This window comes from Actinacidiphila sp. bgisy167 (assembly GCF_965342175.1).
Classification (GTDB): Bacteria; Actinomycetota; Actinomycetes; order Streptomycetales; family Streptomycetaceae; genus Actinacidiphila.
The window spans coordinates 1-46,014 of record NZ_CBDRBL010000054.1 but is presented as its reverse complement, the minus strand read 5'-3'; the positions used below and the strand labels follow the sequence as shown (position 1 = coordinate 46,014).

Genomic DNA, 46,014 nt, shown 5'->3' with positions numbered 1-46,014 from the left:
GGGGGCACCCCTTCCGGATGGGGTGCCACCCTCGGCACATGTCACGGCTCGCGCGGCGAGTGATCGGCGCGGCGGTGATCAGCTCGCCTGCTGCTGGGCGGTGGCGAGGCAGGCGGGGCCGAGGAGGGCCTTGAGGTCGCCGAAGAGCGCCGGGTCGGGAGTGACCCGGTGACGGTCGAGCCTCAGCACCGTCGTCTTGCGGGCGCCCTGCAACCGCACCCGGACCTCGGTGCTCCCCTTGTGGCTGGCGAGGACTTCACCGAGCCGGGCGACCAGCGGCGGCGTCACCTTCACCGTCGGGATGGAGATGGTCACCGGGGCGTTGGTCCCGGCGTCCGTGAGATCGGGGACCATCAGCTCCATGGCCACCAGGCGCGGCACGTCCTCGCGCTTGTCGAGCCGGCCCTTGACGAAGACGACGGCGTCCTCGACGAGCTGGGTCGAGACCAACTGGTAGGCGGCCGGGAAGAACATGCAGTCGATGGAGCCGCCGAGGTCCTCGACGGTGGCGATGGCCCACGCGTTGCCCTGCTTGGTCATCTTCCGCTGCAGACCGGAGATGATGCCGCCGATGGTGACGATCGCGCCGTCGGAGTAGTCGCCGGCCAGGGCCGACACGGAGGCGTCCGCCTTGTCGTCGAGGACGTGCTCGATGCCGAAGAGCGGGTGGTCGGAGACGTACAGTCCGAGCATCTCCCGCTCCTGCGCGAGCAGGTACGTCTTGTCCCACTCGATGTCGGAGAAGGTGACGTCGAGGCCGAAGCCCGGTTCGTCGCCCCCGGTCTCGTCGCCCATGCCGCCGAAGAGGTCGAACTGTCCCTCCGCCTCCTTGCGCTTGACCGCCACCACGTTGTCGATCATCGACTCGTAGTGCTCGGTCAGGCCCCTGCGGGTGTGGCCCATCTCGTCGAACGCGCCGGCCTTGATCAGCGATTCCACGGTGCGCTTGTTGCAGACCACGGCCTCGACCTTGTCCAGGAAGTCCGGGAAGGAGGTGTACTTCCCCTTGGACTTGCGGCAGCGGATGATCGAGTCCACCACGTTCTGGCCGACGTTGCGGACGGCCGTGAGGCCGAACAGGATGACGTCGTCGCCCTGCGCCGTGAAGTTGGCGTCCGACTCGTTCACGTTCGGCGGGAGCACCTTGATGCCCATGCGGCGGCATTCGTTGAGGTAGATCGCCGACTTGTCCTTGTCGTCGCGCACCGAGGTCAGCAGCGCGGCCATGTATTCGGCCGGGTAGTTGGCCTTGAGGTAGGCCGTCCAGTAGGAGACCAGGCCGTAGGCGGCGGAGTGCGCCTTGTTGAACGCGTAGCCGGCGAACGGCACCAGGACGTCCCACAGCGCCTGGATCGACTCGTCGCTGTAGCCATTCTTCCGGGCGCCCTCCTGGAAGATGGTGAAGTTCTTCGCCAGTTCCTCGGGCTTCTTCTTGCCCATGACGCGGCGGAGGATGTCGGCCTCGCCGAGCGAGTACCCGGCGATGATCTGCGCGGCCTTCTGCACCTGCTCCTGGTAGACGATCAGGCCGTAGGTGACGTCGAGGACCTCCTTGAGGGGGGCCTCGAGCTCCGGGTGGATCGGGGTGATGTCCTGCTGCTTGTTCTTGCGCAGCGCGTAGTTGATGTGCGAGTTCATGCCCATCGGGCCCGGCCGGTAGAGGGCCGAGACGGCTGAGATGTCCTCGAAGTTGTCGGGCTTCATCATGCGCAGCAGGGAGCGCATCGGGCCGCCGTCGAACTGGAAGACTCCGAGGGTGTCGCCGCGGGCGAGCAGGTCGAAGGTCTTGGGGTCGTCGAAGGGCAGGGACAGCAGCTCGATGTCGACGCCCTTGTTGGCCTTCACGAGCTTGACCGCGTCGTCCATGATCGTGAGGTTGCGCAGGCCGAGGAAGTCCATCTTCAGCAGGCCGAGCGACTCGCAGCTCGGGTAGTCCCACTGCGTGATGGTCACGCCGTCGGAGTGCCGCACCCAGACCGGGGCGTGGTCGACGATCGGCTCGCTGGACATGATCACGCCCGCGGCGTGCACGCCCATCTGCCGGACCAGGCCCTCCACACCCCGGGCGAGGTCGATGACCTTCTTCGCGTCGGGCTCGTTCTCGTACATCGAGCGGATCTCGCCGGCCTCGCTGTAGCGCGGGTGCGAGGGGTCGGTGATACCGGAGAGCGGGATGCCCTTGCCGAGGACGTCGGCGGGCATCGCCTTGGTGAGGCGGTCGCCGACCGCGTACGGGTAGCCGAGGACGCGGGCCGAGTCCTTGATCGCGTTCTTGGCCTTGATGGTGCCGTAGGTACCGATCATGGCGACCTTGTCGGCGCCGTACTTCTCGGTGACGTACCGGATCACCTCGGCGCGCCGGCGCTCGTCGAAGTCGATGTCGACATCGGGCATGGAGATGCGCTCGGGGTTGAGGAAGCGCTCGAAGATCAGGCCGTGGTCGATCGGGTCGAGGTCGGTGATGCCCATCGCGTACGCGACGATCGAGCCGGCCGCGGAGCCGCGGCCGGGGCCGACGGCGATGCCGTTGTTCTTGGCCCACATGATGAAGTCGGCGACGACCAGGAAGTACCCCGGGAACCCCATCTGGATGATGGTGTCCATCTCGTACTCGACCTGCTTCATCCGGTCGTCCGGGATGCCTCCGGGGTAGCGGCGTTGCATGCCGCGCATGGTCTCCTCGCGGAACCAGGTGACCTCGGTGTAGCCCTCGGGGACGTCGAACTTTGGCATGAGGTCCCGCTTGACGAACATGCCGTCGGTCTCCACCTGCTCCGCCACGAGCAGCGTGGTGTTGCGGCAGCCCTCCAGCCAGGCGTCGGAGGAGTCGACGGCGAGCATCTCGTCGGTCGACTTCAGGTAGTAGCCCGAGCCGTCGAAGCGGAAGCGGTCCGGGTCGGAGATGTTCTTGCCGGTCTGGATGCACAGCAGGGCGTCGTGGGCCTCGGCCTCGTGCGCGTAGGTGTAGTGCGAGTCGTTGGTGACGACCGGGGGGATGCCGAGCTTCTTGCCGATCTCCAGCAGTCCGTCGCGGACCCGGCGCTCGATCTCGATGCCGTGGTCCATCAGCTCCAGGAAGTAGCGCTCCTTGCCGAAGATCTCCTGGTACTCGGCGGCGGCCTTCAGGGCCTCGTCGAACTGGCCGAGGCGGAGCCTGGTCTGCACCTCGCCCGAGGGGCAGCCAGTGGAGGCCATCAGGCCCTCCGACCACTGGGCGATGGTCTCCTTGTCCATGCGCGGGTACTTCGTCAGCCAGCCCTCGGCGTAGGCGTCGGAGGAGAGGCGGAAGAGATTGTGCAGGCCCGTCGCGTTGGCCGCCCAGATGGTCTTGTGCAGGTAGGAGCCGGAGGCCGAGACGTCGTCGCGCTTCTGGTGCGGCTGGCCCCAGGTGACCTTGCGCTTGTTCCGCCGGGACTCCGGCGCCACATAGGCTTCGATGCCGATGATCGGGGTGATCCCGGCGCCCTTGGCCTGGTGGAAGAAGTCGTACGCCCCGTGCAGGTTGCCGTGGTCGGTCATGGCGATGTGCGTCATGCCCATCTCACCGCAGGCCTTGAACATGTCCTTCAGCCGTGCCGCCCCGTCGAGCAGGGAGTACTGGGTGTGGACATGCAGGTGGGTGAACGGCGTGGTCACGGGAAGCGACACCTCCGGCGTCGGTCGTCATCTGGCGGCGTTGGAATCCTACGCCGGGGGTCCGACAGCCGATGCCATTCCGTCCCTCCGGCCGCGTCCGTCCCTCCACCGCCGACGGCCGGCAACCGCGGCGGCCGAACCGGCGGGAGGCGGTCCGGCGCGGTCCGCCCTCCGTTCGGCGGCACTGCGCCGCGCGCCGGAGGACGGAACGCCCCGGGACGGCGCTACCCCTTGCCGATGGCCTGGTCGACGGCGGCTGTGAACTGCTCGGGGGTCATCGCCTGGACGTTCTCGATGGTCTTGCCGTCGAGCTTCACCGTGGGCGTGCCCTGGATGCCGTCGGCGCTGAACTGCTCGTCCATGGTCAGCGCCCACTTGTCGTAGGTGCCGTTGCGGACCGCGTTCTCGAAGGTCTTGTTGCCCTTGAGCGCGTCGACCTTCTGCGCCAGCTCGATCAGCTTGTCGGCGCTGCCGAAGTCGTCCTTGCTCTCCTCGGGGTGGACGTCCTTGGAGTACAGCAGTGTGTGGTACTGGACGAACGCGTCCTTGCTGACGTTCAGGGCGGCGCCCAGCGCGCTCAGCGCCTTCTTCGAGCCCTGGCCCTGGCCGAGGGCGCCGTCGAGGAAGGCGCCCATGGTGTAGTCGATCTTGTACTTGCCGTCCTTGGCGTCCTTCTGGACGGTCTCGCCGGAGGTCTGCTCGAACTGCGCGCAGACCGGGCAGCGCAGGTCCTCGTACACCTTCAGCGTGTGCTTGGCGTTCTCGTCGCCGATGACGATCGACGTGCCGTTCTTGCCCGAGGAGTTGGCGGGCTTCACCAGCGGCTTGTCCGCGGCCTTCTCCCAGTAGCCCGGCGCGTTCATCTTGACGACCGCCACGGCTATGCCGGCGCCGAGCGCCAGCACGCCGAGGACGCTGCCGCCGACGACCAGCTGCCGCCGCAGCCTGTCCCGCTTCGCCTGCCGCTCGCGCTCCGCTCGCAGCCGCTCACGGGCGGCGTTCTTGGCGGCCTGGCTGTTCCGCTTGCTCATGATGGTGTGGTCTCTCCGACTCGTCCGTACGTGGGGAAGGGGTGGTGCGCCGTGCTCAGTGGAAGCCGAGCCGGGCGGGCGGCCCTCGCCGTACGACCGAATACAGGAGCAGGGGCAGCGCCGGGACTGCGGACGCGGAGCCGACCGCGACGGGGCGGACGGCGCCGCGCGGACCGGCCGTCCGGAAGACGGCCACCGCGACGAGCAGCGGCCGGAAGGCGGCGCGCAGCAGGCGGTGCAGGGCGTCCTCACCGCCGCGCAGCAACCCGGCGGCGACCAGGCCGACGCAGATGTGCGCCAGCAGCAGCAGCCACGGAGAGGTGGTGGGGCCGTTCGCCCCCGGCGCCGTGGCGAGCGAGCCGCCGACGTCGCCGTGGCAGACCAGCACCTCGTTGATCGAGCGCCACGAGCCCGTGACGGGACCCCCGCCAGGGCCGTAGCAGGCGTTCTGGCCCGCGGTGAACAGCGTGTCGACGGCCAGTTCCAGCGGGACGAGCAGGGCGGCGATCGGCCGGTAGCCGCGCTCTCGGCCGCCGAGCGCGTACGCCAGCGCGAAGACGCCGGTGAAGGCCCCCGCCGTCGTCGTCATCGGCAGGGGCTCGTGCGAGAGCATGATGTGGGCGGTCGCGGACAGCGTGACGCACAGCGCGGCGAAGCATCCCGCGCGCAGTGCCCTCAGCCGGGGTCCGGTCCCTTCCATGGCGCAGAGTGTGCCATGCCGGTGTGTAAGCAATGCCTAAACCCCGGGAACGGCCAGGCACGAGCGCCCGGATCACAACCCCGGGATGCGGCCGTTGCGGAACAGGTCGACGAAGATCTGGTGGTCGGCGCGGGCCCGGGCGCCATAGGAGTGGGCGAACTCCACCAGCGACTCGGTGAAGCCCTCCTCGTCCCGCGCTATGGCGGCGTCGATGGCGTCCTCCGTGGAGAACGGCACCAGGGAGTGCCCGCTCTCGTCGTCGGCCGCCGCGTGCATGGCGGCGGTGGCCCGGCCGAGATCCGCGACGACGGCCTCGATCTGCTCCGGGTCGTCGATGTCCGCCCAGTCCAGGTCCACAGCGTACGGCGACACCTCGGCGACCAACTGACCGACGCCGTCGAGCTCCGTCCAGCCCAGATACGGGTCGGTGTTCGCCTGCAGAGCGCGCTGCGAGACCACGGTGCGGTGGCCCTCGTGACGGAAGTACTCGCGCACCGAGGGGTCGGTGACGTGCCGGGAGACCGCCGGCGTCTGCCCCTGCTTCAGGTAGATGACGACGTCGTTCTCCAGTGCGTCGGTGTGGCCCTCGAGCAGGAGGTTGTACGAGGGCAGGCCCGCGCTGCCGATGCCCACGCCGCGACGCCCCACGACGTCCTTGACCCGGTGGCTCTCGGGGTTGATCCGGCTGGTCTCCGGCAGCGTGTCCAGGTACCCCTCGAAGGCCCGCAGCACCTTCTCCCGGGTGCCGCCGTCCAGTTCCACCGCACCACCGCCCGCGGTGAAGCGGCGGTCCCAGGCGCGGATCTCCGTCATGGAGTCCAGCAACCCGACCCGGGTCTGCGAGCGGGCGTGGCGCAGCGCGTCCAGCAGCGGGCCCCGCGCGGTGTCCAGCGTCAGCGCCGGGACGGCCTCGCCCTGGGCGAGGGCGCGGACGCGCTCGCGGTAGGCGCTGGCGTAGCTGCGCACCAGAGCGGAGATCACGTCGTCGGCCAGGGCCTTGCTGTAGCCGATCAGCGCCATGGAGGCGGCGAAGCGCCGCAGGTCCCAGGTGAACGGGCCGACGTAGGCCTCGTCGAAGTCGTTGATGTTGAAGATCAGGCGGCCCGTGGCGTCCAGGTAGGTGCCGAAGTTCTCGGCGTGCAGGTCGCCGTGGATCCACACCCGGGACGTGCGCTCGTCCAGGAACGGGCTGCGCTCCTCGGCCTCGGCGAGGTCGGCGTAGTAGAGGCACGCGGTGCCCCGGTAGAAGGCGAACGCCGACGCCGCCATCTTGCGGAACTTGACCCGGAACGCCGCCGGATCCGCCGTCAGCAACTCACCGAACGCGGTGCCGAAGACCTCCAGTATCCGCTCACCGCGCTCTTCGTCCGTCGTCAGGCCTGCGGCCATCGCGCCTCCTCGGCTCGTCCATACCTGACGGGTCAACGCAGGAGCGCGCGCCCGCGTGCCCGGGCCGTGCGGGTTCTGCGCCGCCATGACTCATGGGCTGTCGGGCACTTCCGGCCGCGGCCGCGCGTTCTGGCTTGCGATGAACACCACCAGGGGGCGGGACACCGCGCGCCGTCGCCGGCGGCGCACCATCGTCGGACTGCTGCTGCTCGGCGGCCTCGTGCTGGCCGCCGTGGCGTGGCCCACACTCACGGCACAGGTCCGCGCGGCCAACTGGCCGAAGCAGCAGCCCCGTGGGCCGCAGCACATCACCGCCCGCATGGAGGCCGTCCGCGACGCCGTCGTCGAGGAGTTCGGCCCCCACGGCCTCAAGGGCGCCCCCGGCTGCTACCGCGAGGAAGGCGGCATCGTCGGAGGCGGCGAGCATCCCCTGGGGCGGGCCTGCGACTTCATGCTCATGCCCGCCGGCGAGAAGGCCACCGGCAAGCCCGACGCCCTGGGCGAGGCCATCGTGGCCTGGGTCAGGGAGCACGCGGACGAGTACGGCATCTGGTACGTCATCTACGAGCAGCACATATGGTCGAGCCGACTCCCGCAGCAGGGCTGGAAACTGATGGAGGACCGCGGGTCCATCACGCAGAACCACTTCGACCATGTGCACATATCGGTCTACTGAGGCGCCGCCCAGCCGAGCTGCGGTTTCCGACGGGACGGCCCGCTGGGCACCGTTGACGTCACTGGTTTCAACGTTGGTCACGAGTTGCTTCTGACCCACGACGAGGTGGTTGCGGCGGTCCCCCAGGCCGAGCGGGCCCAGGCTGTCTCCGGCGCCCGGCCGGACGAAGTCCTCTCCCGCGTGGCCGACTGGATGTGCGGCATGGGTGACGCTGCGGGGTTCGACACGGCGGAACTGCTCGACGCCCCTTGCGCGTGCTGCGCCACGCCGCTCGATCCGGCCACGGCGCCGCCGCGTCGTGCCGCTGGTACCGACCCGGTGCTGCCCCAGGCCGCGATCCGCTAGGTTGAACGCGTTCAAAGATGCCTGCGCCAGGGGAGGGGGCGGCCATGAGGGCTGGGACGGGGCGGCCGGAGACACGGACGAGGGTCGGGCGCCTGCAACGGGTGCTCGCGGCGGGGGCGCTGGCCGCTTCGGTGCCCGGACTGCTCTACGGTGTGCACAGCTACTACGGCGGCTTCTTCGTGCTGACCGTGCTCCCGCTGACGCTGCCACCGCTCCTGGGACGGTTCCCCAGGGTCTTCGCCCAGGCCTGCGTCGTCATCGCCCTGGCGCTGCTCGCCTGGTCCGTCGTCGGCGCGCAGATCGCGATGTATGTGTTCCTGCCGTCCGCCGCGCTGCTGCTGCTCGCCGCGGCCGCACGCCCCGCCGGGCCGCCCTCGGTCAGGGGCGTATCCAGCAGTAGAGCCGCCGCCCGTCCGCCGACGCGCGGCCGGCCAACCCGGCGAGCTCCTTGAGGAAGGGCCCGAGGACATCGGGGCCATGCGCCCCGTGCAGGCCGCCGGAGGAGCGGGACCAGCCCATGGCGACGTCGTCCAGCAGATCCGCGTCGAAGGCCGCGAGCGCGTCGCGGAAGGTGTCGGTGAGGGAGACGGCGACCACCCGGCCCTCGCCGGCCACCCCCACCAGGGCTCCGCGGCGTGGATCCGACCGCACCTCCTCCGGTGCGCGGCCGGTGATGAGGACCTCCGCGGGGAGCAGTTCCACGACCGGGTCGATGCCCCGCGTCACGTGCTGGTCGCGGCTGTCCGCCTCGGCACGGCGGAACGCGCGCACCACGGCGCGGGCGGCGTCCTTGTCGTCGGCGGCCGAGTAGTACCCGTAGAGAACACCCATGCTCCGGATGATCGCAGCAGGCACTGACAACGGCCGCCGTCCGCTGCGCCGTTACGCGTCCTGGGCGGCGAGGTCCGCCAGGAAGTCCAGGGCGACCGCCCAGGCCCGCTCGGCCGCCTCCGCGTCGTAGTCGTCGAGGTCCGGGTCGGTGAACAGGTGGCCGGCTCCCCGGTAGCGGTGGACCTCCACGTCGGCGCCCGCCTTGCGCATGCGCAGGTACCAGGCGTTCAGCCAGTCGTCGGGCTCGAAGGGGTCGGGCTCGGCGACGTGCAACTGGACGGGGATGTCGGTGGCCGCGTCCTCGGCGATGTCGGAGGTGCCGTGCAGCAGCAGCAGGCCTCGGGCCTTCTCGTCCGCGAGGGCGAGGTTCTGGGCGATGGAACCGCCCAGTGAGAACCCGGCGTACACCAGGCCGCGTTCGGAGAGCGGGCCTGAGACGGTGACGGCGCGCATCAGCAGTTCGTCACGGCCGATCCCGTCCTTGATGGCCATGCCCTCCTCGACGGTGTCCGCGGTGCGGCCCTCGTAGAGGTCGGGGACGAGGACCTCGTGGCCGGCCGCGCGCAACCGGTCGGCGGCGGCGTGCACGGCGGGACGGAGTCCGTAGGCCGAGTGGAACAGCACGATGGTCAGGCCGGAGCTCACAATGTCACTTCCCATGATCGGCGCACGGTCGGGTAAGGGCTCCATCATGCCCGTTACCGCTGAGGACGTGGATTCCGTCGTACGGCCGCTCGGCGTGGTGGGCGGCTCCCTGGTCGTCACGCTTGCCGTGGGCTGGGCCGTGGACCGCGCGCTGCGCCGGGCGGACGCCCGGCATCCGGAGACCCCGCTGTGGAACCTGCTGCGGCGCGCCCGGCTGCCGCTCCAGGTGGTGGTCTGCGGATCGCTGCTGCGCGTCTCGTACCCGCAGGCGCACCTCGCCCGCGGTCATACCCGCGAGGTCGCGCAGGTGCTGACGCTGGTGCTGATCGGGGCCTGTGCCTGGATGGTCGTCAGGGGCGCGGCGGCCGTCGTGGAGGCGTCCTACACACGGTACGCATCCGTCCACGCGCCCCGTGACGCGGCGCGGGTGCGACGGGTGCGGACCCAGGTGACGCTCATCCAACGGGTGGTCAGCGCGGTCGTCGGGGTGGTGGCGGTGGCGGCCATGCTGCTGACCTTCCCGGCGATGCGCGGCTTCGGCGCCTCCATGCTCGCCTCGGCGGGGCTGATCGGCATCGTCGCGGGCATCGCCGCGCAGGCGACGCTGGGCAACCTCTTCGCGGGACTGCAGATCGCCTTCGGTGACATGGTCCGGATCGGCGACGTGGTGGTCGTGGAGGGCGAGTGGGGGACGGTGGAGGAGATCACGCTGACCTATCTGGTGGTGCGCACCTGGGACGAGCGGCGGATCACCATGCCGGTGTCGTACTTCGCCGGCCGGCCGTTCGAGAACTGGTCCCGCGGCGACGCTCGGATGACCGGCACCGTCTTCTTCCACCTGGACCACGCCGCGCCCATGGACCTGATGCGCGAGCACCTGCACGACGTGCTCGAAGAGTGCGAGCAGTGGGACGGCCGGGCCTGGGGCCTGGTGGTGACGGACACCACGCCGTCGACCATCGAGGTCCGGGCGCTGGTGACGGCGAAGGACGCCGACGACATCTGGACGGTGCGCTGCCTGGTGCGGGAGCGCATGATCGACTGGCTGCGCCGAGAGCACCCGTACGCGCTGCCCCGCGTCAGCACGGCGACCGCCCCCGGCCCGGCCGAGGCCCCGGACCGGCGGCAGACTGTCCCCGGGGCCCGGGACATCGGCCCGGGCCCGGGGTCCCGGTAGGGCGGAACCGCAGCGGCTACCGGGACACCCGCAGGCTGCGCACGTCGAGCTGGCGCAGCACCCGGTCGACGATCTCGGGGTCGTAGCCGGGCTCGCTGCGGGCGGCGAGGACCTCGTGCCGGGCGGCGGAGAACATGTCGCGCTGGACGCGTTCGACGGTCTTGATGCGGCGCACACGGGCGGTGTGCCGCTCGCGCTTCTCGTCGCCGACGATGTCGGGGCAGATCCGGGCCCCCACGTCGAACGCGCGGCGGTGCAGGAGCTCCGAGACCTCCTCGGGGAACTCCTCGGTCGCCTCGAGTTCCTTCAGGCGCTGCTTGGCGGCGGCCATGGCGCGCAGCGCGAGCAGCATCTCCATGTCGTGCTCCATCTGGGTGTCGCTGCTCACCCCAAGCCGCCTGACGACCCACGGGAGGGTGATGCCCTGCAGCACCAGGGTGGCGAGGACGACGGAGAAGGCGATGAAGAGGATCTCGTCGCGCCCTGGGAAGGGCGCGCCGCTCGCCGTGGTGTGCGGGATGGCCAGCGCCAGGGCGACGGACGCCACGCCGCGCATACCGGACCACCACATGACGGCGGTCTCACGCCAGGTCATGGGGATGTCCTCGTCGAGGTCGCGCCTCTTGTGCAGCCGCCGGGTCACCGCGGCGGCCGGCATCAGATAGCCGAGCCGTACGAGGACGACAGCGCCGACGACGATCGCGGCGTGCCCGAACATCGTGCCCCAGCGGCCGGAGCCGGCGCCGAAGACGTTGTGCAGCTCCAGGCCGATGAGGCCGAAGGCCACGCCGGTGACGAGCGTGTCGACGACCTCCCAGAAGGTGGCGCCGACCAGCCGTCCCGTCACGTCGTCCGCGTCGCGGGCGTGTTCCGCGAGGAACAGCGCGGTGGTGAGCACGGCGAGGACGCCGGAGCCGTGGGCCTGGTCGGCGATCGCGTACGAGGCGAAGGGGACGAGCAGGGAGAGCCCGATCTGCAGGGTCGGGTCGCCCACCACCCCCATGAGCTTGGAGGCCGCCCAGCCCAGCACGACACCGACGGCGACCGCGACCACAGCGGACAGCAGCAGCTCGCCGAGCGCCACGGGCCAGGAGAAGGAGCCCGTCACGGCCGCGGCGACGGCCACGTTGTAGACGACGATCGCCGTGACGTCGTTGAACAGCCCTTCGCCCTCCAGGGTCGACACCATGCGGCGGGGCAGGCCCAGGCGCCCGGCCACCGCGGTGGCGGCCACCGGGTCGGGTGGGGCGACCAGCGCGCCCAGCGCCACGGCGGCGGCCAGCGAGACGCCGGGCACGATGACGGCGGCGATGGTGCCGACCACGGCGGTGGTGATCAGCACCAAGGCGACGGCCAGCAGGAAGATGGCCTTTCTGTTGGCGGCGAACTGCCGCCAGGACGTGCGCTGTACGGAGGCGTAGAGCAGTGGCGGCAACACGAGCGGCAGGATGAGCTCGGGGTCGATCCTGACGTTCGGCACGAAGGGCAGGAGGGCCAGCACGACCCCCAGCAGCGTCATCAGCACGGGCGACGGCAGCCCCAGCCGGTCGCCCAGCGGCACTACGACGATGGCCGCAAGCATCAGGGTGAAGAACAGCGCGAGTTGATCCACACCCCTAGCGTGGCATGTAAGCCGCCTTCACCCCGGTCAGAGCACTCGCCTCATCGACAGGTGCGGTATCCCCGCCTCCTCGTACTCCGCGCCGAAGGACGTGTAGCCGAGGCGCTCGTAGAAGCCGACGGCATGGGCCTGCGCGTGCAGTTCGACGGCGGACTGGCCGTGCCGCCGGGCCTCCTCCTCGATGGCGCGCACCAGGGCCACGCCGATGCCGCGCCCGCGGTTGGCGCCGGTCACGGCGAGCCGGCCGAGGATGCCGGTGCCGTCCTCACCGAGGAGCAGCCGTCCCGCGCCGAGCGCGCCGTCCGGGCCGGTGGCCAGGACGTGCACGGCGTCGGCGTCGCGAGCGTCGTACTCGAGGTCCGCGGGGACCCCCTGCTCGATGACGAACACCTCGTGCCGCACCGCGTAGTACGCCTTCAGGTCGTCCGGGTCGGCGGCGACCCGGACCTCGTAGTCGTTCTCAGGCACTGTCGGCTCGCACCGTGTCGAGGGCGTACTGCAGGTCGTCCGGGTAGGGGCTCTCGAACTCCACCCAGCGGCCGTCGTCGGGGTGGGAGAAGCCCAGGCGGACGGCGTGCAGCCACTGGCGGCCGATCTTGAGCCGCTTGGCCAGGGTGGGGTCCGCCCCGTAGGTCAGGTCGCCGACGCAGGGGTGGCGGTGGGCGGCCATGTGGACCCGGATCTGGTGGGTGCGGCCGGTCTCCAGCTTGATGTCGAGCAGAGAGGCCGCGCGGAACGCCTCGACGAGGTCGTAGTGCGTGACGCTGGGCTTGCCGTCGGCGGTCACGGCCCACTTGTAGTCGTGGTTCGGGTGGCGGCCGATCGGGGCGTCGATGGTGCCGCTGAGCGGGTCGGGGTGGCCTTGGACCAGCGCGTGGTAGCGCTTGTCCACGGTGCGCTCGCGGAACTGCTGCTTGAGGTCGCTGTAGGCGATCTCCGACTTGGCGACGACCATCAGCCCCGAGGTGCCGACGTCGAGGCGGTGGACGATGCCCTGGCGCTCGGCGGCACCGGAGGTGGAGATCCGGTAGCCGGCTGCGGCCAGGCCGCCGATGACCGTGGTACCGGTCCAGCCGGGGCTGGGATGCGCGGCCACGCCCACGGGCTTGTCGATCACGACCACGTGGTCGTCGTCGTACACGATGCGCATCCCGGGCACCGGCTCGGCGACGATCTCCACCGGGCGCGGCTGCGCGGGCATCTCGACCTCGAGCCAGGCGCCGCCGGAGACCCGGTCGGACTTGCCGGCCTCACTGCCGTCGATCGTCACCTTCCCGGCGGCGGCCAGCTCGGCCGCCTTGGTCCGCGAGAAACCGAACATGCGGGCGATGGCGGCGTCGACGCGCTCACCCTCGAGGCCTTCGGGGACGGGTAGCGATCGGACTTCGGCAGGCATACTCACCTGATCGAGTATGCCGGATCCGTGGGGCGTCCTTCGCCGCGCTCCCTTCGGCTCAGTCCTTGTGGACGGTTCCGTCCGGGTCGAGACCGCGGAAGGACAGCAGGACGATCAGGATGCCGCCGCAGACGATCGCCGAGTCGGCCAGGTTGAAGACCGCGAAGTGCGTGGGCGCGATGAAGTCGACCACATGCCCCTTGAGAAGGCCCGGAGAGCGGAACACCCGGTCCGTGAGGTTGCCGAAGGCGCCACCCAGCAGCAGCCCCAGCGCGATGGCCCAGGGCACGCTGTGCAGCTTGCGGGCGATCCTCGCGATCACCACGATCACGGTGACCGCGATCACCGTGAAGACGATGGTCATGCCCTGGCCGAAACCGAAGGCCGCGCCGGCGTTGCGCACCGCTTCGAAGCGCAGGTAGCTGCCGAGCACCTCGATGGGCTCGTGCCCCTCGAGCCGGGTCACCACCCAGATCTTGGAGAGCAGGTCGAGGACGTACGCGAGCGCCGCGACGCCGAGCAGCACGGCGATGCGCCGCGGCCCCTTGCCGGTGACCTCGTCCGTACCGCCGGTCGGCTCCTCGGCCGTCTCCGAAGCGGTCTCCTGTGCCTTCGCCATGTGAGTCCTTCAGCCCTGGTCTGCGCCAGTCCGGATCCTGACGCAGACGAGGTTACGGCACGTACGTCCGAACAGCGGGGGCGCGGGCGCGGGCGCAGCGATTCACCGTCTCCGCGGTCGCGCTCCGCATGCTCCGCGGAGGGCGGTCCGCGGCCTGCGGACGGCGGTCAGTGGCGCTCCTGGCGCTGCTTGCAGTCCACGCACAGCGTCGCCCGGGGGAAGGCCTGCATCCGCGCCTTGCCGATCGGCTTGCCGCAGGACTCGCAGCGCCCGTACGTGCCGGAGTCGAGCCGCTCCAAGGCGTGCTCGGTCTGGGCGAGCATCTCGCGGGCGTTGGCCGTCAGAGCCATCTCGTGCTCACGTGTGATGTTCTTGGTACCGGTGTCTGCCTGGTCGTCCCCGGCGCCGTCGCCCGAGTCGCGCAGGAGGCCGGTGATGGCGTCCTCCGAGGTGGTGATCTCGGACCGCAGCCGTTCCATCTCGGCCAGCAGTTCTGCGCGCGCCGCGTCCACCTCCGCCTCGGACCACGGCTCCTCGTCCGGCCGTACGGCCAGGTCACCCGCGGCTACGGCGCCCGGCGCCTGGGCGATGCGGGCCGTGGGGAGCGCCGAAGCCGACGCCTCCGCCGCGGCCGTACCGGCCGCCGTCTTCTTCGCAACCACCTTCTTGGCTCCCGTCGTCGTGGCCTTCGCGGCCTTCGTGGTCTTCGCTGCCCCGCGGGCGGCCGGGCCGCTGCCGACAGTGGCGCCCGTGGCCGTGCTCTTCGCGGGTGCGGCCGCCCTGCCGGTCCTGCCCGTTCCGGAGGTGCCGCCCTCGGCCGTCTTCCGGGCCTTCCCGGCCTTCGGTGCGGGGGCGGTCTTCTTCGCCGGCGGCGCCTTCGCCGCCGTCGCCGCCTTCTTCGCCGGTGCGGCCTTCCCGCCCGCCGCCTTCCTCGTCGTCGCCGCCTTCTTCGCCGCGGTCGGCGCCTTCGCGGGCTTCTCCGCCGCCGTCCCCGTCCTCTTGGCGGGGGGCGCGGTCCTGCCCGCCGTGCGTCCCGTGGTCTTCCGCGTGGACGCCGCCTTGGTCGTCGTCTCCTCCGCCACGGCCGCCTTCTTTCCTGCGGCCTTGGCCGCGGTCTTCCCCGCGGCAGGTGCCGCGGCCTTCTTCGCGGCGGGTGCCGCTTTCCGTACGACAGCCTCTTTCGCGGGCGCCTTCTTCCGGGCCGCGGCCTTCTTCGCGGGGGACCTGGTGGACGTCGCCGCCTTCTCCTCCGCCGCCGGCGTGCGCGCTATCGACCGCTTCCCCTCGGCCGCTCCTTCGCCGGCCACGGCGGTCTTCTTGCGAGTGGGGGACGCGGCCGGGGCCGGGGGCTTGGCCGTCGCCTTGCGCGCGGTGGGCGCGGCCTTCCGCCGGGCCGCGGGGGCGGCCGCCGGTGCCGTCTTCTTCGCCGTCGTCTTCTTCGTGACGGTGGTCTTCTTCCCCACCATGGCCGAGCCCCTTCACATACTGTGATATTGCTCGTGAATCGTTCCGGAACGATAAATCGGCTCCGGACCCGCGGCAACGGGGCTCGCCGCCTGATCCGCCTGCCGCGCCGGGTCGGGAGGCAGGTGTGCCAAAGTGTGCCCAGCTCTCCGCGAGGTAATCCGGAGGCAACGGGTGACAGGGCGCGGACCGGTCCATTCGGGTCACACCGGCCCTTCGCGGAAACCCGGCCGACAGCGCGCCCCGCTGCCCCTTACACTGGGCGGAGCGAAAGGCGTGGAAGGGGACGAGTAGCGCCGCACGCAGCCCATAGCGACCCGGGGACGGTGGAAGCCCGGGGGTGTGCGCGACGTGAAGATCACCCCCGAGCCGCCGGAAGAAAGCCCGCACGGGCGAGTAGACCCGGCAGCGCGACCCCAACGAGGGGGTTGCGGACGAGTCCCGCGAGGGCCGCCCGCAACCAAGGAGGGTGGTACCGCGGGAGCACTCACAGCAGGCGCTCTCGTCCCTCCGACGGAATACGCACGCGCACGTGTCCGCCGGAGGCAGAATCCGATGACGCAGTACCGCCAGGTCCCCGCCCAGGTCGACCTGCCCGCGCTGGAGCACGACGTGCTCGCGTTCTGGCAGGAGAACAAGGTCTTCGCCCGCTCTCTCGAGCAGAGCGAGGGCAAGCCGGAGTGGGTCTTCTACGAGGGCCCGCCGACCGCCAACGGCATGCCCGGCGCGCACCACATCGAGGCTCGCGTCTTCAAGGACGTCTTCCCGCGCTTCAAGACGATGCAGGGCCACCATGTGACCCGCAAGGCCGGCTGGGACTGCCACGGCCTGCCGGTGGAGCTCGCCGTCGAGAAGGAGCTGGGCTTCTCCGGCAAGAAGGACATCGAGGCGTACGGCATCGCCGAGTTCAACGCCAAGTGCCGTGAGTCGGTGACCCGGCACACCGACGCCTTCGCCGAGCTGACCACCCGCATGGGGTACTGGGTGGACCTCGACGACGCCTACCGGACCATGGACCCGGAGTACATCGAGTCCGTCTGGTGGTCGCTCAAGCAGATCTTCGACAAGGGCCTGCTGGTGCGGGACCACCGCGTCGCGCCCTGGTGCCCGCGCTGCGGGACCGGCCTGTCCGACCACGAACTGGCGCAAGGGTACGAGACCGTGGTCGACCCCTCGGTCTACGTGCGCTTCCCGCTCACCTCGGGTCCGCTCGCCGGCGAGGCCGCGCTCCTGGTGTGGACGACCACACCCTGGACGCTGGTCTCCAACACCGCGGTCGCCGCCCACCCTGACGTCACCTATGTCGTCGCGACCGACGGCGAGGAGAAGCTGGTCGTCGCCGAGCCGCTGCTCGGCAAGGCGCTCGGGGAGGGCTGGGCGGCCACCGGGCAGAGCTTCACCGGGCGCGAGATGGAGCGCTGGACCTACCGGCGGCCCTTCGACCTGGTGGAGATCGAGGGCGCGCACTTCGTCGTCAACGCCGAGTACGTGACGACCGAGGACGGCACCGGCCTGGTCCACCAGTCGCCCGCCTTCGGTGAGGACGACCTGAAGACCTGCCGCGCCTACGGCCTGCCCGTCGTCAACCCGGTGCGGCCCGACGGCACCTTCGAGGAGGAGCTGGCGCTCGTCGGCGGTCAGTTCTTCAAGAAGGCCGACGAAGTCCTCGTCGACGACCTGCAGTCGCGCGGGCTGCTCTTCCGGCACCTGCCGTACGAGCACAGCTACCCGCACTGCTGGCGCTGCCACACCGCTCTGATCTACTACGCGCAGCCGTCCTGGTACATCCGCACGACCGCGGTCAAGGACGCCCTGCTCCGCGAGAACGAGCGCACCAACTGGTATCCGGAGGCGGTCAAGCACGGCCGCTTCGGCGACTGGCTCGACAACAACATCGACTGGGCGCTGTCCCGCAACCGCTACTGGGGCACGCCTCTGCCCGTCTGGCGCTGCGAGCAGGACCACCTCACCTGCGTCGGCTCGCTGGCCGAGCTGTCGCAGCTGACCGGCGCCGACCAGACCGGCCTCGACCCGCACCGCCCCTTCATCGACGACGTCACCTTCGCGTGCCCGCAGTGCTCCGCCGAGGCCGTGCGTGTGCCCGAGGTCATCGACGCCTGGTACGACTCCGGCTCCATGCCGTTCGCGCAGTGGGGCTACCCGTACCGCAACAAGGAGCTCTTCGAGGGCACCTACCCGGCGCAGTTCATCTCCGAGGCGATCGACCAGACCCGCGGCTGGTTCTACACGCTGATGGCCGTCGGCACCCTCGTCTTCGACCGGAACGCCTACGAGAACGTGGTCTGCCTCGGCCACATCCTCGCCGAGGACGGCCGGAAGATGTCCAAGCACCTGGGCAACATCCTCGAGCCCATCCCGCTCATGGACCAGCACGGCGCCGACGCCGTGCGCTGGTTCATGGCGGCCGGCGGCTCGCCCTGGGCGGCCCGCCGGGTCGGCCACGGCACGATCCAGGAGGTCGTCCGCAAGACCCTTCTGACGTACTGGAACACCGTCGCCTTCCAGGCCCTTTACGCCCGCACCTCCGGCTGGGCCCCCGGCGAGGCCGATCCGTCCCCGGCCGACCGCCCGCTGCTGGACCGCTGGCTGCTGGGCGAGCTGGGCACCCTGGTGCGGGACGTCACCGACGCGCTGGAGTCCTACGACACCCAGCGCGCGGGCAAGCTGCTCTCGTCCTTCGTCGACGATCTGTCCAACTGGTACGTGCGCCGCTCGCGGCGCCGCTTCTGGCAGGGCGACAAGGCGGCGCTGCGCACCCTGCACGACGTCGTCGAGACGGTGACCCGCCTCATGGCCCCGCTGGTGCCGTTCATCACCGAGCGCGTCTGGCAGGACCTGGTCGTCCCGGTCACTCCGGGCGCCCCCGAGTCGGTGCACCTGGCGAGCTGGCCCACGGTGGACGAGACGCTGATCGACCCCGTCCTGTCCGAACGGATGACACTCGTGCGCCGGCTCGTGGAGCTGGGCCGTGCCACGCGGGCCGAGTCCGGGGTCAAGACCCGTCAGCCGCTCTCGCGGGCCCTGGTCGCCGCGTCGGGCTTCGAGGCGCTCGACGAGGAACTGCGGGCGCAGATCGCCGAGGAGCTCAACGTCGGCTCCCTGGCGTCGCTGAGCGAGGTCGGCGGCTCCCTCGTCGACACCACGGCCAAGGCCAACTTCCGCGCCCTCGGCAAGCGCTTCGGCAAGGGCGTCCAGGCCGTCGCCAAGGCTGTCGCCGCGTGCGACGCGGCGGCGCTGTCGCTGGCGCTGCGCGAGGGCAACGCATCGGTGGTCGTGGACGGCGAGACGGTCGCCCTGACGCCGGAGGAAGTGATCATCACGGAGACCCCGCGCGAGGGCTGGTCCGTCGCGTCCGACTCCGGCGCGACCGTGGCGCTCGACCTCGAGATCACCCCCGAGCTGCGCCGGGCCGGCCTGGCCCGCGACGTCATCCGGCTCGTCCAGGAGGCCCGCAAGAACAGCGGCCTGGACGTGGCCGACCGCATCGCCCTGCGCTGGACCGCGGTCGACCCGGAACTGGCCGAGGCACTCGCCGAGCACGCGCAACTCGTCGCGGACGAGGTCCTGGCGACGGACTTCGCCTCCGGCGCCCCGGAGGAGGGTTACGGCCCGGCCTTCACGGACGAGGTGCTCGGGCTCACGTTCCACCTCCGCAAGCGGTAGCCCCCCGGGCAGACGCTGACGCCCCGCCCACGGGTTCCGTGGGCGGGGCGTCAGCGTTTGGTGCGCACCCCGCGAGGCGGCCACGCCATCGGACCTCACCAGGGCGCTCTGCCCACCGCCGGTGGACCTCACACCGCAACCCGGAGTCACCCCGGACGCCAGCGAGGGTTCAATGGGCACGTGCGGGGCCGCCCCGAAGGCCGCCCCCGACCCACCCACTCACGTGCGCCCCCTACAGTGCCGACCCCAGCGTCACGTGCCCGCCCCCCGCACAGCGCGCGAAAGGGCCGGGCCCCCGAGGGAAGCGATTCCCTGGGGGCCCGGCCCTCTGTGGTGCCGCGATCGCATGAGCGACCGCCGTCGCGCAGCGACTAGTTGTCGTCCTCGTCGATCAGGAACCCACGCATCGGCGTCGGCGCCTGCTGCAGCGGCGCCGGTCCCTGCGGCCGTACCGGTGCCATCGGCTGCGTCATGGCCGGCGACATCTGCTGCTGGCCGCCGTACGTCGGGGTCTGCCCGCCGACGCCGCCCATGCCCTGACCGCCGCCGTAGCTCTGACCGCCACCCATGGTGCCGGCACCGGCCGTGGCCATACCGCCGCCCATCGTGCCGCCCATGCCTCCGGAACCGGAGGAGAGCGACGCTGCCGCGGGGGTGCGCGGCGGGGCGAGCGAGTCGTCGGCCTGGTTCTCCAGCTGGCGCAGCTGGCTCTCCAGGTACGACTTCAGGCGGGTGCGGTACTCGCGTTCGAAGCCGCGCAGATCCTCGACCTTGCGCTCCAGCGTGGCGCGGGCGGACTCCAGGGAGCCCATGGCCACGCGGTGCTTCTCCTGCGCGTCCCGCTCAAGGGCGTCGGCCTTGGCGCGGGCGTCGCGCTCCAGGCCCTCGGCGCGGCTGCGGGCCTCACCAACGATCTTGTTCGCCTCGGAGCGCGCTTCGGCGATCGCCTGGTCGGCCGTCTGCTGGGCGAGCGAGAGCACCCGGGCGGCGCTGTCACCACCGGGGCCCTGCTGCTGCATCGGGTGACCGGGGCCGCCCATGGGGTGCTGGCCCATCGGACCGGGACCCATGGGGCCGCCCTGCATCTGGCCTTGACCCATCGGACCCTGACCCATCGGACCCTGGCCCATCGGACCGGGACCCATGGGGCCGCCCTGCATCGGACCCTGGCCCATCGGACCGGGGCCCTGCTGTGCGCTGGGCCCGGCGGGCAGGGCGAGGCCACTGCCGGGTCCCTGGGGACCGGGGCCGCCCATCTGCTGGGGCGGCACCGGCTGCGGTCCTGATATGGCGGCGGGCACGGGAGCCCCGGGACCGCGGCCGTCCTGCGGCTCGGGCTTGCGCATGCCCTGCTGCTGGTTCTGGGCGGCGGCACGGGTCGCCGCGGCCAGCTTGGCCCGCAGGTCCTCGTTCTCGCGGAGCAGTCGGGTCAGTTCCGCCTCGACCTCGTCGAGGAAGGCGTCCACCTCGTCCTCGTCATAGCCTTCTCGGAGGCGGACGGTGGTGAACTGCTTGTTCCGCACGTCCTCGGGGGTCAGTGGCATCTCTTCACCTCAACGTGATCGTCGACATATCGGGAGCCCGCATCGGTCATCCTCGCAAGCCCCCCACGACGGTGAGCAGGATGTACACGATGATCATCAATACGAAGAAGGACAGGTCGAGCGCCACGCCCCCGAGACGTAGCGGCGGGATGAACCGCCGCAGAAGCTTGAGTGGCGGATCGGTGACAGTGTAGGCGGCCTCCAGAACGACCACCATGGGCTTCCCAGGCTGCCACGATCGGGCGAACTGGAAAACGTAGTCCATCACCAACCGGAAGATCAGGACAAGCAGGAAGCACATCAGCGCGATCCACAGCACCTGGAGTGCGATGTCCATCGCGCTTCCCTCTCCCCTGCCCGGTCATGGGCCTCGCGGCCGGTTTCGTACGGTTGCGTATCTCAGCTCTGATTGAAGAACCCGCCTTCGGCGATGCGGGCCTTGTCCTCCGCCGTGACATCGACGTTAGCAGGCGACAGCAGAAACACCTTCTGCGTCACCCGCTCGATACTGCCGTGCAGACCGAAGACCAACCCGGCGGCAAAGTCGACAAGTCGCTTCGCGTCCGTGTCGTCCATCTCCGTCAGATTCATGATCACCGGCGTGCCCTCACGGAAGTGTTCCCCGATCGTACGGGCTTCGTTGTACGTACGGGGGTGGAGTGTCGTGATCCGGTACGGCTCTCGTTCCGACACGACCTTAGGCATGATCACCGGTGCGTTCTTCTCCAGGCTATGGCGTTCTTGTGTGATAGATGCCACTGAGGCGATCCGGGGCTCCCGGGGGGCCGGAGCGTGCACGATGCGCGCCGGTTCCTCCGGTTGTGTCTGGTGCGGTGGCTGGTGGGACTGGTGCGGGCGGCGGGAGCGCTCCGGCTCGGGTTCGGGTTCGAACTCGTCGTCGGGGTCGAATCCCGGGCCGTCGTACCCGTCGTCCTCCACGAGGCCGAGGTAGACCGCCATCTTGCGCATCGCGCCGGCCATGCTCTGCGTCCTCTCAGCGGGGAAAGACCATATTTTTTGTGTGGTCCGACTTGTTTGGTGACGTTACCCGAGCCCGGTCCGGACTCCGAGTACCGCGCTACCGATGCGTACGTGTGTCGCACCGGCGGCGACGGCCTCTTCGAGGTCCGCGCTCATCCCTGCCGAGACCATGTTTGCAGCCGGATGCGCCGCGCGCAGGCAGGATGAGATTTCCACCAGCCGATCGAAGGCAGCGCGAGGTTGACCGGCGTACGGCCCCGCCAGCGGTGCCACGGTCATCAGCCCGTCGAGGCGGAGCCCGGGGGCGGCGGCGACGGCCTCGGCGATCCCTTCGACGGCATCGGGTGCGATGCCGCCGCGGGCGCCCTGCGAGCCGGACTCGGCGTCCAACGCGACCTGCACCAGGCAGCCGAGCTCGCGGTCGGCCCGCTCGGACTTCACGACGGCCGCGGAGAGCGCGTCGACCAGCCGGAGGCGGTCGACCGAGTGCACGACATCCGCGTAACGGACCACCGAGCGCACCTTGTTCGTCTGCAACTGGCCCACGAAGTGCCAGGTCAACGGGAGGTCGGCGCAAGCCTCGGCCTTGGGGGCCGCGTCCTGGTCGCGGTTCTCCGCCACTTCGCGGACGCCCAGCCCCGACAGGAGCCGCACGTCACGGGCCGGATAGGTCTTGGTGACCACGACCAAGGTCACCTCGCCCCGTGCCCGGCCGGCCGCCGCGCAGGCCGTCGCGATGCGCTCCTCGACCGCGGTCAGGTTCGCCGCCAGCTCGGCCCTTCGCTCTTGCGTACGATCAGTCACTCGGTCCGTCCAACCAGACATATCCCGCGAGTCGCCCGGTCGTCCGCTCGCGGCGATAGGAGAAGTGATCCCCGGACTCCATCGTACAAATATGGGATTTCTCACCCATGGGTACACCCAGTCGGGCGAGTTGGGCGTGCACTCCGCTGACGATGTCCAGGGAGGGGGTGCCCCAGCTCGTGGTGGCCCGGGCCTCGGGGACGGCGGTGGCGACCTCCTCCCGCATGGCCTCGGGAACCTCGTAGCAGGAGCCGCAGACCGCGGGCCCGGTCATCGCGATGATCCGCTCGGCGCGGGCGCCGAGGCCGACCATGGCCTCCACCGCCGCCGGGACGACTCCCGCCAGCAGACCCGGACGGCCGGCGTGGGCCGCGGCCGCCACCCCGGCGTGCGGGTCGGCCATCAGGACCGGGACGCAGTCCGCGGTCAGCACCGCGAGGGCGAGCCCGGGGCGGGTGGTGACGACGGCGTCCACCTCCGGGACCCGGCCGTCGGCCCAGGGGGCGGCGACGACGGCGACGTCGTTGCCGTGCACCTGGTTCATCCACACCACGCGGGCGGGGTCGACTCCCAGTTCACGCGCGGCGAGGTCGCGGTTGGACCGGACGGCGGCCGGATCGTCGCCGACCGCGCCGCCGAGATTGAGGCTGTCGTACGGAGCGGCGCTCACCCCGCCCCACCTGTCGGTGAAAGCGAAGTGGGCGCCGCCCGGACGTTCGAGGTTGAGCGTTATCACGTGTGGCTGTGCTTACTTCAGGAAGTCGGGTACGTCGAGTTCCTCGGCGGTGGTGTCCTGGTACGGACGCGCCGGGGGAACCTGCGGGGCGATCGGCTGGGCCGGCACTTCGGCGACCGGCTCTCCCCCGGCCTGGCGGCCGGAGGAGGCGGCCGGGGGCTCTTCCTCACGCTGGGTGACACTGCCCAGGCCGCTGAAGGCCGGGCGGACCGGCTCGGCGGGCGGGGTGGCCGGGCGAGCCGGGGCCGGGGAGGCGCTCTCCTCGCGGGAGGGGGAGGAGTACGAGCCGAGCACCTTGTCGCGGTTGCGGGTCGGCGGCTGCCCGCCGTCGAAGCCCGCCGCGATGACGGTGACCCGGACCTCGTCGCCCAGGGCGTCGTCGATGACCGCGCCGAAGATGATGTTGGCCTCGGGGTGGGCGGCCTCGCTGACCAGCTGGGCCGACTCGTTGATCTCGAACAGACCGAGGTCCGAGCCGCCGGAGATGGAGAGCAGCACGCCCCGGGCGCCGTCGATCGACGCCTCCAGCAGCGGCGAGGAGATGGCCATCTCCGCGGCGGCGACCGCGCGGTCGTCCCCGCGGGCGGAGCCGATGCCCATCAGGGCCGAACCCGCCTCGGACATGACGGACTTCACGTCGGCGAAGTCGAGGTTGATCAGGCCCGGAGTGGTGATCAGGTCGGTGATGCCCTGGACACCCGAGAGCAGCACCTGGTCCGCGGAGCGGAAGGCGTCCAGCACGCTCACCTGGCGGTCCGAGATGGACAGCAGGCGGTCGTTGGGGATCACGATGAGGGTGTCGACCTCGTCGCGCAGCCCGGCGATGCCGTCCTCGGCCTGGTTGGCCCGGCGGCGGCCCTCGAAGGTGAACGGGCGGGTGACCACACCGATGGTCAGGGCACCCAGCGAGCGGGCGATGTTGGCGACCACGGGCGCGCCGCCGGTGCCGGTGCCGCCGCCCTCGCCCGCGGTGACGAAGACCATGTCGGCGCCCTTGAGCACCTCTTCGATCTCCTCGCGGTGGTCCTCGGCGGCCTTGCGGCCGACATCGGGGTTGGCGCCGGCGCCGAGTCCACGAGTGAGCTCCCGGCCGACGTCCAGCTTGACGTCGGCGTCGCTCATGAGCAGGGCCTGTGCATCGGTGTTGATCGCGATGAACTCGACGCCCTTGAGACCGACCTCGATCATCCTGTTGATGGCGTTCACGCCACCGCCGCCGATGCCGACGACCTTGATGACTGCGAGGTAGTTCTGCGGTGCTGCCACGTCGAAGGCCTCTCGCCTCGAGTTACGTATACCTGTGGGGACGGTCGGGAAGGCCGGCCGATCCGAACCCTAACCCTGAGGTTTAGGGTTACCAGTATGTCTGTCCCGCACTGTCTTTGGGACAGGACACTAAATCGACAAGCGGTTCGCGTTCAACGAACACGCCGAACCTCCCGCTTTTCTTTTGACCCTATGTGATCACGCCAGAGCCGGACCAGTCAGGGTGTCGAACAGAAGACGGAGGCGTCAACCGTCCGATGCGGCAGGGGATGTTGGGGCGCTCACATCGAAGAACTCGGCATCACGCTCGACTTTCATCAGCGCCGCGAGGGCGACCGCCTTCTCCGCGCCCTGTTCCGCGCTCCCCCACATCACCACACGACCACCGGCCAGTTGGACCGTAATGTCGTCATATGAGCGCACCTCGATGAGCTGCGCGTCCCGGTATGCGGCCTTCGGCAGGTCCGCCGCCACCCGAACCGCCGCCGCCAGAAGGCGTTTTGCCCCGAAAAGTCGATAGCTCGCGGAGTCGCGGTCGGGCTGCAATTCGATGATGGGCACACCCTTGAGAGGGGTCTCACGCTCGGCGAACCGGAAGCCGTCCGCGTCGACTTCGGCGAAGTAACCGTCACCTTTCACAAGGGCGGCAGGAGTTCGTTCCGTCACTTTCAGTGTGACCGTGTGCGGCCATGAACGCTCCACCTCCACTGCGGAGATGCGCGGCAGCCGCGCCTTGAGCCGGCGGGCGATCTCGCCCGTGTCCACGGAAACCAGCGGCCCGTTGAGCGGGACCTGCGCCGCGTCGCGCACCTCGTCGGGGTAGAGAACCTCGGCGCCCGCCACGCGGACATGCGTCGCGCGCAGCCAGGAGGAGCCGTAGAGCAGCCAGGCGCCGGCGCCGCCCAGCACGGTGGCCGCGGCGAGCGCCGCGAGGACGATGACGCGCCGGCTCCGCCGCGGCGGGCCGTGGAGCCCGTCGTCCTGGTCGCCGGCCGCCTCGACGGTCGTCGGTACGGCCACGTTCGCCTCCGGGGTCGTCGCAACTGCCTTCGCTTCCGGGCAGGCTAGTCGTCGTGCTGGATGCCCGGGCGGCCGCGCGCCGCCGGGCGGGCCGGGCCCCCTCCCCCGTGACCCCAACGGAGCACGGGTCGCCCCCGCGGCGTCCGCGGGGTGCCGGAGGTGCCCGGCCGGCGCCGGGTTCAGCGGCGTCGGGCGGCGATCGCCTCGTGGACCATGGCGACGAGCAGTTCGTCCGCGTGCGGGCGGCCGAACTCGGCCGCGGCACGCGACATCTCGTACAGACGGTGCGGATCGGTCATGACCGGCAGCACGTTGCCGAGCACCCAGTCCGCGCTCAGGTCCGCGTCGTCGACGATGAAGCCGCCGCCTGCCTTGACCACCGGCTGCGCGTTCAGCCGCTGCTCGCCGTTGCCGATCGGCAGCGGGACGTAGGCGGCCGGCAGGCCCACGGCGGACAGTTCGGCGACGGTCATGGCGCCGGCCCGGCAGAGCATCATGTCCGCGGCCGCATAGGCGAGGTCCATCCGGTCCAGGTAGGAGACGGGGATGTACGGCGGCATGCCGGGCATGTTGTCGGAGCGCGGGAGCTCGTTCTTCGGGCCGACCGCGTGCAGGATCTGGATGCCGGACTGCTGCAGGCGCGGGGCGACGGAGGTGATCACCTCGTTGAGCCGCCGGGCACCCTGGGAGCCGCCCGAGACCAGCAGGGTCGGCAGGCCCTGGTCGAGGCCGAAGGCGGCACGCGCCTGGGCGCGGACCGCGGCCCGGTCGAGGGTCGCGATGGACCGGCGCAGCGGGATGCCGACGTAGCGGGAGTGCCGGAGCTTGCTGTCCGGGGTGCTCACGGCCACGAAGTCGGTGTAACGGGAGCCGATCTTGTTGGCGAGGCCCGGGCGGGCGTTGGCCTCGTGCACCACGATCGGCACGCCGAGCCGCTTGGCGGCCAGATAGCCGGGCAGGGCGACGTAGCCGCCGAACCCGACGAGCGCGTCGGCCTTGGTGCGCTCCAGGACCTGCTCGGCCGCCTTGATGGTGCCGCGCAACCGCCCGGGGACGGTGATCAGCTCAGGGGTGGGCTTGCGCGGCAGCGGAACGGCGGGGATGAGCGCCAGCTCGTAGCCGCGTTCTGGCACCAGCCGGGTCTCCAGGCCCCGCTCGGTGCCGAGTGCCGTGATCCCCACGGTCGGGTCCTGCCTGCGCAGGGCGTCGGCGAGCGCGAGCGCGGGCTCGATGTGGCCGGCGGTCCCCCCACCGGCGAGTACGACATGCACCGAAATTCACCGCTCTCCGGACGGCCGCCGTCTGACGAACCGCCTCATCGTCCGTGTCATTGCCCCCGGCCAGTAGCCGGGCCCCCGCGCGTTGAGCGCCGCTCGCGCGGCGGGCTCGCTCCTCGCGAAGGCGATGAGCAACCCGATCGCGAACATGGTCGGCAGGAGGGCCGAGCCCCCGTAGGAGAACAGCGGGAGCGGGACACCGGCGATCGGCAGCAGGCCGAGCACCGCACCGATGTTGACCACGAACTGCGCCGTGATCCACGTCGTCACGCCTCCCGCGGCAAACCTGACGAAGGGATCCTCCGTTCGACCGGCCACGCGGATACCCGCATAGCCTAGAGCCGCGAAGAGGGCGAGCACCGACAGCGTGCCCGTCAGCCCCAGTTCCTCCCCGGTCACGGCGAAGATGAAGTCGTTGTGCGGTTCGGGTAGTTGGCCCCATTTCTCCACACTCGCCCCGAGCCCGGATCCGAACCACCCGCCCGAGGCCAGGGCGTAGATGCCGTGCACCGCCTGCCAGCAGCCGCCACTGGGAGTGACCTCGGTGGCGCCGATGCACTGCAGCCGCTCCATGCGGTTGCCGCTGGTCTTGATCAGCAGGAAACCGATCGCCCCCGCGACGGCGAGCACGCCCGCGAACAGCCGGGTGGGGGCGCCGGCGATCCACAGCAGGCCGAACAGGATCGCCGTGAGGATGATGGCGGTGCCCATGTCACCGCCGAGCATGATCAGGCCCAGCAGCAGGAAGGCCACCGGCACCAGCGGGATCAGCAGGTGCTTCCACTGGGCGAGCAGCTTCAGGTCCTCCTTGCGGGCCAGCAGGTCCGCGCCCCACAGCACGAGCGCGAGCTTGCCGAACTCGCTGGGCTGCAACTGGAACGGGCCGCCGAGGCGCAGCCAGTTCTGGTTGCCGTTGACGGACTCCCCTATCCCCGGCACCTGGACGAGCGCCATGAGGAACACCGAGCCGACGAGCAGCGGGTAGGACAGGGCGCGATGCAGCCGTACCGGCACCCGCGTGGCGGCGATGAGCAGGCCGGTGCCGAGCACGGCGGCGAACAGCTGCTTGCGGAAGTAGTACGTGGACGGCAGTCCGTCCTCCAGCGCCTTGATCTGCGAGGCGGAGAAGACCATCACCAGGCCGAGCACGGTGATCAGCAGGCTGCTGCCGAGGATGACGTAGTAGGCGGTCAGCGGGCGGTCCCAGGCCCGCCTGGCGCGGTCCAGGACGACCCTGGTGCCGCGCAGCGCGCTGCCCCGCGGCGTCTTTCCGTCGGACGTGCGCGCCTTGGGGGCGGTCGCCCTGGGGCGGGGCGGCGCCGGCCGCGGCGGGCGGGCCGGCGCCTTCAGCGCGTTGCGGGAACGAGAACCGGAGGCGCCACCTTGTTCGGCTGCCGTCATGTCCCCTCCTAGGTCGCGGTGCGGGCCGGAGCGGCTGCGGCTACTGCCCGGCGCCGGGCGCCCGCAGATCCCGTACGGCCTCCGCGAAGGCGTTTCCGCGAGCCTTGTAGTTCGCGAACATGTCCATCGACGCGCAGGCCGGTGCCAGGAGCACCGTGTCCCCCGGGTGGGCGAGGCGCCGCGCCGCGTGGACGGCCGCCGCCATCGCCCCAGTGTCGGTGCGGTCGAGGTCGACGACCGGGACCTCGGGGGCGTGTCGCGCGAGCGCTTCACGGATGAGGGCGCGGTCGGCCCCCATCAGCACGACGCCGCACAACCGCTTGCCCGCGGCCTTGACCAGGTCGTCGAACTCCGCGCCCTTGGCGAGGCCGCCGCCGATCCAGACGATGTGCTCGTACGCGGCCAGGGAGGCCTCTGCGGCGTGGGTGTTGGTGGCCTTGGAGTCGTCGACGTAGTCCACGTCGTCGATCCGGTCCACGTGGGCGATGCGGTGGGCGTCCGGCCGGAAGGCACGCAATCCGTCCCGGACGGCGGCCGGAGGGACGCCGAACGCGCGGGCGAGCGCCGCCGCCGCCAGGGCGTTGGCGATGTTGTGCGGCGCCGGCGGGTGCACGTCGGAGACCTCGGCCAGCTCCTGGGCGTTCTTGTGCCGTTCGGGCGCGAAGGCCCGGTCGAGAAGGATGCCGTCGACGACCCCGAGCTCCGAGGGACGGGGGCTGCCGAGGCCGAAGCCGATCGCACGGCAGCCCTCCTCGACGTCGGCCTCGCGCACCAGCGCCTCGGTGGCCGGGTCCGCGAGGTTGTAGACGCAGGCGACCTTGTTGCCCTCGTAGATGCGGCCCTTGTCGGCGGCGTAGGCCGCCATGGAGCCGTGCCAGTCGAGGTGGTCGGGGGCGAGGTTGAGGACCGCGGCCGAGTGCGGACGGACCGAGGGGGCCCAGTGCAGCTGGTAACTGGACAGCTCCACGGCGAGGACGTCGTACTCCTCGCCGGACAGGACGACCTCCAGGACCGGCGTGCCGATGTTGCCGACCGCCGCGGTGCGCAGGCCCGCCGCGGTCAGGATCGAGGCCAGCATCTGCACGGTGGTGGTCTTGCCGTTGGTGCCGGTGACCGCGAGCCAGGGCGCCGCCCCGGGACCGCGCAGCCGCCAGGCCAGCTCCACGTCGCCCCACACGGGCACGCCCGCGGCCTCGGCGGCCACGAACAGGGGGCTGGCGGGCGGCCAGCCCGGCGAGGTGACGATCAGCTCGGTGCTCTCGGGCAGGGTACGGCCGTCCCCGAGCCGCACGGTGACGCCGAGCGCCTCCAGTTCGGCGGCCTGGGTCCGGGCCCCCGCGTCGTCGCCGTCGTTGACGACCGTCACGCGGGCGCCGAGGGCGTGCAGCGCCTTGGCGGCGGGCACGCCGGAGACGCCGAGGCCGGCGACGGTGACCCGGCGGCCCGGCAGGCCGAGCCGCCCGGCCGCCTCGACAGCGGCCGGCGGGAGTCCGCCTCGACGGGAGCCGGGTTCCTGCCCGGGGACCGAGGTCACTGCGCCGCCACCCAGCCCGCGTAGAAGAGACCGAGGCCGACAGCCATGCACATGCCCTGGATGATCCAGAAGCGGACCACGACCAGGACCTCGCTCCAGCCCTTGAGCTCGAAGTGGTGCTGCAGCGGCGCCATGCGGAAGACCCGCTTGCCGGTCAGGCGGAAGGAGCCGACCTGGATCACGACGGAGAGGGTGATCAGGACGAAGAGGCCGCCCAGGATCGCCAGCAGCAGCTCGGTGCGGGAGCAGATGGCCAGGCCGGCCAGGGCACCGCCGAGCGCGAGGGAGCCGGTGTCACCCATGAAGATCTTGGCCGGCGAGGTGTTCCACCACAGGAAGCCGAAGCACGCGCCCATGAGCGCGGCCGCCACGACCGCGAGGTCGAGCGGGTGCGGTACGTCGTAGCAGCCGGGCCCCGCGGTGATGACGTTCGAGCAGGACTGGCCGTACTGCCACACACCGATGACGGTGTAGGAGGCGAAGACCATCACCGAGGCGCCGGTGGCGAGTCCGTCGAGGCCGTCGGTCAGGTTCACGCCGTTCGACATCGCCAGGATCATGAACAGCGCCCATATCACGAAGATCACGGGGCCGAGCGACCAGCCGAAGTCCTGGGTGAAGGAAAGCCGCGTGGAGGCCGGGGTGACGCCGCGGGAGTCGGCGAACTGCAGCGACAGCACGGCGAAGGCGATGCCGACGATGAGCTGGCCGGCCATCTTCGCCTTGGCCCGCAGACCCAGGCTGCGCTGCTTGACGATCTTGATGTAGTCGTCGAGGAAGCCGACCACGCCCAGGCCCGTGAAGAGGAAGAGCACGAGCACGCCGGAGACCGTCGGGCGCTCCGAGGTGATGACCTTGGTGAGCGCGTAGGCGACGAGCGTGGCCAGGATGAAGGCGATGCCGCCCATGGTGGGCGTACCGCGCTTGCTGTGGTGCTCCTTCGGGCCGTCGTCGCGGATGAACTGCCCGTAGCCCTTGCGGGCCAGCAGTTTGATCAGCATCGGGGTGCCGATGAGGGACAGGAACAGCCCGAGCACGCCCGAGACCAGGATCTGGTTCATTACCGAGCGCCCCCGCCCTCGACGCCGTCGAGCAGCGCGAGTGCGACCCGCTCCAGGCCGACCGCTCTCGATGCCTTCACCAGCACGACGTCCCCCGGACGCAGTTCCCTGCGCAACAGGTCGATCGCCGCCTCAGCGTCGGACACGTGCACCGACTCCTCACCCCACGAACCCTCGTTGTAGGCGCCCATTTGCACCCAGGCGGCCGCCTGGCCGCCGACTGCCACGAGCTTGCTGACGTTGAGCCGGACGGCGAGCCGTCCGACAGCGTCGTGCTCCGCGAGGGCCTCCTCGCCGAGCTCCGCCATCTCGCCCAGCACCGCCCACGTGCGTCCCCCGCGTGCCTCGGCGGCACGCCCCATGGCCGCGAGCGCGCGCAGGGCGGCTCGCACGGAATCGGGGTTCGCGTTGTAGGCGTCGTTCACGACCGTCACGCCGTCCGGCCGTTCGACGACCTCCATGCGCCAGCGGGACAGCGTCCCCGCCTCGGAGAGCGCGGTGGCGATCTCGTCGACGGGCATGCCGAGTTCACGGGCTACGGCGGCCGCGGCAAGCGCGTTCGACACGTGGTGCTCACCGTACAGGCGCAAGGTCACTTCCCTGCACCCGGAGGGTGTTGTGAGCGTGAAGACGGCCTGACCTCGGTCGTTGAGACGGACGTTCTCGGCGCGCACATCGGCGTCGGCGGACTCGCCGAACAGTACGACGCGCGCCTTGGTGCGGGATGACATGGCGCGTACGAGGGGATCGTCCGCGTTCAGCACCGCGATGCCGCCTTCGGCGGCCTCCGGCAGCGCCTCGACCAGCTCGCCCTTGGCCTGGGCGATCTGCTCGCGGCCGCCGAACTCGCCGATGTGAGCGGTGCCCACGTTGAGGACGACGCCGATGCGCGGCGGGGTCAGGTCGGTGAGGTAGCGGATGTGGCCGATGCCGCGGGCGCCCATCTCCAGCACCAGGTGCCGCGTGGAGGCGTCGGCGCGCAGCGCGGTCAGGGGCAGGCCGATCTCGTTGTTGAGGGAACCAGGCGTCCAGACGGTGGGAGCCAGCCGCTTGAGCACCTGGGCGGTCAGGTCCTTGGTGCTGGTCTTGCCCGCCGACCCGGTCAGCGCCACAAGGGTGGCGCCGAGCCGTTCGATGACGTGCGCGGCCAGTGCGCCGAGGGCGAGCTGCACGTCGTCCACGACGACCGCGGGGACGCCGACCGGGCGGGAGGCCAGCACGGCCACTGCTCCGGCGGCGACGGCCTGCTCCGCGTAGTCGTGGCCGTCCACGCGCTCGCCCTGGAAGGCGACGAAGAGGCCCCCCGGCGTCACCTTGCGGGAGTCGATCTCCACGGACCCGGTGACGGGCACCGTCGGATCCGATATGTCGTGAATGCTCCCGCCGACCGCTTGGGCGACCTCGGCGAGGGTGAGTGGGATCACAGCTGGTCCTGGTCCTTCTCCTGCGCTGGTGTGGCGGCGGCCCGTTCGATGGCCGCACGCAGCACTTCTCGGTCGTCGAAGGGGCGTACCACTCCGGCGATGTCCTGACCCTGCTCATGGCCCTTGCCGGCCACCAGTACGGTGTCGTCCGGCCGGGCCAGCGCCACGGCGGTCGCGATGGCCGCCGCCCGGTCGGGTTCGACGACGACATGGCCCCGTTCGTGCGCGGGCACCCCGGCCGCCCCGGCCAGCATCGCGGTGAGGATCGCGAGCGGGTCCTCGGAGCGGGGGTTGTCGGAGGTCAGCACGGCCGTGTCGGCCAGCCGTGCCGCGGCGGCGCCCATCGGGCCGCGTTTGGTCTGGTCGCGGTCCCCGCCGCAGCCGAGGACGATGTGCAGGCTGCCCTTGGTGACCTTGCGCAGGGCCCGCAGCACCGATTCCACCGCGTCGGTCTTGTGGGCGTAGTCCACGACCGCGAGGTACGGCTGTCCCGCGTCGACGCGCTCCAGCCGGCCCGGCACACCAGGGATGGCGGCGACGCCCTGGGCGGCCGTCTGCGGGTCGATCCCGGCCACCGCCAGGGCGGTGATCGCGGCGAGCGCGTTGGCGACGTTGAAGGGCCCCGGAAGGGGCGAGGCGGCCTCGATCCGCACGCCGCCCGGGCCCACCACGGTGAAGGTGGAGCGCTGCGGCCCCGTCACGACGTGCTCGGCGCGCCAGTCGGCCTCCGGCCGGCCGTCGGTCGAGAAGGTGGTGACCGGTACCTGGGCCTCGCGCGCCAGGCGGCGGCCGTACTCGTCGTCGATGTTGACCACCCCGGCCCTGCTGCGGCGCGGGGTGAACAGCTGCGCCTTGGCCTGGAAGTAGTCCTCCATGCCCGAGTGGAACTCCATGTGCTCGGGACTGAGGTTGTTGAAGACGGCGACGTCGAAGACCGCGCCGTCGACCCGGCCCAGCACCAGCGCGTGGCTGGAGACCTCCATGACCAGGGCCTCGATCCGGCGCTCGCGCATCACCGCGAAGAGCGCCTGCAGGTCCGTGGCCTCGGGCGTCGTCCGCTCGCTCTTGAGCCGCTCGTCGCCGATCCGGGACTCGACCGTGCCGATCAGTCCCGTCCTGGCCTCGTGGACGGCCCTCAGACCGCCCTCGATGAGGTAGGCGGTGGTGGTCTTGCCGGACGTGCCGGTGATGCCGATCTGCAGCAGGCCCTCGCCCGGGCGGCCGTAGATCTCGGCGGCCAGGTCGCCCATCCGGGAACGGGGGTCCTCGACCGTCAGCACCGGCAGGCCGGTGGCGGCGGCGCGCTCGGCGCCCGCGGGGTCGGTGAGGATCGCCGCGGCCCCCAGCTCGGCCGCCTGCTGCGCGAAGTCGGCGCCGTGGAAGCGGGCGCCGGGCAGCGCGGCGTACAGGTCACCGGGACGGACGGCACGCGAGTCGTGTGTGATCCCGGTGACCGCGGCGGCACCGGCAGCGGGCGGCTGCCCGCCCAGCCGCGCGGCCAGCTCCGCGAGCGGTACGGGCCGGACCTGGGTGGGACGGGGTGCGCCCGGCCGCCTGCGCTCAGGGCCGGGGGACTGATCGGCGAGTGACACGGCGGTGAGATTACCCGCCGGTCCGGGCTCCCGGCCAAAAGCCCGTCGCCAGGCGCCCGGCCTGCCGCTTCCCTCCGTACGTTCCGCGTCCGCGGGGCTACCTTCCGTGCCCGCCGCTGCGGGGTCATGTCCGTTCACGGCCGCCGTTCCTTCCTCCCCGGCTCGCCGCTCACGGCTTGGCGGGGTCCCACTCGACCGGCAGGTTCGGTGTCTTGGCTCCGCTCGGCGCCACCTGCAGGGACTTCAGGGCGAACTCCATGACCCGCTTGAACACCGGGCCGCAGATCTGCCCACCGAAATAACTGCCGCGGGTCGGGTTCTGGATCACACACGAGACGGTCAGTCGCGGGTTGTCGGCGGGAGCGAACCCCATGAAGGAGGCCGTGTACCCACTGTAGGTGCCCGTTTCCGGGTCCACCCGGTTGGCCGTGCCGGTCTTGCCCGCCACGCGGTACCCCGCGATCCGGGCCTTGGTGCCGGTGCCCTGCTCGTCGCCGACCACCGACTCCAGCATGGTGGAGAGCGTCTTGGCGGTCTTCGTGCTGACCACCCGGGTCCGGGCCGGCTCCGGGGACGGGACGAAGCGGCCGTCCGGGCCGGTCGTGCCGCGTACCAGGCTCGGCGCGACCCGTACCCCGCCGTTGGCGATCGTCGAATACACCGAGGTGGCCTGAAGCGCGTTGACCGACAGGCCCTGCCCGAAGGGGATGGTGTACTGCTGGGACGCGTTCCACCGCTCCGGCTTCGCCAGGATGCCGGGTGTCTCGCCGGGGAAACCCGTCCCCGTGGATTGTCCGATGCCGAATTTCCGCAGATATGAGTACAGGACGCGGTTGGCCTGCTTCTGGTTCTCGCCGAGCTGCTCGGTGGCCAGGATCGTGCCGATGTTGCTGGACTTGGCGAGCACGCCGTTCAGGGTCAGGTGCCAGGTGCCGTGGTCCACATCGTCGTGGAAGACGCGGTCGGCGCGCGGCAGGGTGCCGGGCACCGTCACGTGGGTTTCGGGGGTGGCCACACCCTCGTCGATGACCGCCGCCATCGACATCAGCTTGCTGACACTCCCGGGCTCGTACGCGTCCTGCAGGGCGGCGTTGCCGAGCGCGGTGGGGTCGGCACGGCCCAGGTCGTTGGGGTCAAAGCCGGGGGCGTTGGCCATGGCGAGCACCTGGCCGGTGCGGGTGTCCTGGACGATCACGTAGCCGCGGTCGGCGTCGGACGCCTGCACCTGCCGGGTGATCGCCCGCTGGGCGGCCCACTGGATGTCCCGGTCCAGCGTCAGCTGCACGTCGGTGCCGGGCTCCGCGGCGCGCTCCTGCACGCTGGCCGTCGGCACGCGGCGGCCGTTGGACTGGGCGTAGGTGAGGGTGCCGTCCTTCCCCGCGAGCTCCTTGTCCAGACGGCTCTCGAGGCCGCCGCCGCCCGCCCCGTCGGCGTTCACCCAGCCGATCAGGCCGGCCGCGAGGTCGTGTGCGGGGTAGACGCGCTTGGCGTGCCGGAGCCGGAAGATCCCGGCGAGGAAGTTGCCGTCGTCGCCCTTCCCGGCCCGGTCCTCGAGCGCGCGCTGCAGGTCCTTGATCTGGTTCCAGACCTGCGGCGGTTGCTGGCGGGCGATGATCTCGTTGCGTGACGCCGGGTAGTTGGCGAGCTGCCGGGCGATCTTCTTCTCGTCCCCGTCGACGATCGGCGCGAGCAGCTCGGCGGCGCGCGCCGGGGCGTCCTCGACCTTCGCGTACTCGGGGGTGAAGAGCATCGGGTCGGCCGTGATGTCGTACGCGTCCACGGTGGTGGCCAGGTCGACGCCGTTGCGGTCGGTGATCGTGCCGCGCTCCGCGGCGAGGGTCACCTTGACGTTGCGGTTGGCCTCGGCCTTGGCCGCGTACGTCGCGGCGTCCACGGCCTGCACCTGGAAGAGCCGGATCACGAAGGTCAGCATCACCAGGGTCAGCCCGACGCTGACCAGCCGCAGGCGGGGACGCGGCCGGCCCAGCCGCAGCAGCGGGGCACCGGCCGCGGTGACCGGGCGCGGGCTCCTGCGCCGCGGCGGCGCGGCCGCGCGGCCGGACCGGTCCCGGGCGGCCCTGGCGTCGCGGGCTCCCGCGCCGGCCGGCCTGCGCGCGCCGGGAGTGCGTCCGTGCGTCACGCCGGCGCCTGATCCCTCCGAGCGGGGGGTGGACCTGCGAGCGCCTGCGGCGCGGCCCGGCTCGCGGGCGGCGCGGGGGGGCTCGTCGCGTGTCCGGGCGGTGCGGGCGGCGGGCCTGCGCGGTCCGGCCTGCTGACCGGGCGCCGTCCTGCGGCGGGGCTCACCGGCCTCGCCGCCGCGTGCGACCGCTCCGGCGTCGCCTTCCCGTCCGCGGGGCACCTGCCGGCGCCGGGGCGCGGCTCCGCCGCCGTCGCCGCGCTCGCCGCGGGCCTGGGCGTCGCGCCCGGTGCGGCCGGCGCCCCTGTCGCGGGCCGCGCCTCTGTCCCGGGCGGCGCCTTTGTCGCGGGCGCTGTCACGGGCGGCGCCTTTGTCGCGGTCGGCCCCGGGGGCCCGGTCCCGCCGCTCGCCCCGCTCGCGCGGCGGCTCCCCGTCTCGGGTCACCACGCCCTGGCACCTTCCCGGCCGGCCGGGCGGGCGGAGCGGGGCGGACGGGGGGCACGGGGCCCCGCAGCTGCGGTCACGGGGTCTCCTTCGGGCTCGTGCTGGGCGTGAGGGAGGGTGTCGGTCCCAGGGAGGCGGCGGGTGTCGGTCCCAGGGAGGCGGCCGCGGAGCCGCTGGGCCTGACGGTGGCCGGCGCCGTGCTCGGGCTGGGAGCCGGCACGTACGGCGCGGCGCCGGGGCTGCCGAGGACGGTGCCGTCCGGGGCGAGGAAGGCCGGGTTGCCGCCGGGGACCATGCCCAGCTCGCGGGCCTGCTCGTCCAGCGCGTCCGGCTCCGCGTAGCGGTCGACCTCCTGCTGCAGCGCCTGCTCCTCGTCGGTGTACTGGGTGGTCTTCCTCTGCAGGTCGCTGAGCTTGAAGGAGTCCCGGTTGACCGCCGAGTTCAGCAGCAGCAGGGTGATCAGGCCGCCGCCCAGCAGCAGCACGATCAGCAGGACGAAGGGCGAGCGTGCCGCCGAGCTGCGCCGCCTCACGCCAGGGCCTCGCGGATCCGCTGGGCGCCGCGCAGGCGGGCGGGGGCGGCCCGGCGGTTGGCGGCGATCTCCTCCTCCGTGGGCAGTTCGGCGCCGCGTGTGAGGAGCTTGAGGCGCGGCTGGTACTGCTCCGGCACGACCGGCAGCCCGGGCGGTGCGGTGGTGGCGGCGCCGGCCGCGAAGACGCCCTTGACGAGGCGGTCCTCCAGGGAGTGGTACGAGAGCACGGCGATCCGGCCGCCCACGGCGAGCGCGGCGACGGCCGCCGGGATGGCCCGCTCGAGCACCGTCAGCTCCCCGTTGACCTCGATGCGCAGCGCCTGGAAGGTGCGTTTGGCCGGGTTGCCGCCGGTCCGCTTGGCGGCCTGCGGCAGCGCCTCGCGGATCAGCTCGACCAGTCGGGCGCTGGTGGTGAAGGGCTCGCGGGCCCGCTCCCGGACGATCGCCTCCACGATCTTCCGGGCGAACTTCTCCTCACCGTAGTCGCGCAGCACGCGCACCAGCTCGCCCGGCGGGTAGGTGTTGAGGACCTCGGCGGCGCTGATGCCCGCGGTCTGGTTCATGCGCATGTCCAGCGGCGCGTCCTGGGCGTAGGCGAAGCCGCGGTCGGCCTCGTCCAGCTGCATGGAGGAGACGCCGAGGTCGAACAGGACGCCCTGCACCTTGGGGACGCCGAGCCGCCGCAGCACCTCGGGGATCTCGTCGTAGACCGCGTGCACGAGGGTGGCCCGGTCCCCGTAGGGCGCGAGCCGCTCACCGGCCAGCTCGAGTGCGGCGGGGTCGCGGTCGACGGCGACCAGCCGGACTTCGGGGAAGCGCCGCAGCAGGGCCTCGCTGTGTCCGCCGAGGCCGAGGGTGGCGTCCACGACCACGGCGCCCGGCGTGCCGATGGCGGGGGCCAGCATGTCCAGGCAGCGGTCCAGCATGACCGGGACGTGGCGTGGCTCGGACGGGGTGGTGCTCATGAAGCCCTTCTCATCTGTCGCGGGGACGTACCACTGGGTCCCCGCCCGCTCGCGGGCGGCCGTCTGGCACCGGGGAAGGAGCGCCAGCGGACCGGGAGCGGGAGGAGGCCGAGCGTCACGTACTCGTACGTGAGTCATCAGGCTACGGGCGGGGTCACAGTAAGCCGGGAGGCACCTCCTGGGACAGCGCCGAAAAGGCGTCTTCCTGACCCGCCAGATAGTCCTCCCAGGCCGCCGCGTCCCACACCTCCACCCGGGTGTTGGCGCCGATCACCGCGCAGTCGCGGCGCAGTCCGGCGTAGTCGCGCAGGGGGTGCGGGAGGGTGACCCGGCCCTGTCTGTCGGGGACCTCGTCATGGGCGCCGGCGAAGAGCACCCGCATGTAGTCGCGCGCCGCCTTGGAGGTGAGCGGGGCGCGGCGGAGCTCCTCGGTGACGGCCCGGAAGCCCTCGCCCGGCCATACGTACAGGCAGCGCTCCTGCCCCTTGGTGATGACCAGGCCGTCCGCGAGCTGCTCGCGGAACTTCGCGGGCAGGACCAGCCGGCTCTTGTCGTCCAGCCGCGGCGCGTACGTCCCGAGGAACATCCGCACCTCCCGCGCTCGGCTGTGACCCACTTCGCGCCACTTTACTCCACCCTCCCCCACGGTCAACGAGGTTCGGGGGCGCCCGCGGCGTCTCCAGGAGAGCCGGCACCCGAATCACCCGCACGGGCGAGCTCGCGCGACGCCTGTGGGTTACCTCACAGGGCACCGGTTTGACCAGGATTCGCCGGCCGTTCCGGCGGGTCGGAGGAGACCGCGCCCTCTACGGTCGTGTCATGTCGACAAACGCCCACCACTCCGCGACTCCCCCCACCGGCACGGCGTCCGTCACCGACCGGCTGGTCGAGGCGAACCGGCGCTACGCGGAGCAGTTCCGCGATCCCGGCATGGACGCGCACCCCGTGCTCAAGGTGGCCGTGGTCGCCTGCATGGACGCCCGACTCGACCTGCACATGGCACTGGGGCTGGAGCTCGGCGACTGCCACACCATCCGCAACGCCGGAGGCGTGGTCACCGACGACACCATCCGCTCGCTGACCATCAGCCAGCGCGCCCTCGGCACCCGCTCGGTCGTGCTGATCCACCACACCGGCTGCGGCCTGGAGTCGCTGACCGAGGAGTTCCGCACCGAGCTGGAGCAGGAGGTGGGCCAGCGTCCCACCTGGGCGGTGGAGTCCTTCCGCGACGTGGACCAGGACGTGCGGCAGTCGATGCAGCGGGTCCGGACGTCCCCGTTTCTGGCCCACACCGACGACGTGCGGGGGTTCGTGTTCGACGTGCACACCGGATTGCTGCGCGAAATCACGAACGAGTAACGGAAGCGGAGTGACGAAGGGCCTGGTGGAAGGAGAGAATGCTCCGTATAACGGGGAGGGCCGGTCCGGGGATGACCGCGTCCTGAGGAACGGGCCGAGGAGAACCGGGTGACGACCTATGACGCACAAGCGAGCCTCAGTGATCTGACCGCCACGGCGGACCGCGTACGCCGGTCGGTGGAGAACGTGATCGAGGGCAAGCCCGAGGTCGTACGGATCGCGCTGACGGTACTGCTCGCCGAGGGACACCTGCTGATCGAGGACGTCCCCGGCGTCGGCAAGACGATGCTCTCCAAGGCGCTGGCCCGGTCGATCGACTGTTCGGTGCGGCGCATCCAGTTCACTCCGGACCTGCTGCCGTCGGACATCACCGGGGTCAGCGTCTTCGACCAGCAGCGCCGCGACTTCGAGTTCAAGCCGGGCGCGGTCTTCGCCCAGATCGTCGTGGGCGACGAGATCAACCGCGCGTCGCCGAAGACGCAGTCCGCGCTGCTGGAGTCGATGGAGGAGCGGCAGGTCACCATCGACGGCAGCACCTACCCGCTGCCGAGCCCCTTCATGGTCATCGCCACCCAGAACCCGGTGGAGATGGAGGGCACGTATCCGCTGCCGGAGGCGCAGCGGGACCGCTTCATGGCGAGGGTCTCCATCGGCTACCCCAGCATGGAGGCCGAGTTGCAGATGCTCGACGTGCACGCGGGCGTCAGCCCGCTGGACGACCTGCAGCCGGTCGCACACGCGCACGAGATCGTCAAGCTGGTCGAGGCGGTACGGACGGTGCACGTGTCCGCGGCCGTGCGGCACTACGCGGTGAGCCTGGTCTCGGCCACCCGGGACCACCCGGACCTGAGGCTCGGCGCCTCCCCGCGTGCCACGCTGCACCTGGTGCGCGCGGCACGCGCGACAGCGGCCCTGGACGGCCGTGACTTCGTGCTCCCCGACGACGTCCAGTCGTTGGCCGCGGCCGTGCTGGCGCACCGTCTGCTGCCGACCGCGCAGGCCCAGTTGAACCGGCGCACCCCGGAGCAGGTTGTCGCGGAGATCGTGCAGCGCACCCCGGTCCCCGACCCGTACGGCAGCCGATGACCCGGACCGCGGACGGGGGCGCTGGAGGTGCCGCGTGACCGAGCGTGAAAGCGGCTTCCGGGCCGCCCTGGGGGGCCTCACCACGCGGGGCCGTTCGTTCCTCGCCGCGGGGATCGCGGCGACCGCCTGCGCCTACGTGCTGGGGCAGTCGGACCTGCTGCGGGTGGGCCTGCTGCTGGCCGTGCTGCCGCTGGTGTGCGTGGCGGTCCTGTACCGCACCCGGTACCGCGTCGCGGGCAGCCGCCGGCTGTCGCCCTCGCGTGTGCCGGCGGCTTCCGAAGCGCGGGTGCACCTGAGGGTGGACAACGTGTCGCGGCTGCCCACCGGACTGCTGATGCTGCAGGACCGGGTGCCGTACGTGCTGGGGCCCCGGCCCCGCTTCATCCTGGACAGGGTCGAGCCCGGGGGGCACCGCGAGGTGTCCTACCGGGTCCGCTCCGACCTGCGCGGCCGCTATCCGCTGGGCCCGCTGCAACTGCGGCTGACCGACCCCTTCGGCCTCTGCGAGCTGACCCGCGCCTTCAGCGCGTACGACACCCTGACCGTGGTGCCCCGGGTGGAGCCGCTTCCGCCGGTCAGGCTCGGGGGCGACTCCTCCGGCTACGGGGAGAGCCGCACCCGGGCGCTGGCCCTGGCGGGCGAGGACGATGTGATCCCGCGCGGCTACCGCCACGGCGACGACCTGCGCCGTGTGCACTGGCGCTCGACCGCCAAGTACGGCGAGCTCATGGTGCGGCGCGAGGAGCAGCCGCACCGCGCCCGGTGCACGGTGCTGCTGGACACCCGGGCCGGGGCGTACTTCGGCGCCGGGCCGGACTCGGCCTTCGAGTGGGCGGTGTCCGGGGCGGCGTCGGTGGCCGTGCACATGCTGGAGCGCGGGTACTCCGTGCGGCTGCTCACCGACACCGGAAGCACGGTGCCCGGGGCGGAGGGCTTCGGCGGCGCCGACTCCTCGGACACGGCCGGCGCCCTGCTGGACACTTTGGCCGTGGTCGACCACTCGGACGGCGCAGGGCTCTCCCGTGCGCTCGACGTGCTGCGCAAGGGCACCGAGGGCCTGCTGGTGGCCTTCTTCGGCGACCTGGACGAGGAGCAGGCCGCGATGGCGGGGCGGATGCGGCAGCGGGCGGGGGCGGCCGTCGCCTTCGTGCTGGACAGCGCGGCATGGGGGGCCCTGGACGAGGAAGGGGCGGTTCGGAGCCAGGCCGTACGCGAGGACACCGCCTCGAATCCGCCCGAGGCCGCCTCGGCCCGCGTCGTGCGGACGCTGCACGAGGCGGGCTGGACGGTGCTCCCGGCTGCCGCCGGCGACGGACTGCCGGACCTGTGGCGGCGCGCCGACCGGCACCGGTCTCGCGAGGAGGCGGGGACACGATGATGAGCGGACGGGGCCGGCTCGCGCTCTGCGCGGCGGCGGCGACCCTGATGACCGCCTGCTCGCTGCTGCCGCTGGCGGCGCCGGACTCCTGGATCCTCCTGGCCGTCCTCCTGGTGCTGCTGCAGACCTGGGTGGGGGCGCTGACCCGGCGGATGCCGCTGGCCCGGCCGCTGACGGTGCTCGCGCAGGCGGTGTTCTCGCTGCTGGTGCTCACCTTGCTGTTCGCGAGGGAGCAGGCCCTGTTCGGGTTCCTGCCCGGGCCCGCCGCATACACCCGGTTCGGCGACCTGCTGACGGCCGCGACGCAGGACGTGACCCAGTTCGCGATTCCGGCCCCGGTGACGCCGGGCATCCGGCTGCTGCTGCTCGGCGGGGTGCTGCTGATCGGGCTGGCCGTGGACGCTCTGGCGGTGACGTACGGCAGCGCGGCCCCCGCCGGGCTGCCGCTGCTGGCCCTCTACACGATCGCGGCGGCCCTGGCGAGGGGGGACGGCACCCGATGGCCGTACTTCCTCATGGCAGCCGTCGGCTATCTGCTGCTCCTGCTGGCCGAGGGCCGCGACCGGATCTCCCGCTGGGGCCGGGTCTTCGGCGGCGCCGGCTCCGGGGCGCGCGCCGGTCACGGAGGAGCGGCGGCCCCGGTCCGTACCGGGCGCCGCATCGGGGCCGTGGCGCTCGGCATCGCCTTGGTCGCGCCGGCCGCGCTGCCCTCCATGGGCGTGGGGTTGCTGCCGACAGGGGGTTCCGGCGCGGGCAGCGGGCGCGGCGGCGGCACGATCTCCGCTGTCAACCCCGTCGTCGCGCTCCAGGACAACCTCAACCAGCCCGACAACCGGGTGGTGCTCCGCTACCGGACGAACGCCGCCTCCAATGCGGACATGTACCTGCGGATCGTGGCGCTCGACCGCTTCACGGGCGACAAGTGGGAGCCCGCCCAGCGCGCCCTGACCAGTCTGTCCGAGGAGCTGCCCGCCCCGCAGGGGCTCGCCCCCACCGTGAAGGCGACGGAGGTCGCCACCGCGGTCGCGGCGGACAAGAGCTACGTCCAGACGTGGCTGCCGCTGCCGTACCCGGCCACCCGGGTGCAGGTCGACGGGCGCTGGCGCTACGAGCCCATGGGCCGCACCGTCATCGGTGACCGGGGGCAGACCACCTCCGGCACCCGGTACCAGGTCGACAGTCTGGACATCGAGCCCACGGCGCGGCAGCTGGCGAGCGCCCCTCCTGCCGACGCCCAGATGCGGGCCGAGTACACGAAGGTACCGGCCTTGCTGCCCAAGGTGGTGGAGCGCACGGCCCGGGACGTCACCGAGGACGCGGACAACGACTACGAGCGGGCCGTCGCACTGCAGCGGTGGTTCACCTCCGGCGACTTCTCGTACGACACCTCGGTGCACTCCGGCACCGGCGTCCAGGCGATCACCCGCTTCCTGGAGGAGAAGAAGGGGTTCTGCATCCACTTCGCCTTCACCATGGCGGCGATGGCGCGGACCCTCGGCATTCCGGCGCGGGTGGCGGTCGGTTTCACTCCGGGCACCGCGGAGTCGGACGGCACGCACGCGGTGGGGCTGAACGACGCGCACGCCTGGCCCGAGCTGTACTTCGAGGGTGTCGGCTGGACACGGTTCGAGCCCACGCCCGATCGCGGCACCGAGCCCAGCTACACCCGGGAGGAGGTCACCTCCGACAGCGGGCCCTCGGCGCCGGACACCCCGGAGCGGCCCGCCGCGGGCGCAGCGGAGACCGCCCCGACGGCCACCCCGACCTGCACGGGCAGGGACGCCCAGCTCGGCAACTGCGACCTCGCGGGGCAGGTCTCGGGCGCCGGCGCAGAGGACAAGTCACTGATCCCCCGGATCTTCTCGTCGGCGCTGCTCCTCCTGGCCTGGGCCGTGGTGCCGCTCATGGTGCTCGTCCTGCTGCTGCCGCTGCTCCTGCGGCGCAGGCAGCGCTTCCAGCGCCTGCGGGGCGGCCAGGACCCGGTTGCCCTGGCCGCGTGGCTGGAGCTCACCGGAGGCGGTCGTGACGCGGCGGGGGACGACGCGGAAGGGCGGAGCGGCGCTTCCCCGACCCGCGCGGAGCGGCACGCCCTGGGCGCCCAGGACGGCGCCCGGACCCTGGCGGCCTGGCTGGAGCTGATCGACACCGCGTGGGACTACGGGCTGCGGCCCGACGAGTCAGAGACCCCGCGTCGGGTCGCGGGACGCCTCATCCACGACGGCGGCCTGGAAGGGCCCGCGGCGGAGGCGGCGCAGCGCCTGGCCACCGCCGTGGAGCAGGCCCTTTTCTCTCCGCGGCCGCCGAGCACCGCGGGTTCGGCGGGGGACGTCCGGCTGGTGCGGGAGGGGCTGCGCGGGAAGGCGGACGTCATGACGCGGATTCGCGCCGTGGTGCTGCCGCGCTCCACGATCCGGGTCGTCTGGCGGTCCGCGGAGCGCTACTCCGCGGCCTCGGCCCGCCTCTCGGCCCGGCTGCGGGGTGCAGGCGACGCCGTCATGCGTCCACTGCGGCGGCGCCGCACTTCCTGAAGGGACGGCCGTACTTCCTGAAGGGACGGCCGGCCGGGTGCCCGGCCCGCGCGCGGGCCGCTCGCCGTGCGCGGCACCGATACCGGCCCTCCGCAGTACCCACGCGTAGGGCGTTCGCGGTACGCGCTTACGCCGCATGACGGAGCCCGTACGGCGACGGAACGGCGACCGACGGCGATCGGATGGGGACGCGGCGCGGACATGGCGAAGGGGGCGGGGTTCCGCCGGAACCCCGCCCCCTTGCTTCTGCGTCTGTGTGTCAGCGGCCCTGTTCGTCGCGGCGCCGCTGCCAGCGCTCCTCGATGCGGTCCATCATCTTGCGCCGCGGCTGACCGCCCCGGCCGCGGCCTGCGGCCCCCGGCTGGGAGTGCCCGGTGGCAGCGCCGGGTTTGGCGGCTCGGCGCCAGCCGGCGACCGCGAGAACGGCACAACCGAGCATCACGAGGAAGCCCACGACGCTGATCCAGGGCTGCTGGGCGATCATGCCGCCCATCAGCAGCCCGATGCCCACCAGGAAGCCCGCCACAGCCAGGTAGACGCGCCGCCTGGTGTAGGTGCGCAGCCCGCTTCCCTCAAGCGCCGACGCGAACTTGGGATCTTCGGCGTACAGCGCTCGCTCCATCTGCTCGAGCATGCGCTGCTCGTGCTCCGAGAGCGGCACGGAGTCCTCCTCCTCGTCGGTCGCGGGGGAGCGACCGGTACGACCCTTCCAGGATAGGCAGGGAATCGCCCCCGTGAAACCCGCCCCACTACGCCAATCCGACGGGGGGTGTTTTCCCCGTCGAACGCCACGTCATGCCAGCATACGGCCCTGAAGCGGGAATCGGGGGGCCTGTGACGGACTCCTCCCGCCGGGTGACCGGAAGAGGCGGGGGTGGCCTCGCCCCGGGCGCGGGCTCAGCCGCGCTCGGCCAGCACGTGCAACTGAGTCGCCACGGCATGGAAGGCGGGCTGCTCGGCGGCGGCCAGTTCCAGCCTCAGGAGGGCGTCCTTCGCGCCCGGTTCGGCGTCCACCAGGACGCCGGGGACCAGGTCGGAGAAGACGCGGACGCCGTGCACCGAACCGACCCGCAGCCCGGCGTCGGCGACCAGGGCCGTGAGCTCCTCGGCCGTGAAGCGGCGGGGCACCGGATCCCCGTCGCCCCAGCGGCCGTCAGGGTCGTCCAGGGTGTGCCGAGCCTCACCGAAGTGGCCGGCGAGCGCCCGGGCGAGCACCGCTCCGTGGCGGCTGGCGGCGAGCAGGCTGAGCGCTCCGGCTGAGCGCAGGGTGCCGGCGGCGTTGCGCACGCCCTCGGCCGGGTCGTCCACGTACTCCAGCACACCGTGGCAGAGCACGACGTCGTGGCTGCCGGCCGGCACGACGTCGAGCAGCCCGTGGGCGTCGCCCTGCACCCCGCGCACTCGATCGGTGACGCCCGCCTCCGCCGCACGGCGTTCCAGCGCGAAGAGCGCGTCGGGGCTCGGATCGACCACCGTCACCCGGTGGCCCAGACTGGCCACGGGCACCGCGAAGTTGCCGGTGCCGCCACCGGTGTCGAGCACGTCGAGGACGTCCCGTCCGGCGGCCTTGGCCTGCCGGTCCAGCGCATCGCGCAGGACCTCCCAGACCACGGCGGTACGCAGGGCTGCGCGGGGCCGCAGCGGTTCGGCCCCTCCTGGACGGGACATGCGGGCGGCTCCTCGCGGACGGACGGGGCGTGCAGGGACCGGTCGGCCCAGCCTGGCACCCAC

The 46,014-nt window shown here is 71.8% G+C and carries 40 protein-coding genes; 10 read left to right on the top strand and 30 right to left on the bottom strand.

The window, feature by feature from the left end:
- Nucleotides 1–78: 78 nt before the first annotated feature.
- The 4 genes from dnaE to ACRWND_RS20410 all read right to left on the bottom strand — a co-directional run bounded on the left by dnaE (nt 79) and on the right by ACRWND_RS20410 (nt 6,756).
- On the bottom strand, nt 79–3,636 hold the full coding sequence (gene dnaE / locus ACRWND_RS20425; protein ID WP_431951410.1) for a DNA polymerase III subunit alpha: 3,558 nt from the start codon (nt 3,634–3,636) through the stop codon (nt 79–81).
- A gap of 224 nt (nt 3,637–3,860) precedes the next feature.
- A complete protein-coding gene (locus ACRWND_RS20420) occupies nt 3,861–4,667 on the bottom strand; it encodes a DsbA family protein (protein ID WP_431951409.1) in 807 nt (268 codons plus the stop codon).
- Nucleotides 4,668–4,722: 55 nt separating this feature from the next.
- Nucleotides 4,723–5,367 (bottom strand): hypothetical protein, encoded by a 645-nt coding sequence (locus ACRWND_RS20415; RefSeq protein ID WP_431951408.1) that lies wholly within the window; start codon nt 5,365–5,367, stop codon nt 4,723–4,725.
- 72 nt (nt 5,368–5,439) lie between these two features.
- Nucleotides 5,440–6,756, bottom strand: a complete 1,317-nt coding sequence (locus ACRWND_RS20410; RefSeq protein WP_431951406.1) for a DUF2252 domain-containing protein — start codon at nt 6,754–6,756, stop codon at nt 5,440–5,442.
- Nucleotides 6,757–6,895: 139 nt separating this feature from the next.
- Between ACRWND_RS20410 and ACRWND_RS20405 the strand changes: the two genes are divergently transcribed.
- The 3 genes from ACRWND_RS20405 to ACRWND_RS20395 all read left to right on the top strand — a co-directional run bounded on the left by ACRWND_RS20405 (nt 6,896) and on the right by ACRWND_RS20395 (nt 8,229).
- Nucleotides 6,896–7,432, top strand: coding sequence for a hypothetical protein (locus tag ACRWND_RS20405; protein WP_431951404.1), 537 nt, complete (start codon nt 6,896–6,898; stop codon nt 7,430–7,432).
- 84 nt (nt 7,433–7,516) lie between these two features.
- On the top strand, nt 7,517–7,777 hold the full coding sequence (locus ACRWND_RS20400) for a hypothetical protein (RefSeq protein WP_431951402.1): 261 nt from the start codon (nt 7,517–7,519) through the stop codon (nt 7,775–7,777).
- A gap of 44 nt (nt 7,778–7,821) precedes the next feature.
- Nucleotides 7,822–8,229 (top strand): hypothetical protein, encoded by a 408-nt coding sequence (locus ACRWND_RS20395; RefSeq protein WP_431951400.1) that lies wholly within the window; start codon nt 7,822–7,824, stop codon nt 8,227–8,229.
- Here the strand turns inward: ACRWND_RS20395 and ACRWND_RS20390 are convergent.
- Both ACRWND_RS20390 and ACRWND_RS20385 read right to left on the bottom strand, forming a co-directional pair.
- Nucleotides 8,156–8,608, bottom strand: a complete 453-nt coding sequence (locus tag ACRWND_RS20390; RefSeq protein WP_431951398.1) for a hypothetical protein — start codon at nt 8,606–8,608, stop codon at nt 8,156–8,158. The genes ACRWND_RS20395 and ACRWND_RS20390 overlap by 74 nt on opposite strands.
- Nucleotides 8,609–8,659: 51 nt before the next feature.
- Nucleotides 8,660–9,268 (bottom strand): dienelactone hydrolase family protein, encoded by a 609-nt coding sequence (locus ACRWND_RS20385; protein ID WP_431951396.1) that lies wholly within the window; start codon nt 9,266–9,268, stop codon nt 8,660–8,662.
- 52 nt (nt 9,269–9,320) lie between these two features.
- Between ACRWND_RS20385 and ACRWND_RS20380 the strand changes: the two genes are divergently transcribed.
- Nucleotides 9,321–10,430, top strand: coding sequence for a mechanosensitive ion channel family protein (locus ACRWND_RS20380; protein WP_431951416.1), 1,110 nt, complete (start codon nt 9,321–9,323; stop codon nt 10,428–10,430).
- A 16-nt stretch (nt 10,431–10,446) separates the two neighbouring features.
- On the opposite strand, the gene ACRWND_RS20375 is transcribed toward ACRWND_RS20380, so the two are convergent.
- The 5 genes from ACRWND_RS20375 to ACRWND_RS20355 form a co-directional block, all read right to left on the bottom strand.
- A complete protein-coding gene (locus ACRWND_RS20375) occupies nt 10,447–12,042 on the bottom strand; it encodes a Na+/H+ antiporter (RefSeq protein ID WP_431951394.1) in 1,596 nt (531 codons plus the stop codon).
- A gap of 36 nt (nt 12,043–12,078) precedes the next feature.
- Nucleotides 12,079–12,519: a GNAT family N-acetyltransferase gene (locus ACRWND_RS20370; protein WP_431951392.1), complete on the bottom strand. Its 441-nt coding sequence runs from the start codon at nt 12,517–12,519 to the stop codon at nt 12,079–12,081.
- Nucleotides 12,512–13,447 (bottom strand): RluA family pseudouridine synthase, encoded by a 936-nt coding sequence (locus ACRWND_RS20365; RefSeq protein WP_431951390.1) that lies wholly within the window; start codon nt 13,445–13,447, stop codon nt 12,512–12,514. The genes ACRWND_RS20370 and ACRWND_RS20365 overlap by 8 nt, the downstream gene beginning before the upstream one ends.
- A 58-nt stretch (nt 13,448–13,505) precedes the next feature.
- Entirely contained in the window at nt 13,506–14,066 is a 561-nt protein-coding gene (lspA, locus tag ACRWND_RS20360; RefSeq protein WP_431951388.1) for a signal peptidase II, read from the bottom strand.
- A gap of 167 nt (nt 14,067–14,233) precedes the next feature.
- Nucleotides 14,234–14,728, bottom strand: a complete 495-nt coding sequence (locus tag ACRWND_RS20355) for a TraR/DksA family transcriptional regulator (RefSeq protein WP_431951386.1) — start codon at nt 14,726–14,728, stop codon at nt 14,234–14,236.
- A 4-nt stretch (nt 14,729–14,732) separates the two neighbouring features.
- Between ACRWND_RS20355 and ACRWND_RS20350 the strand changes: the two genes are divergently transcribed.
- Nucleotides 14,733–15,557: a hypothetical protein gene (locus ACRWND_RS20350; RefSeq protein WP_431951384.1), complete on the top strand. Its 825-nt coding sequence runs from the start codon at nt 14,733–14,735 to the stop codon at nt 15,555–15,557.
- 528 nt (nt 15,558–16,085) lie between these two features.
- The gene (ileS, locus tag ACRWND_RS20345; protein WP_431951382.1) at nt 16,086–19,214 is read left to right on the top strand and encodes an isoleucine--tRNA ligase; all 3,129 of its coding nucleotides are present in this window, start codon (nt 16,086–16,088) and stop codon (nt 19,212–19,214) included.
- 371 nt (nt 19,215–19,585) lie between these two features.
- On the opposite strand, the gene ACRWND_RS20340 is transcribed toward ileS, so the two are convergent.
- From ACRWND_RS20340 to mraZ, 17 genes are all read right to left on the bottom strand, one after another.
- Complete coding sequence (locus ACRWND_RS20340) at nt 19,586–20,758, bottom strand: DivIVA domain-containing protein (RefSeq protein WP_431951380.1); 1,173 nt, start codon at nt 20,756–20,758, stop codon at nt 19,586–19,588.
- Nucleotides 20,759–20,804: 46 nt separating this feature from the next.
- Nucleotides 20,805–21,095, bottom strand: a complete 291-nt coding sequence (locus tag ACRWND_RS20335) for a YggT family protein (protein WP_431951378.1) — start codon at nt 21,093–21,095, stop codon at nt 20,805–20,807.
- Nucleotides 21,096–21,157: 62 nt separating this feature from the next.
- Nucleotides 21,158–21,739 (bottom strand): cell division protein SepF, encoded by a 582-nt coding sequence (locus ACRWND_RS20330; RefSeq protein ID WP_431951376.1) that lies wholly within the window; start codon nt 21,737–21,739, stop codon nt 21,158–21,160.
- 63 nt (nt 21,740–21,802) lie between these two features.
- Nucleotides 21,803–22,564, bottom strand: coding sequence for a YggS family pyridoxal phosphate-dependent enzyme (locus tag ACRWND_RS20325; protein ID WP_431951374.1), 762 nt, complete (start codon nt 22,562–22,564; stop codon nt 21,803–21,805).
- On the bottom strand, nt 22,536–23,276 hold the full coding sequence (pgeF, locus tag ACRWND_RS20320; RefSeq protein ID WP_431951414.1) for a peptidoglycan editing factor PgeF: 741 nt from the start codon (nt 23,274–23,276) through the stop codon (nt 22,536–22,538). Before pgeF ends, ACRWND_RS20325 begins: the two co-directional genes overlap by 29 nt.
- Nucleotides 23,277–23,291: 15 nt before the next feature.
- The gene (ftsZ, locus tag ACRWND_RS20315) at nt 23,292–24,545 is read right to left on the bottom strand and encodes a cell division protein FtsZ (protein ID WP_431951372.1); all 1,254 of its coding nucleotides are present in this window, start codon (nt 24,543–24,545) and stop codon (nt 23,292–23,294) included.
- A 246-nt stretch (nt 24,546–24,791) separates the two neighbouring features.
- Nucleotides 24,792–25,565, bottom strand: a complete 774-nt coding sequence (locus ACRWND_RS20310) for a cell division protein FtsQ/DivIB (RefSeq protein WP_431951370.1) — start codon at nt 25,563–25,565, stop codon at nt 24,792–24,794.
- 179 nt (nt 25,566–25,744) lie between these two features.
- Nucleotides 25,745–26,836 (bottom strand): undecaprenyldiphospho-muramoylpentapeptide beta-N-acetylglucosaminyltransferase, encoded by a 1,092-nt coding sequence (gene murG / locus ACRWND_RS20305; RefSeq protein ID WP_431951368.1) that lies wholly within the window; start codon nt 26,834–26,836, stop codon nt 25,745–25,747.
- 6 nt (nt 26,837–26,842) lie between these two features.
- Nucleotides 26,843–28,243 carry a putative lipid II flippase FtsW gene (gene ftsW / locus ACRWND_RS20300; RefSeq protein WP_431951366.1) on the bottom strand — a complete coding sequence of 467 codons (1,401 nt, stop codon included), beginning with the start codon at nt 28,241–28,243 and terminating at the stop codon, nt 26,843–26,845.
- A 40-nt stretch (nt 28,244–28,283) separates the two neighbouring features.
- Nucleotides 28,284–29,693, bottom strand: coding sequence for a UDP-N-acetylmuramoyl-L-alanine--D-glutamate ligase (murD, locus tag ACRWND_RS20295; RefSeq protein WP_431951412.1), 1,410 nt, complete (start codon nt 29,691–29,693; stop codon nt 28,284–28,286).
- Between the two features lie 80 nt (nt 29,694–29,773).
- Nucleotides 29,774–30,838, bottom strand: coding sequence for a phospho-N-acetylmuramoyl-pentapeptide-transferase (gene mraY / locus ACRWND_RS20290; RefSeq protein ID WP_431951364.1), 1,065 nt, complete (start codon nt 30,836–30,838; stop codon nt 29,774–29,776).
- The gene (locus ACRWND_RS20285) at nt 30,838–32,262 is read right to left on the bottom strand and encodes a UDP-N-acetylmuramoyl-tripeptide--D-alanyl-D-alanine ligase (RefSeq protein ID WP_431951362.1); all 1,425 of its coding nucleotides are present in this window, start codon (nt 32,260–32,262) and stop codon (nt 30,838–30,840) included. Before ACRWND_RS20285 ends, mraY begins: the two co-directional genes overlap by 1 nt.
- Nucleotides 32,259–33,854, bottom strand: a complete 1,596-nt coding sequence (locus tag ACRWND_RS20280; RefSeq protein WP_431951360.1) for a UDP-N-acetylmuramoyl-L-alanyl-D-glutamate--2,6-diaminopimelate ligase — start codon at nt 33,852–33,854, stop codon at nt 32,259–32,261. The genes ACRWND_RS20285 and ACRWND_RS20280 overlap by 4 nt, the downstream gene beginning before the upstream one ends.
- A gap of 169 nt (nt 33,855–34,023) precedes the next feature.
- Nucleotides 34,024–35,994 carry a peptidoglycan D,D-transpeptidase FtsI family protein gene (locus ACRWND_RS20275; RefSeq protein WP_431951358.1) on the bottom strand — a complete coding sequence of 657 codons (1,971 nt, stop codon included), beginning with the start codon at nt 35,992–35,994 and terminating at the stop codon, nt 34,024–34,026.
- Between the two features lie 517 nt (nt 35,995–36,511).
- Nucleotides 36,512–36,967, bottom strand: a complete 456-nt coding sequence (locus tag ACRWND_RS20270; RefSeq protein ID WP_431951356.1) for a septum formation initiator family protein — start codon at nt 36,965–36,967, stop codon at nt 36,512–36,514.
- The gene (rsmH, locus tag ACRWND_RS20265; protein WP_431951354.1) at nt 36,964–37,932 is read right to left on the bottom strand and encodes a 16S rRNA (cytosine(1402)-N(4))-methyltransferase RsmH; all 969 of its coding nucleotides are present in this window, start codon (nt 37,930–37,932) and stop codon (nt 36,964–36,966) included. Before rsmH ends, ACRWND_RS20270 begins: the two co-directional genes overlap by 4 nt.
- Nucleotides 37,933–38,086: 154 nt before the next feature.
- A complete protein-coding gene (mraZ, locus tag ACRWND_RS20260; RefSeq protein WP_431951352.1) occupies nt 38,087–38,548 on the bottom strand; it encodes a division/cell wall cluster transcriptional repressor MraZ in 462 nt (153 codons plus the stop codon).
- Between the two features lie 203 nt (nt 38,549–38,751).
- Here mraZ and ACRWND_RS20255 point away from each other — a divergent pair, with 203 nt between their 5' ends.
- From ACRWND_RS20255 to ACRWND_RS20240, 4 genes are all read left to right on the top strand, one after another.
- Nucleotides 38,752–39,291 carry a beta-class carbonic anhydrase gene (locus tag ACRWND_RS20255; RefSeq protein ID WP_431951350.1) on the top strand — a complete coding sequence of 180 codons (540 nt, stop codon included), beginning with the start codon at nt 38,752–38,754 and terminating at the stop codon, nt 39,289–39,291.
- Between the two features lie 108 nt (nt 39,292–39,399).
- Nucleotides 39,400–40,377: an AAA family ATPase gene (locus ACRWND_RS20250; RefSeq protein WP_431951348.1), complete on the top strand. Its 978-nt coding sequence runs from the start codon at nt 39,400–39,402 to the stop codon at nt 40,375–40,377.
- Between the two features lie 34 nt (nt 40,378–40,411).
- Complete coding sequence (locus tag ACRWND_RS20245) at nt 40,412–41,755, top strand: DUF58 domain-containing protein (protein ID WP_431951346.1); 1,344 nt, start codon at nt 40,412–40,414, stop codon at nt 41,753–41,755.
- Entirely contained in the window at nt 41,752–44,283 is a 2,532-nt protein-coding gene (locus ACRWND_RS20240) for a transglutaminase TgpA family protein (RefSeq protein ID WP_431951344.1), read from the top strand. Before ACRWND_RS20245 ends, ACRWND_RS20240 begins: the two co-directional genes overlap by 4 nt.
- Before the next feature lie 259 nt (nt 44,284–44,542).
- On the opposite strand, the gene ACRWND_RS20235 is transcribed toward ACRWND_RS20240, so the two are convergent.
- Nucleotides 44,543–44,944 (bottom strand): DUF3040 domain-containing protein, encoded by a 402-nt coding sequence (locus tag ACRWND_RS20235; RefSeq protein ID WP_431951342.1) that lies wholly within the window; start codon nt 44,942–44,944, stop codon nt 44,543–44,545.
- Nucleotides 44,945–45,180: 236 nt separating this feature from the next.
- Nucleotides 45,181–45,951, bottom strand: coding sequence for a methyltransferase domain-containing protein (locus ACRWND_RS20230; RefSeq protein ID WP_431951340.1), 771 nt, complete (start codon nt 45,949–45,951; stop codon nt 45,181–45,183).
- Between the last annotated feature and the right edge of the window lie 63 nt (nt 45,952–46,014).

Excerpts from the sequence above, each read along its gene's own strand:
- rsmH (WP_431951354.1), bottom strand. The coding sequence starts at position 37,932 with ATGAGCACCACCCCGTCCGAGCCACGCCACGTCCCGGTCATGCTGGAC.
- ACRWND_RS20365 (WP_431951390.1), bottom strand. The coding sequence starts at position 13,447 with ATGCCTGCCGAAGTCCGATCGCTACCCGTCCCCGAAGGCCTCGAGGGT.
- ACRWND_RS20255 (WP_431951350.1), top strand. The coding sequence starts at position 38,752 with ATGTCGACAAACGCCCACCACTCCGCGACTCCCCCCACCGGCACGGCG.
- ACRWND_RS20415 (WP_431951408.1), bottom strand. The coding sequence starts at position 5,367 with ATGGAAGGGACCGGACCCCGGCTGAGGGCACTGCGCGCGGGATGCTTC.
- ileS (WP_431951382.1), top strand. The coding sequence starts at position 16,086 with ATGACGCAGTACCGCCAGGTCCCCGCCCAGGTCGACCTGCCCGCGCTG.
- ACRWND_RS20330 (WP_431951376.1), bottom strand. The coding sequence starts at position 21,739 with ATGGCCGGCGCGATGCGCAAGATGGCGGTCTACCTCGGCCTCGTGGAG.
- ACRWND_RS20240 (WP_431951344.1), top strand. The coding sequence starts at position 41,752 with ATGATGAGCGGACGGGGCCGGCTCGCGCTCTGCGCGGCGGCGGCGACC.
- ACRWND_RS20230 (WP_431951340.1), bottom strand. The coding sequence starts at position 45,951 with ATGTCCCGTCCAGGAGGGGCCGAACCGCTGCGGCCCCGCGCAGCCCTG.
- ACRWND_RS20410 (WP_431951406.1), bottom strand. The coding sequence starts at position 6,756 with ATGGCCGCAGGCCTGACGACGGACGAAGAGCGCGGTGAGCGGATACTG.
- ACRWND_RS20390 (WP_431951398.1), bottom strand. The coding sequence starts at position 8,608 with ATGGGTGTTCTCTACGGGTACTACTCGGCCGCCGACGACAAGGACGCC.
- ACRWND_RS20335 (WP_431951378.1), bottom strand. The coding sequence starts at position 21,095 with ATGGACATCGCACTCCAGGTGCTGTGGATCGCGCTGATGTGCTTCCTG.
- ACRWND_RS20385 (WP_431951396.1), bottom strand. The coding sequence starts at position 9,268 with ATGGGAAGTGACATTGTGAGCTCCGGCCTGACCATCGTGCTGTTCCAC.
- ftsW (WP_431951366.1), bottom strand. The coding sequence starts at position 28,243 with ATGACGGCAGCCGAACAAGGTGGCGCCTCCGGTTCTCGTTCCCGCAAC.
- ACRWND_RS20340 (WP_431951380.1), bottom strand. The coding sequence starts at position 20,758 with ATGCCACTGACCCCCGAGGACGTGCGGAACAAGCAGTTCACCACCGTC.
- ACRWND_RS20420 (WP_431951409.1), bottom strand. The coding sequence starts at position 4,667 with ATGAGCAAGCGGAACAGCCAGGCCGCCAAGAACGCCGCCCGTGAGCGG.
- mraY (WP_431951364.1), bottom strand. The coding sequence starts at position 30,838 with ATGAACCAGATCCTGGTCTCGGGCGTGCTCGGGCTGTTCCTGTCCCTC.
- ACRWND_RS20405 (WP_431951404.1), top strand. The coding sequence starts at position 6,896 with ATGAACACCACCAGGGGGCGGGACACCGCGCGCCGTCGCCGGCGGCGC.
- lspA (WP_431951388.1), bottom strand. The coding sequence starts at position 14,066 with ATGGCGAAGGCACAGGAGACCGCTTCGGAGACGGCCGAGGAGCCGACC.
- ACRWND_RS20395 (WP_431951400.1), top strand. The coding sequence starts at position 7,822 with ATGAGGGCTGGGACGGGGCGGCCGGAGACACGGACGAGGGTCGGGCGC.
- ACRWND_RS20325 (WP_431951374.1), bottom strand. The coding sequence starts at position 22,564 with ATGTCTGGTTGGACGGACCGAGTGACTGATCGTACGCAAGAGCGAAGG.